Below are 57,420 nucleotides of genomic sequence, written 5' to 3'. Positions count from 1 at the left end.
TATGAGCGTTTTGCTATCTGCGATACTTACCGTTTTTAGCGGCTGCAAATGTACAACCTTTTTTAACTCCTACAAGTGTTTTTTAATATTTTTTTGAAAAAGTTTTTTTAACCTTTTAAAATCATTAATCAACCTTTTTATGAACGTCCTGCTAAAATTGCTTTTGCGTTTTTAACGGGGTGCAAACTTACTATCCTTTTTTAGTTTGACAATGACTTTTTTTGCCTTTTTTTTACTTTTTTTAAAAACCGTTTTTAACTAACTTATTTACTGATATTTACACACCTAAAAAAATACACGCTACTCCTAATTCCTCAATTAATTTTGGGGTTTGGATTGCCTTTTATGGAACTAATAGGGGTTTTGTTCTTAGTAGTAAGCCTATAACATTAATAGTTTACTCCTATTATAATGTAGCATACTTTAATTTCAGGTATTATACACTACTCCTATTGTTTTGTAAGACTCTATAATGTTACACCCCTTGCTCCTACCCTTTTTTTAATTGATTTTTTATACTACTCCTTATATATAGACAACAGAAATGAGGTTTTATACTAACTATGACATTACAGGATATCCTTATACCTATTGGTTTAACTAAGTGGTTGCGGATATAGTCGCGTTAGGGATAATAATGAATAGCCCGCAGCCCGACGTAGGAGGTGCGAGGACTTGGAATGGATAGCCCGACCCTTGGGGAACGCCCTTATTAAAAATTTATACCGATATATATATAGTGTTGGTTTGTTTATACTTTTGAACTCATTATCTTTGCACCCGAATTTCAATTTTATTTATGATACATATTACTTTACCTGATGGTAGTGTGAAAACGTTTGACGAAGGCGTTACACCAATGGATGTTGCAAAAAGCATTAGTGAGGGATTTGCTAGAAATGTTATTTCGGCGAGTTTTAATGGTACAACCGTAGAAACGGTTACGCCATTAACAACGGATGGCTCTTTGGTTTTATATACCTGGAGAGACGATGCTGGTAAAACTGCTTTTTGGCATAGTAGTGCCCATGTTTTGGCTCAAGCCATTGAAGAATTGTATGATGGCGCGAAACTTACCATTGGACCTGCTATTGAAAATGGGTTTTATTATGATGTAGATTTTGGTGAGCATACGGTATCTGAAAAGGATTTTAAGGCTATTGAAACTAAAATGTTAGAGATTGCGCGTGGGAAACATGATTTTAGTTTAAGAGCGGTTTCGAAGGCGGATGCTTTATCCTTATATAAGGACAATGCTTTTAAAACTGAATTGATTGATAATTTAGAGGATGGCACGATTACGTTTTGCGACCACTCTACCTTTACTGATTTATGTCGTGGTGGCCATATACCTAATACTGGTATTATAAAAGCGGTTAAAATATTGAGTGTTGCTGGTGCTTATTGGCGTGGTGATGAGAACAAACCTCAATTAACTCGAGTTTACGGAATTTCTTTTCCGAAACAAAAGGAGTTAACGGAGTATTTAGCTATGCTAGAGGAAGCTAAAAAACGTGACCATAGAAAATTAGGTAAAGAGTTGGAGCTTTTTACATTCTCGAAAAAAGTAGGACAAGGTTTGCCTTTGTGGTTACCTAAAGGTGCTGCTTTACGTGAGCGTTTAGAAAACTTTTTGAAAGCTGCACAGAAAAAGGCCGGTTACGAAATGGTTGTTACGCCACATATTGGACAGAAGGAACTTTATGAAACTTCTGGACATTATGCTAAATATGGTGAAGATAGTTTTCAACCTATTACAACACCTAAAGGTGGTGAGGAGTTTTTATTAAAGCCTATGAACTGCCCACACCATTGTGAGGTTTACAATAATTTCCAATGGAGTTATAAAGATTTACCAGTACGCTACGCCGAATTTGGTACGGTTTATAGGTATGAACAAAGTGGAGAACTACATGGATTAACTCGTGTAAGAGGTTTTACTCAAGATGATGCTCATATTTTTTGTACACCAAAACAATTAGACGAAGAGTTTAAAAGTGTAATAGATTTAGTGCTTTACGTGTTTGGCTCTCTAGGCTTTGAAAACTTTACTGCGCAAGTATCTGTAAGAGATCCTAAAAACCCTAACAAATATATAGGTGATATTGCAAACTGGGAAAAAGCAGAACAGGCTATAATAAATGCCGCAACCGATAAAGGTTTAGATTTTGTTATTGAAGAAGGTGAAGCTGCTTTTTATGGTCCTAAGTTAGATTTTATGGTAAAAGATGCTTTAGGAAGACGTTGGCAATTAGGAACCATACAGGTAGATTACAACTTACCAGAACGTTTTGATTTAACGTATAAAGGTAGTGATAACGAGTCGCACCGACCAATTATGATACACCGTGCTCCTTTTGGAAGTATGGAACGTTTTGTAGCATTATTGCTAGAACATACCGGAGGTAATTTCCCGCTTTGGTTAATGCCTACTCAGGCTATTATATTATCAATTAGCGAGAAATATGAAAAATACTCTGAAAAAGTTTTAAATTTGCTAGAAAATGACGAAATTCGCGCCCTTGTAGATCATAGAAATGAGACTATAGGTAAGAAGATTAGAGATGCCGAAATGCAAAAACACCCGTATATGATTATAATTGGGGAGCAAGAAGAACAAGAAGGCAAAATAACTGTAAGACAACACGGTGGAGAAGATTTAGGCATGATTAGTGTAGAAGCCTTCTCTGAAATAATAAAAGAAGACATTAAAAAAACGCTAAAAACGTTTTAATACATAAAGAGTAATAAGTTTAATTTAAAACCATAAAGCCATAGCAATTAGAAGAAGACAGCAACCTAGAAGGGTTTCGCAAGAAGATAAGCATAAAATCAACTCGAAGATTACTGCTCAAAAAGTACGTCTAGTTGGAGACAACGTAGAAATTGGAATATACACCAAAGGAGACGCTATGCGAGTAGCAAGTGCACAAGAGTTAGATTTAGTGGAGATTTCTCCAAATGCTGATCCACCTGTTTGTAAGGTTATGGACTATAAAAAGTTTCTTTACGAACAGAAGAAACGTGATAAAGCTTTAAAGTCTAAAGCGACTAAAGTTATTATTAAGGAGATTCGTTTTGGTCCTAACACAGATGATCACGATTACGAGTTTAAAAAGAAACATGCTGAGAAGTTCTTAAAAGAAGGTGCAAAGCTAAAAGCATTTGTGTTTTTTAAAGGACGTTCGATCATATTTAAAGAAAAAGGGCAAATTTTATTATTAAAGTTAGCTCAAGATTTAGAGGAATATGGCAAGGTTGAACAAATGCCTAGATTAGAAGGTAAACGTATGACCATGTTTATTGCTCCTAAAAAGTAATAAAAACAATTCTTACTAATGCATTAACTTAAGTTGATAGCATATATTAAGAATAAAGATAAGATGCTGTAACACCAACAGCACTAAAATAATTAAGCGAAATAATTAAAAACTAGGAAAAGAAAATGCCTAAAATGAAAACAAAATCTAGTGCCAAAAAGCGTTTCAAGCTTACAGGTACTGGTAAGATTAAAAGAAAGCACGCTTTTAAGAGTCACATCTTAACAAAGAAGTCTAAAAAGCGTAAGCTTAAGTTAACTCATGATGGTTTAGTACATAAAGCAGATGAGGATAACATTAAAACAATGATGCGTTTAAAGTAACATTCGTTTTAATCGGTTAAAACAATTAATAAACCCTGGAGTTAGGCTCAATTAAAAGTGTCATGTATTTGACCGCCTACTACAAAACACAATTAAAATTATGCCAAGATCAGTAAATTCTGTAGCCAAAAGAGCCAGAAGAAAAAAGGTGCTTAAACAAGCAAAAGGTTACTTTGGAAGACGTAAAAACGTTTGGACAGTAGCAAAAAATGCGGTTGATAAAGCGATGCAATACTCGTACAGAGACCGTAGAGCAAAAAAGAGAACATTCCGTGCATTATGGATTACGCGTATTAACGCTGGAGCCAGATTACATGGTTTATCTTATTCTCAATTTATGGGGAAATTAAAAGCTAATGAAATTGAATTAAACCGTAAGGTTTTAGCAGATTTAGCTATGAATAACCCTGAGGCTTTTAAAGCCGTAGTTGACAAAGTAAAATAAGGCGCTTAGCCTATTGTAAAACATATTATTCGCTTAATAAAAAATCCGATTCGAAAGAATCGGATTTTTTTGTACTTATATTTGTTCTTGATTTTTTGTAGTTGAATTAACTCTCGAACTGAAATAAGTACATAATTAAAATTAGCCTATGGATTTATCGAACATAAAACTTGTTGTTACCGATTTGGACGGTACTTTACTTAACTCCAAGCATGAAGTTAGTCCTTTATTTTACGAATTATTTAAATCTTTAAAACAGCACAACATTTTGTTTGTAGCTGCAAGCGGAAGACCTTATTACAGCATTACAGAAAAGCTACAAACCATAAAAGATGATATTATAATTGTTGCCGAAAATGGTGGTATTGTTATTAATAAAGATGAGCTTTTACTTTCGACACCTATTGAAACCAACAACTTAATTGAGTTAGTACATTTAATAGATAGCCATAACAACATTCATCCTGTTTATTGTACGCCATCAAAAGCTTATTTTAGTAAAAAATCTATATCCAATGGTTTACTAAATACTTTGGAAGAGTATTATCCTAAACACTCAGTAATTGAAAATATAAAAGAGATTGAAGAGGATATTATAAAGATCGCTTTATACCACTCTGAAGATTCTGAAAGGTATATTTACCCCGTATTTAAACCTTTTGAATCGCATTATAAAATAAAAGTATCGGGAAAAAACTGGGTTGATATCTCGGATGATCTAGCAAATAAAGGTCATGCTATAAACATGCTACAAGAAAATTATAATATTTCGCAGGATGAAACTTTAATATTTGGCGATTATAATAATGATATTGAAATGCTAAAATTGGCTACTTATAGCTTCGCCATGGAAAATGCTCATGATAATGTGTTAGCCATAGCCAACCACAAAACAAAAAGTAATGATAATTTTGGTGTGGAATACATTTTAGATAAACTAATAAAAGCTAAACGTTAAGTGCCGTAAACTGTAATTACAAGATTTCTTGAGCCGCCATAATCGCGATGTTCACATAAATAAATACCTTGCCAAATCCCTAAATTGGGTGCTCCGTTTGTAACTGGTATCTGAACAGATGTACTTAGTAGTGATGCTTTAATATGCGCAGGCATGTCGTCTGGACCTTCATAGGTGTGTTTGTAATATGGTACATTTTCTGGAACCATTTTATTAAAATGGCTCTCAAAATCTAACCTTACGGTGTAATCTGCATTTTCGTTAATGGTTAAACTGGCCGATGTATGTTTAATAAACACCTGTATCTGCCCTATTTTTATTTGCTTAATTTCTGGAATAGCACCTAAAATATCGTCTGTAATTAAATGAAAACCTCTACTAAACGCTTTAAGTTTTAACTCTTTTTGGAACCACTTCATATTTGTAATACAGAATTAATCAATATCTTTTGCCATTACTGCTACGGCTTTTTTAAATTCTTTCCAGCCTATTTCACCATCTCCTTCTTTATCATAACCACTAGTAAGTGTTGATCCTACTAAGCCACGAATAAAACCACTAATTTCTACTTCCTTTAAAAGCCAAACATTTCTGCTTTAGATAATTTACTATCTCCATTTTTATCAAAAAAATTAAAAGCAGCCTGAGGAGAATCGAAATGCTTAATTATAACAATTTGTGTTTTTTATGATTCTTTTTTAAGTGCGAACCTTTATAGGATCTTAAGTTAAAAAAACCATTTTTAATTAAGATATAAAATTAAGTTTTTTGCTTCTTCTTTTTGGCAGCAGGAAATAAAACATTGTTTAAAATAAGTCTATAACCTGGTGAAGTTGGGTGTAAATCTAATTCGGTTTTAGCATCTCCTACTCTATGCTGGTAATCTTCAGGATCGTGACCACCATAAAATGTAAAAAAGCCTTTCCCTTTAATTCCATGAATGTATTTGGCTTCTCCATTTATTTTAGTTTCACCTAATACCAAAACGTTAGATTTTATTTCTTCTCTATTAAAAGAGGTTGTTTGCCCCATAAAACCTTTTACTAATGCCGTATGATTTTGACATAACATGGTTGGTATTGGATCCCATTTAGCTGAAAATTCCATTAAAGAAAAGTAATCGGTAGTTTTAGGAATCTTACGTTTTCTAGTCATATCGATAGATGAAAACTCATAAACTTTAGGATTTCTTTCAAGTATATAATTTTTAAAGGCGAAAGTTTTACTAAAATCTATTTTGTTTTGATAACCCGCATCACTACCATCGCCATCAAACATCGGTTCGCATATATCTACACCTTCTGCAGAAAGTGCAATATCAAAACTATCGGTAGCACTACACATGGCAAACATAAAGCCACCACCCACAACATAATCTCTAATTTTTAATGCTACAGCCAATTTCTCGTCCGAAACTTTACTAAATCCTAATTTTTGAGCCAAGGCTTCAGCAGCTTTTTTTTCTTCTATGTACCATGATGACGCTCGATATTGCGCATAAAATTTCCCGTATTGTCCTGTAAAATCTTCATGGTGAAGATGCAACCAATCAAAAACCAGCAAACCATCGTTTAAAACTTCTTGATCGTATACGGTTTCATACGGTATTTCGGCATATTTTAAAACCATGGTAACAGCATCATCCCAAGGTTGTTTTCCATTTGGTGTGTAAACCGCAATTTTAGGAGCCTTTTCTAAAACAACCGCTTCCATATTTTGACTCGGACTCGCTATATCTTCTAAAATTTGTTCGGCTTTGGCATTAGAAAGCACCTCGAAAGACACGCCTCTAATCTGACATTCTCGTTGAATAGCCTCGGTATCTGGTAACAAAAAAGAACCACCTTTATAATTAAGCAACCATTTTACCTTTAACTGTTTATTAAGTGTCCAATATGTTATTCCGTATGCTTTTAAATGATTTTTTTGACTTTCTACATCCATTGGAATTAGGATGTAGGATGCAAACATTTGTTGTGTACAACAAAATAGTAGTAATATGAGTAGGGCTTTCTTCATAGGTTGAAAGATACTCAAAAAATATGCCTGATTAAAAAATTTATAAAAATATTAGATATTAAAAATTTTCGACACTACAGCAACTTTCCTCTCTTAAAAACGAAAGGAACTCTTACTAATTTAAATTAAGTAGATTAAAAATTAAAACGGCACTTCGTTATCATCGTCATCGTTAAACGAACTTCCAAAGGCTTGATCTGGACTTGCTTTAAAATTATCGGTATTAAAGGTATCATCATTTGCCGCAGCATTCATTTTAGAATGAAATTCGAAAGGCGAATCAAAATCATCGAGGTTATCAAATTTACCTAGGTGCCCAATGAACTTTAAACGAATATTTTCTAAACCACCATTACGGTGTTTAGCAACAATAAATTCGGCTTGTCCTGCGGTTGGCGAGCGCTCTTCGTCATCCCACTCGTCTATTTTATAATATTCTGGTCTAAAGATAAAACTCACAATATCGGCATCCTGCTCGATGGCTCCAGATTCACGTAAATCTGAAAGTAACGGACGTTTACTACCTCCACGCGTTTCAACCGCACGCGATAACTGCGAAAGTGCAATAACGGGAACCATAAGTTCTTTTGCTAATGCTTTAAGGTTTCTAGAAATCATCGATATTTCTTGCTCACGGTTACCACCATGGTTACTACCACCGGTCATTAACTGCAAATAATCAATCATGATTAATTTAATGCCATGTTGCGAGGACAAACGACGTGCTTTTGCTCTTAAATCGAAAATAGACAGTGATGGTGTATCATCAATAAACAAAGGTGCTTTTTCTAAGCCTTTAACCTTTACGTTAAGTTGTTCCCATTCGTGTTTTTCAAGTTTACCTGTTCTTAATTTTTCGGAAGAAAGCCCAGTTTCACTAGAAATTAAGCGGGTTATTAATTGTACAGAAGCCATCTCTAGAGAGAAAAAAGCGACTGGCATATTTTGATCTACAGCAATATTTCTAGCCATAGATAATGTTAAAGCTGTTTTACCCATACCAGGACGGGCAGCAATAATAATTAAATCGGATGGTTGCCATCCAGAAGTTAACTTATCTAATTTATTGAATCCCGTTGGTATTCCACTAAGTCCTTCTTTATTTGAAATTTCTTCAATTTTCTTTTTAGCCTGAATTACTAAATCTTGCGCAGTTTCACTAGATTTTTTAATATTACCCTGTGTTACTTCGTATAATTTGGATTCTGCTGTATCTAATAAATCGAAAACATCTCTTGTTTCATCGTAAGCTTCTTCAATAATTTCGCTTGAAATTTTAATTAAACTACGCTGAATAAACTTCTGTAAAATAATACGTGCATGAAACTCGATATGTGCCGAAGAAGACACCTTTTGAGTTAGAGAAATTAAATAAAAATCGCCGCCACATAATTCTAGCTTTGCATTCTTTTTTAATTGCGTAGAAACGGTTAATAAGTCGACCGGCTCACTATTTTCAAATAACTGAAAAATAGCTTCAAAGATATGTTGATGGGCTTCTTTATAAAATGCATCTGCACTTAAAATATCGATTACCTCATCGACACCTTTTTTATCAATCATCATTGCACCAAGAACAACCTCTTCTAAATCAAGAGCTTGAGGAGGTATTTTTCCTTTTTCCAGGTTGATAATGGTACTTTTATCAACTTTATAGCCTTGTATATTATTGGGTTGTTTCATAGCTACGAAAGTAATTAAAAAGAAAATAGTTTTGGTAAATATTCGTATTTCAATGTTCACTACTAGTTAACAATTGAACTGTTAATAAGTTATAACTATTGTGAATAAGCATAAAAAAACTGAAGTTATCCACCTCAGTTTTTTCTAAAAGTTTTGATTTTAAAGCCTTAGCCTTTGTACACGCCCATTTGAGCATATTTATCCATACGTTGGGTCACTAAATCTTTTGGTGATAACTCTTTTAACTCATTATAATGTTTCACGATGGCATCGCTAACCGATTTAAATGTTTTTGCTCTATCTCTGTGTGCTCCTCCTAAAGGTTCTTTAATAATACCATCTACTAACTTTAACCTTTTCATATCTGTGGCAGTTAGCTTTAATGCTTCGGCAGCTTGTTCTTTATATTCCCAGCTTCTCCATAAAATAGAAGAACAAGATTCTGGAGAAATAACAGAATACCATGTATTTTCAAGCATTAAAACTCTATCGCCTACACCTATACCTAATGCGCCACCCGAAGCTCCTTCTCCAATAACAATAGTTATTACAGGTACCTTAAGGCGTGTCATTTCTAAAATATTTCGAGCAATAGCTTCTCCTTGTCCACGCTCTTCGGCCTCTAAACCAGGGTAAGCACCAGGCGTATCTAAAAGTGTGACTACAGGAATGCCAAATTTTTCGGCAGACTTCATTAAGCGTAATGCTTTTCTGTAACCCTCAGGATTAGCCATTCCGAAATTTCTATATTGTCTTGTTTTTGTATTATAACCTTTTTGCTGACCAATAAACATAAAACTTTGATCGCCAATTTTACCTAAACCACCAATCATTGCCTTATCATCTTTAAAGCTTCTGTCTCCATGTAGTTCCAAAAAAGATTTACCACAAATGGCTTTAATATGATCTAAAGTATATGGGCGTTCTGGGTGGCGAGACAATTGTACACGTTGCCAAGGTGTTATATTTTTATAAATTTCTTTTTGAGTATCCGCCAACTTCTTCTCAATCTGTTTACAGGTTTCTGTAACATCTACTTCACTCTCATCTCCAATGACCTTACACTTTTGTAGCTGGTCTTCTAGTTCTTTTATTGGCAATTCAAATTCTAAATATTCCATAAGAATTTCTATTTTGGCTATTTGCTTTAGTTAGAAGGCAAATATAAAAAACTTTAATTTGTTTAAGGGCTAAGACGTTTTTCTTTTTAACTTTTTACTGTTTTTTAGGACCCCATTTAAAAGTACAACACTTAAAATTACAATGGCGCCGTAGTAAAACGATATGCTCATTTTTTCTGTTTCTGGAAATAAAATAAAGGCTATTGCAATGCCATAAACAGGCTCTAGGTTATAGGTTAGTACTACAGTATAAGGACTTATGCTTTTCATAACATTCACTGATGCAATAAAGGCATAAGCTGTACAAATGGATGCCAAAATAAATAAGCACCAAAAATCTGAAGCACTTAAATTAAAGAAATCTTTTGAGAATCCATTGCCAAAAATTAAAATATAAATACTAATAAATGCTACACCACTAATAAACTCGTAAAATGAAATAGCCGTTGCCAAGTGCCTTTTTAAAAAATGACCGTTAAGAACTGCAAATAATGAGGAAAAAAAGGCTGATGATATGCCCAAAATAATTCCTGTAAGGTATTTTATTTCGCTTTGCGTAATAATAAACACACCTAATATTACAATAACACCAAATAGTATTTCGTACCATATAATAGCGCGTTTATAGATTATAGGTTCTATTATCGATGCAAAAAAAGCACCAGTAGAGAACATGGCTAAGGTAATGGATACATTAGAGGCATCGATAGCTCCAAAAAAAGTAATCCAATGTAAGGCTATAATTACTCCTGCCATGGCTAATTTAAAAAATGATTTTACAGTAATTCTTAGTTTAACTTTAACTATTAAAATATAAATAAGAATTAAAATGGTAGCCATTACCATTCTAAACCATACTAAAGGTATAGCTGAAACACTAATTATTTCGCCTAAAATAGCTGTAAAACCTGCTATAAAAACTAGCAGGTGAAGGTGAAGGAAGTTTTTTAATTTATCGCTTAGCATTATACAACATATATGCTGCTAAAATACCAAATAAGATGTTAGGAAACCATACTGCAATAATTGGGTTAAAATCCGATTGTTCTGCCATAACACCAAAGATTTTATCGAAAAACACAAAAACCATAGCAATACAAATACCTATAGCTAAGTTAACACCCATTCCACCACGTCGTTTTTTTGAAGACACCGCCAAAGCGATTATTGTTAAAATAAAAACTGAAACCGGTAAACTCCACTTTCTATATAAAACCAATTTAAAACGCCCTACGTTTGATGAGCCTCGAGCCTCCTCTTTATCTATAAACTCTCTAAGTTCTCCGTACATTTTAGTTTCGGCGGCATAAATTTCGGGGATAAGTTCGTCCACATCAAAAGCTAGTAGTGTATCCTTACTACTAAGTACTTCTATTTTATCTTCGTGTTCTCCAACTTCTCTCTTTAAGTAATTTTTTAATCTGTAAATCGTATCTTCTGGAAGATATTTAATACTACTAGCCGAAATTTTATACTTAAGTTTATTATTTTTAAAATGTTCTAAAGTAAAATTATTACCTATTTTATTTTTTACGTTGAAATTACTAACGTAAACAATTTCATTATCATTTATTTGCCTAAATACATTAGTATTATTTACAGTACTTCTTCCTTTTTTAAAGTATTTAGAACTAAAATCATTAAAACCTTCACTAGCTTTAGGTGCTAAAAACAATCCTAAAATTACTGAAAAAACAGCAACAACACTTGCCCCAATTAAATAAGGTCTCAAAAACCTAGAAAAGGACACACCTGAACTTAAAAAGGCAATTACCTCGGTATTATTAGCTAATTTTGATGTAAACCAAATTACAGAAATAAACAGAAAAAGAGGAAACAATAAATAACTAAAGTAGATAGTAAAATCTAATAGATAAGCCATTACCTCACCAAAAGGCACTTCGTTTTCTAGTATTTTACCAATCTTTTCAGCAAGGTGAACAGTTATCATTATTGGAATAAACAATAATAGTAACATGGTAAAAGTAAATAAATACCGTTTTAATATGTACCAATCTAGTATTTTCATATTATGCTATCCTTCAAAAAAAGCTATTAATATTGCTTAAACAATTAATATCAATTTATGTTTTACAAACGGTTATCCATTTGTTTAACCATTTTATCTTTCCAGGCTCTAAAATCTCCTGCTAATATATGTTTTCTCGCTTCGCGAACCAACCATAAATAAAACCCTAGATTATGAATGGTTGCTATTTGTTTACCCAACAACTCATTAACTGTAAATAGATGCCTTAAATATGCTTTACTATACTCGGTATCCACGAAAGTAATTCCCATTTCATCAATAGGAGAAAAATCGTCTGCCCATTTTAAGTTTTTAATATTTATGCTTCCATGTGCTGTAAACAACATACCGTTTCTGGCATTACGAGTTGGCATAACGCAATCAAACATATCTACTCCTAACGCAATATTTTCTAAAATATTGATTGGTGTACCCACACCCATTAAATATCTTGGTTTTTCTTCGGGTAAAATAGAACACACCACATCGGTCATGGCATACATTTCTTCGGCCGGCTCACCTACCGAAAGTCCTCCAATGGCATTACCAACAGCTCCCGAATTTGCAATATATTCTGCAGATTGCTTACGTAAATCTGTATATGTACTTCCCTGAACAATAGGAAAAAAGGCTTGATTATAATCGTATTTTAAAGGTGTTTTTTCTAAATGATTAATACATCTATCCAACCATCGATGCGTCATGTGCATGGAGCGCTTTGCATAGTTGTAATCGCATGGGTATGGTGTACACTCATCGAAAGCCATTATAATATCGGCACCTATAGAACGCTGAATTTCCATTACATTTTCTGGTGTAAATGTATGGTAGCTTCCATCAATATGCGATTTAAACTTTACACCTTCTTCCTTAATTTTTCTATTGGCAGATAAGGAATAAACTTGGTAACCTCCAGAATCGGTTAAAATATTTCTATCCCAATTCATAAATTTATGCAATCCACCCGCTTTTTCGATAATATGCGTTTGAGGGCGCAAATACAAGTGGTAGGTATTACCTAATATAATGTCTGGATTAATTTCCTCTTTCAACTCGCGTTGGTGTACCCCTTTTACTGTTGCTACAGTACCTACTGGCATAAAAATAGGTGTTTCTATAACACCATGATCTGTAGTTATTTTTCCTGCTCTTGCTTTGCTTTGAGCGTCTTTTGCTAGTAATTCAAATTTCATTATTCAACAGTATAAAGCGGCAAAGATATAGAATACCCTTTACCAAATAAAATAAGTGTAAGTAATAAGTTTTTTTTATTTTAGAAAAGCGTAATATTAGGTTAATTTTACCTTATTAAATTAAAAACGGAAAGACTTAAAAACAAAAATGAAAGCTTAAAAGGGAAATAAATTACTTTTGGCAACGTTTTTGTTACAGTTAATGAAATCTAAAAAAACGAACATTATGAAAAATTTACGAAATTTTCGAAACCACTTTAATACTTGTCGTGGCGTGAGTAAAAATTTATTTTTAATTTTAATTTCTGCTATTGCGTTACCTATAACTGCAATGGCACAAACACAACAAGGTATTGGAATAAAAGGAGGACTAAATTACAATGCTAATGGCGATTATTTTGAGTCTATTAGCGATAATTACAGCAACCCAGATAGAAATGTAGGGTATCATATTGGGTTATTTGGCAAAGTTGGAGAAGACATTTATTTTAAACCAGAAATAGTTTATACCAGCACAAAAAGTGATTATAATGACGACACGTTTAGCATGCAAAAGTTAGATGCACCGCTTTTGGTTGGCGTAAAAATTTTAGGTCCAATTAGTGTTTTTGGAGGACCTTCGCTACAATACATTTTAGATACTGAATTTGAAGGTATTACTATAGATAATGTAGAAGAAGATTTTTCGGTGGGTTTAAACTTTGGAATTGCTCTTAACTTTAAAAAGTTAGGAATTGATTTAAGGTATGAACGTGGGTTTAGTGAGAACGAAGCCACATTTATAGGTAACAATGGTATTAATGTGAAAGATAGATTAGATACCAGACCAAACCAGCTTATTTTGAGTTTATCGCTTTTATTATAGTAAATGATATTAATAAAAAAACCTCGCCATAGCGAGGTTTTTTTGTTTTATAGTATGTTGTTCTTGTACTTTTAGTAACCGTCTGTATTATTAACAACGATTATATCTGCTTCTAAATGATCGCCAATATTATTACCGTTTGAATCTACAATTTTTAAAGTTTTGATAGTAATAACACCTTCAACCTCTGTTCGCCCTACTTCAAACTCCATGGTATCATCTAAAGTTGGTTCTGCTTCACCATTATTAGTATCTACTAAGTAAGTGTTGGATTGCAATTCATTTCTGGTTAAAACACCATCGCCATCATCATCAGAGTCTCTATAATTTTCATTACCATCGCCATCCGTATCATCATCAGTTTCATCTGTTAAATCATCAAAATTAACGGTAAACTCACCATCGCTTCCGGGTGAACCATCTTCTTTAAATAAATCTTCTAGATACGAAGGAATACCATCAAAGTCATGATCATTTTCAAAAGTTTTTAACAATTCAAATTTGAATACCAATGGAGAATAGGCAGAAATACCTGGCAATACTCCAGAAAAATATCCTAGTCCAGAAGGCAAAAACATGACTCCAACACCACGGTTGGTATAATTAACTACACCATCGTTTCCGTCTTCAAAACCTTCAGCTACATTAAAATCTACAATAACCTTTCTCCATGCCGGAATTAAGGAGGTTAAATCAAAATCTACAGGAGTAGTTGCGCTATCAAACAAATTATTATCTAATGTAGAACCTTCATAATTTACACGAACTGTATCAGAAAAATTTGGGGAGTCAGTGCCTCCACCTTGGTTTAATTTCAAAATATAAACCTTGTATTCAGTATCTAAATAGTTAACTGTTTTCGTTATCAATGCCGATCCAGGAACATCTAATAAATCGCCTAACAACGTATTACCATCTTCTAAGGTTTCTCCATCTAGAAGTTCTTCAATATTTAAATCTGCAATACTTGGGTTTGTATTAGAGTCGCCAAAAGCACTAGAGTTATAATAGTGCCTTTCTAAATAATCAACTAATAAAGAATCGTCTATAACCTGTTGTTCTGTTCTATCTGCAATTTCAATAGCAGCAACTGTACTAATATTATCATCGTCTTTCTTACAAGAAGAAAATATTAAAACAAAACTTAATATAAAAAAACCTATTTTTCTTAAACTCATTATTACGTATTTTTGAAGCTGCAAGATACAATTTTAATATATTCTTGCACAACATTATTAACGCCCTTTAACACATTAATTATATGCGAGTTGATAAATATTTATGGTGTATTAGATATTATAAAACAAGAACAATAGCTACAACTGCTTGCAAAAAAGGACAGGTTAAAATTAACGATGATGTGGTTAAACCTAGTCGTGAGGTTTACCCTTTAGACATCATTCAACTAAGAAAAGACCAAATAAATTATAAGATTAAGGTAAATGATATACCTGAAAGTAGAATTGGTGCAAAACTAGTAGACCTATACAGAACAGACATTACACCTAAAGAAGAATTTGAGGCTAAGGAACTTTTAAAGTACTCCAAAGACTATTATAGAAAAAAAGGAACTGGTAGACCAACAAAAAAAGATAGGCGAGATATTGATGATTATACCGACGAAACATCCATAACTGATATATAATGATTTGCAATAATTTGTAGAGATTTTAATTTTACAACCTATTTTACCTATTATAAACAAATAAAATTGCCTAATTTTAACCTTTAATTTATACAAATATAATTATGACTGTTAAGACTAATGTTATTCTTAATCATAACGAAATTAACCATAAAATAAGACGCATTGCTTTTCAAATTTATGAAAGTAATGTTAACGAAAAAGAAGTGGTTCTTGCCGGCATTGACAGTAATGGTTATGTATTTGCCAAAAAGTTAAAAACGGTGCTTCAAAAAATATCTGACATTACACCTATATTATGTAAAGTTAGTATTGATAAAAAACACCCGTGGCAAGAGGTAAAAACATCAATTAACGAAGACGAATACAAAAACAAATCTATTGTGCTGGTTGATGATGTTTTAAACTCCGGAACTACTCTTATTTATGGTGTAAAACACTTTTTAAACGTGCCACTAAAGCAATTTAAAACCGCTGTTTTGGTAAATAGAAACCATAAAAAATACCCTGTAAAAGCAGATTTTAAGGGTATTTCGTTATCTACATCGCTACATGAGCATATAGATGTTGTTTTAGAGGGCAAAGTATTTAGTGCCGTTTTAGAATAGTTGGAGAACAATATCCTCGACCACCTCGTCTTTAGTTTTATTATCAATTGAAACTTTAATTTCAGCTTGACTGTAATATTGAGAGCGTTCAAACAAATGTTTTCCAATAAACTCAGTCATCTCCTCTATAGTTTCAATATGAGCAATTAAGGGACGTTTTGCTTTTTTTAGCAATAGTTTATTTGCTAATGTTGGCAATGTAGCCTTTAAATATATGGATTTAGCATGTTCTGCATTTAAAATAACCTCCATATTACCACTATAACATGGTGTACCGCCTCCTACTGATAAAATTGTGTTATCTTCAGACTGTAATAACGCTTTTAAATAAAAAGCTTCTTGCTTTCTAAAATAGATTTCACCTTTGGATTTAAATATCTCGCTAACCGATAAATTTTCTTTTTCTTCTATAAAATCATCTAGATCTAGAAAATTATAATTCAATTTTTTCGCTAATTTCTTGCCAATAGACGTCTTTCCAGATGCCATATACCCTATTAAAATAATGATCATTATATCGTTATAAATTGATTCTTAAAAACATACGTATTCCGAGTGCAAAAAAACAAAAATTTATTTAAAAAAACCCTTGTATAATTAAAAATAGGTACTATATTTGCACCCGCTAACAACAACTTATGTTACGTTAGTTTGGAGTAATGACCTGGTAGCTCAGTTGGTAGAGCATCTCCCTTTTAAGGAGAGGGTCCTGGGTTCGAGCCCCAGCCCGGTCACAAACAGAAAGCCTGAAACTTTAGTTTCGGGCTTTTTTTTAGTGCTTTTTTTATTGGACTCTGCCCTACTTTAAGTTTAAAACTTTAATTTCAATTTTATTTCCCACTAAATAATCAAGCAAAAACTTAAATTCCCATTGCCTCTAATACCTTTTACTAATATTGAAGCAAAAAACCCTTGTATAATTAAAAATAGGTACTATATTTGCACCCGCTAACAAAAACACATGTTTTATTAGTTTGGAGTAATGACCTGGTAGCTCAGTTGGTAGAGCATCTCCCTTTTAAGGAGAGGGTCCTGGGTTCGAGCCCCAGCCCGGTCACAAAATTGAAAGCCTGTAACTTATGTTTCAGGCTTTTTTAATTTACCCCCTTTTATGCCTTAGAACAGGCAATATATTTATTCTTTAATAACCTATATTCCCTAACTTTTTATACTTTTGCCTTCCTTGTAATGCGCACGTGGCGGAATTGGTAGACGCGCTGGCTTGAGGGGCCAGTATCCGTTTAGGATGTGGAAGTTCGAATCTTCTCGTGCGCACTTTTTTACCTGAACAAACACTTCATTTTCATCTACTTTTTGTGAAAATTATTCTTTTTATTGATAAAAGTTACAGAATTCACGTTAAAAAAACATACTTTTGTTTAACTTAAATTCATTTTAGATGAACAACATTAAAGTTAACTTTAGTATTAAAGACCTCGAAAACCTAACAGGAATTAAGGCACATACCATTCGTATTTGGGAAAAACGCTATAATTTACTTAGCCCTAAACGTACCGATACCAATATTAGAAACTATAGTTTAACTAGTTTTCAAAAACTACTAAACATATCTTATCTGAATAATAATGGTTTAAAAATTTCGAAAATTGCAGATCTTAAACCAGAGGAAATACCTATTAAAGTACGAGAAATCGCTTCTAGATCGCGCGTAGAAGATTACTCGATTAATGCATTAAAAATGGCTATGGTAAACTTTGATCAAGTTTTATTTTATAGCACATATAACAACCTTTTAGACTCAAAAACATTTAGCGAAATTTTCTATTCGGTATTTCTTCCTTTACTAGAAGAAATAGGCATGCTTTGGCAAACCAATACGATTACGCCTGCGCATGAGCATTTTTTATCTGTACTTATAAAACAAAAAATTCTAATAAATACAGAGCGTTTACAGCTTCTGGAACCCAAACCAAACACCAGTACCTTTGTACTCTATTTACCAGAAAACGAAATTCATGATATTGGCCTTCTATTTATTAACTATCAATTAAGAAGTAAAGGTTACCATACTATTTTTCTAGGAGAAAGTGTTCCTATGGAGAACTTAAGCAATTTACTTGAATTTTTTGATGAAGTGACTTTTGTATCTTACTTTACTGTATACCCCGAAAGTAAAGACATTAAAGAATACCTTGAAAAATTTAACGATACAATTTTAAATAGAGAAAACACTAGTCTAATGGTTTTAGGCAAAAAGTTTTCTGATGTACAGATAGAAAACATTCCAGAAAAAATAACTATCTTTAATTCAATTGAAAATTTAGTTAAACCTTTATAAAAATTTTAATATTGTTTAATTTTTAACTAAATTTGTTAAACAATATGAAAGCAACTGTAAATATAATAGGTTCTGGTTTCTCCTCTTTAGCATCGGCATGCTATTTGGCTAAAGCTGGCTACGACGTAACAATTTTCGAGAAAAATAAAACTATTGGTGGTCGTGCAAGACAGCTACAAATCCAAGGTTTCACTTTTGATATAGGTCCAACATGGTATTGGATGCCTGATGTCTTTGAGCGTTTCTTCTCAGATTTCAATAAAAAACCTTCCGACTATTATACTTTAGAAAAATTAAATCCAGCGTATAGCGTGTATTTTGGTAAGGACGATTTTATTACCATAGAAGATACCTTGGAAAAAATTATAATAGCTTTCGAGAAGGAAGAACCAGGAAGTTCAAAAAAACTTAAAACGTTTATAGAACAAGCTAAAAACAATTATGACATTGCCATAAAAGACTTAGTTTATAATCCTGGAGTATCGCCATTAGAGCTAATAACACCGGCAACTATTGCAAAGATTAATCAGTTTTTTAGCACCATAAAAAAAGATGTTAGGAAATCTTTTAAAAATGATAGGTTAGTAAAAATCCTTGAATTTCCAGTATTATTTTTAGGTGCTAAACCTAGCGATACGCCTTCATTTTATAGTTTTATGAATTATGCCGATTTTGGACTGGGCACTTTTCATCCTAAAAAAGGAATGTATCAAGTTATCTTAGCCATTGAAAAGTTAGCAAAATCGCTTGGTGTTAAAATTAAAACAGAAAGCCCTGTTGATAGCATTATTGTAAAAAATAAAAAGGCAGTAGGTTTAGAATCGAATGGAACAAAGTATTATTCTGATGTTGTAGTAAGTGGTGCAGATTATCACCATACTGAAACTTTAATAGATAAATCTTTAAGGCAATACACGGAGTCTTATTGGCAGAAAAAAACCTTTGCGCCTTCCTCTCTCCTATTTTATGTAGGGTTTAATAAGAAACTTAAAAACGTAAACCATCATACATTATTCTTTGATGTAGATTTTGATATACATGCCGAAGCGATTTATGACAATCCAAAATGGCCAGAAAATCCACTTTTTTATGCTAGTTTTCCTAGCATAACAGATAAACATGTAGCTCCCGAAGGAAAAGAAGCTGGAATATTTTTAATACCTTTAGCTCCAGGACTAGAAGATACTCCTGAATTAAGAGCGACCTATTTTAATAAAATTATAGATCGCTTTGAAGAATTAACCTCTCAAAACGTAAAAGATCATGTAATGTTTAAGGAAAGCTTTTGTATTAACGATTTTATAAAAGATTACAACTCATACAAAGGCAATGCTTACGGAATGGCAAATACATTGTTACAAACCGCCTTTTTAAGACCTAAACTAAAAAGTAAGAAAGTAGATAATTTATTTTTTACAGGACAATTAACGGTTCCTGGACCAGGTGTACCACCATCGTTAATCTCTGGAAAATTAGTAGCAGATTTAGTAACAAAACACCATGAAATATTAGTATGAAGTCCTTATTTGATACCGTTTCTTACAGCAGCAGTAAGCTTGTAACCAAGACTTATAGCACGTCATTTTCTTTGGCTACAAAAATGCTATACAAGTCCATTCGTGCCGATATTTATAACATATACGGCTTTGTTAGGTTTGCCGACGAGATTGTTGATTCTTTTCATGATTATGATAAAGAATTATTATTCAATAAATTTTCTGAAGACTTAGAATTAGCATTGACGCACAAAATTAGTTTAAACCCTATATTAAATTCTTTTCAACATACGTTTCATAAATACAACATTGACAAGTCGTTTGTAGATGCCTTTATGAAAAGCATGCGGTTAGATTTACATAAATCCAATTATTTAACCGAAAACGAATATAAAGACTACATATATGGTTCTGCCGATGTAGTTGGTTTAATGTGTTTACGTGTTTTTGTAAATGGAAACGAAGACAAATTTAACGAGCTTAAAGGCACTGCTATGTCTCTTGGCTCTGCGTTTCAAAAAGTGAATTTTTTAAGAGATTTAAAAGCCGATTTTGAAGGTTTAGACCGTACCTATTTCCCCAATACTGATTTAAAAAATCTAGACGAAACATCCAAACAATATATTATTGACGATATTGAAGCCGATTTTAAAAAAGGTTTAAGCGGTATTAAAAAACTACCTATCGAAGCTAAATTTGGCGTTTTTATGGCGTATAGATATTACAGTCAACTATTAAAAAAGCTTAAAAAGACGCCAGCGCTTAAAATTAAAGATTCTAGAATTCGGGTTTCTAACCCAAAAAAAATAGAACTCTTAATGCGTAGTTATGTAAAATATCAATTAAATTTAATGTAAAATTACAACATGCAAACTTTGTATTGGATCCTCATATTTTTAGGCACCTATTTATTCATGGAATTTATGGCATGGTTTACCCATAAGTATATTATGCATGGTTTTTTATGGCGTTTACATAAAGATCACCATCATAAAGACCATGATAGTTGGTTCGAGCGTAATGACGCCTTTTTTATATTTTATGCCATAGTTAGTATAGGGTTCTTTTTATTATGGAAACATACAAGCTTTTGGGCGGGCTTACCTATAGGTTTAGGCATTTTTGCGTATGGACTTTCGTATTTTATTGTGCACGATATTTTTATTCATCAACGATTTAAACTTTTTAGAAACGCCAACAATTGGTATGCTAAAGGCGTAAGACGCGCTCATAAAATGCACCACAAGCATTTAGGAAAAGAAGATGGTGAGTGCTTTGGTATGCTGTTTGTCCCTTTTAAATATTTTAAAAAATAGATTTCCCAACTCGCTTTAATAATGAGTAAAAACCATTTCGACTATATTATTATTGGAAATGGATTGGCTGGTTTACAATTGGCATTAAAAATAGCATCCGATTCTTATTTTAAAAGTAAACGCATAGCACTTATCGATCCTTCTAGAAAAGATGGGAACGATAAAACTTGGAGCTTTTGGGAAACCAAACCTTCGGCATGGAACCATTTAACCCATAACTCGTGGGATAAAGCTTCGGTTATTACAACAAATAAACACATTGATTTAACCTTAAAACCATACAGTTATAAATCAATACACTCTATAGACTTTTATAAGCATGCTATAAGCACCCTCTCGAAAAAAGATAATTTTACGTTCATTTTAGAGGAGGTAACGGATTTACAGGAAAAGCATGATGTACGTGTTTCTACTTTAAAAAATACCTATACGTCCTCTCATGTTTTTGACAGTCGAGTTCCTGAGTCGTTTTTAATTCATTCAGAAAAACACATTTCTATAATTCAACATTTTAAGGGATGGGTTATTAAAACCGATAAAAACGCTTTCGATAAAAACAGGATTATCATGATGGATTACAGACTGAAAGACGGCGAGCAAACCACATTTACATACGTATTACCATTTTCTGAAACCGAAGCCTTAGTTGAATTCACCTATTTTACTTCCAATTTGGTTTCTGAAGAAACTTATGATAATTATATAAAACAATATATAGACAAGCATTTAAAACTTGAACGATATACGATAACTGAAACGGAAAGCGGACAAATACCAATGACTAGTTTTCCTTTTGAAAAATTCAACACCAAAAAAGTAACTAAAATTGGTACAGGTGGTGGTTGGGTTAAAGGATCTACAGGCTATTCCTTTAAGCATACCGAAAAAAAAGTAGCCAGAATTATTGAAAATATTAAAACAAACAACACGCCATCTAAACAGCTTTTTAAGGCCCGCTTTAAGTTTTACGATAAGATATTTTTAAAAGTTTTAAAGGATGAAAATTATAAAGGCGAATGGATTTTTGAAAAATTTTATGATAAAAATAGCATACAAACTATGTTTCGATTTTTAGACGAAGAGTCCTCGTTCGTTGAAGAATTAAAAATAATGAGCTCTTTATTTTCTTGGAGTTTTATAAAGGCGTTCTTTAAAACACTATAATTAAATGTTTAAAAAACGAATTACTTATTAACCACATTAATAGGTTTTCCTTCTAAATACGACTTTAAATTATCAACAGCGGTTTGCATCAATCTGCTTCTAGATGCTTTTGATGCCCAAGCAATATGAGGTGTAATAATACAGTTTTTAGCGCTTAACAACGGGTTATCTGCCTTAATAGGCTCTGAGGAAACAACATCGACTGCAGCCCCAGCTACCTTACCAGAATTTAGAGCGTCTTTTAAATGATCTTCAACTATCAACCCGCCACGAGATGTATTTATAATCATGACACCATCTTTCATTTTAGCAATATTTGTTTTATTAATAATTCCTGCTGTAACATCGGTTTGCGGACAATGTAAACTAATAATATCGGATAATTCTAGTAATTCATCCAAAGACACATATCTACAGGTTTCTGATTCTAAATCTGGGTTTTTACTTCGGTTATAAGCGACAATTTTCAAACCAAAAGCCTGTGCAATTCTTGCTGTAGCTTGTCCTATTTTACCAAAACCAATAATACCCAAAGTTTTGCCGTCTAGCTCTATAAGCGGTGAATTCCAAAAACAAAAGTCTTTCGATTTAGTCCACTCACCATCCATTACAGCAGCAGCATGACTACCAACATTATGGCACAGCTCTAGTAGTAAAGCCATGGTAAATTGCGCCACAGCCTGCGTACCGTAAGTAGGTACATTAGTAACGGTAATACCCATAGTTTTTGCAGTATTTACATCTACCACATTATAACCGGTAGCCAAAACGCCTATATATTTTAACTGCGGTACTTGTTGTAAAACCTCCTTAGAAAGTGGTGTTTTATTGGTAAAAACAATTTCGGCATTGCCAATATGCTTTACAATTTCTTTGGTATTGTTTGCTGTTCTGTCAAAAACAACTACATCACCAAATTGCTCAATACCATCCCAACTTAAATCTCCAGGGTTAAGGGTATAACCATCTAATACAACTATTTTCAACTTATTATTTCGTTTTTATTATGTATTAAAACTAAAGTAAAATTTACGAAAAATATACCTAGTAAAGCTTTTAATTTTTTAGCAAAGCATCAATAGTCTCTCTAACGGTTTCGCTATTCCAGTTGGATGCGCCTGTTTTATCAATTACTATATTTCCTTTTTTATCAATTAAAAATGTTCTGGGAATACTAGAAACATTAAAAACTTCAGGAAATTTGGAAATGGCTTTAAACGAGCTAAATGAAAATTTATTATCCATTAAGAAGCTATGCGTAGTTTGAAAATCTTCATTTGAAACAAAAACAAACTCTATTTTATCTTTATAATCCTCATACAACAATTGCATACTAGGCATTTCTGCTATACACGGCGGACACCAAGTGGCCCAAAAGTTTAGCAAAACGACTTTGTTCTTGGTTGTAGTAAAGTTAAAGTCCGTATTGTTTTCTCCTTTTAATACCCAATTATAATCTTTTATTATGCTTTGGTTTGAAGCTTCTATAACATTAGGAGCAAAAAGAGCTAAACCTTTATGTAAATATACCTGTATCGGCTTGCGAGTTTGCGGCAATAATAGCAAGCCTAATAATACAAAAAAAATAATATTTTTTATTTTAATACTATGTTGCATAATCACTAGAAATTAAAAAGGCATGGTTTCAATGTTTGAAAACCATGCCTTAAATCTAACAAAAATTAATTCTATCTTGTAACCGTACCTGTTAAAACAGTAACAGGTCCTGTTCCCATAGAAATGGCAGTGTGATTTGCTGCATCTTCTGGCACTACATGTGCCAACGGCTTTAAAGTAAAAGGAGCCGGACTATTATCTGGGTTTGGTTCTACAGATATAACGATTGTTCTTCCTTTTAAATCTGTAGGAAAGGTAATTCCTGCTGCAGAACCCATAACGTAATCTTCTCCTGGGTAACCAGGTCCATTGTTAACACTTCCTTTAAATGGTGACGTAGCTGCATTATCATCTGCCATAGCAGGGTCTAGAAATGTACCTGTAGTTACAGGAACACCATCAAAAACCACCCATCCTTCATATTGCCAACCTGCAGAAAGAGCTGGAAGCTCTAAACCTGCAACAGGTGAGCCTGAAGAATTATCTAAAAACCAAACACCACTAGATTCGTTAGTATCGTCAGAATCTGTTGGAGTTGCTAAAATATAAGTACCAGAAGAAGTCGCAAAATCTGCAACAATACCTGCTGAACTTACACTAGCTGATTCTCCTGAAAAACTACCAATTAGCAACTTAGTATCTGCAGGTGCCGGATCTGGATCTACTGCTGGCTCAATTGTTAATACAAAATTTGTTGCCGCATCAAGAGTTTCTTTTAAAATCGGGAAACTAGTTTCAGACAACTCGCCATTATCGTTTACCGTAAATACACCTGTTGAAACAGGATCTCCATCCACAATTATCCAGCCTTCATATACAAAATTATCTCCTAAATTTTCTAACCCATCTAATGAAAGGTTTAATCTTGAAGTTGCTGTAGTATCGTCATCATCACTACAAGATGTAGCAAAAACCCCAGCAGCTAACACTGCTAAAAACATTTTTTTAATCATGATATTTTTTTTTTAGTTATTTTAATAATTCAAAAATAAATTTCTATTTTAATGTAAAATGTTAGCTATCTAACATTAGGCCGTTTTATGATAAATTCTTATTTCTTTTCTTGTAAACTTTATAACGTTTTCCTCTTTTAATTCGTTTAACAATATATTTAACGTAGGCCTAGAAGTACCAATTAAAGAGGCTATATCTTTTTGAGTATAAGGGTGATTAATAATTTTATCCCCAGTTTCATCGCAGTCGTATCCATATTCTGAACATAATTCGTCTAAAAATTCGATCAACCTAGTTTTAGCATCTTTAAAAAGTAAAAGTTGTAAGCGTCTTTCAAGCTTTTTAAGCCTAAACCCTATAACTTTATATATTTTTAAGCTAAAGGTTTGATTGTCTCTCATTAAATTATGCATCGTATTAACACCAACAGGGCAAATACTAGTATTATTATCTACAGATTGTGCAAATTCCTCTCGTTTTTCTTCTCCAAGAATAGCAGTTTCCCCAAATATTTCGCCACGTGTTAAAATGGCTTTAATTACTTCATTACCATCTTCGCTATAGTAGCCAATTTTCACTTTTCCTTTTTCTATGAGGTATACTTTGTTAGCAGAATCTTCTTCAAAGTAAATGTAATCTTGTTTTTTATAAGCATCAAAATCATGATCCGTTTTAAATGCTTTAAATTTATGCGGACAAAGCACCTTAAATAGGTTGACATCATCAAAAAACCAAAGAGATTTCATTATATACAATTATTTTGTTAGACACTAAATGGTCGAAAAAACCTAATGTACCTTACAAAAACGGCATAAAAAAACCTTCAAAAATTGAAGGTTTTTTTATCGTTATTTTATTCTTGCTCGTCTGTGGAATTTTCAGCTTTAAGCTCAAAACTATCCAACATACCATGCTCATGTAATAGATTATACCATTGAATCACCTTTTTAATATCGCTAGCATACACTCTGTCTTCGTCGTAGTCGGGCAAAACGTTAAAAAAATACTCTTCAAGTTTATCTTTACTGTCCTTTGGTTTTACAGAAGTCTTTTCTCCATTTTCCTTCTTTTTTATATTTTGAAAAACTTGAATTAAAGGCACCTCTTCGGTTAATGTATAAATAGCAATCTCACTTAATACACTTACATTGTTTTGCATACTAACGGAAATACGTTTATTATCAATTAACGATTCTGCTACAAAACCTCCTCTTGTTTGGGTAATTAACTTGTATAACCCTGGTTTTCCTGAAATTGAAATTACTTTTTCTAAACTCATAAATTATTTTTTGAAAAGCGCAAATATCAAATGTTTATTGATGTATTGCAAATATTATCGCTTCTTTTTTTGGTCTGGAAATCGCATGCGATAGTCTACATTTATTTTACCTTTAGAGATATTAGTAAGCCTACCTTTTATTAAACGTTTTTTTAAACTTGATAATTTATCGGTAAATAAAACACCTTCAATATGGTCGTATTCGTGCTGAATTACTCGAGCAATTAAACCATCGAATGTTTCCTTATGAGCTGTAAAGTTTTCGTCTAGGTATTCTATAGTAATTTTAGGTTTTCTAAACACATCTTCTCTAACATCTGGAATACTTAAACAACCTTCATTAAAAGCCCATTCATCGCCTTCTTCCTTAGTAATTTGAGCATTAATAAAAACGCGTTTAAATCCGCTAAGTGCTTTTTGTTCTTCATCACTTAATTCTTCGTCTTCCGAAAACGGTGTGGTATCAACTAAAAACAATCGAATTGGCAATCCTATTTGAGGTGCTGCAAGCCCTACGCCATAAGCGTTGTACATGGTTTCGAACATATTATCTAGCAAGCCTTCAAAATTAGGGTAATCTTTGGTGATATCTTTTGCTTTTTTCTTTAAAACGGCGTCTCCGTAAGCTACAATAGGTAAAATCATTCTCTAAATTATTATTCTTTGCAAAAATACAATACTTATAGTTTATGCTTTGTATTTAATAAAAATTTATTCTTTTTTTGTTTAACTATTTCGAGTATAAGTAACTCTGTAGAATTAGCGTTGCACTAATTTCGTCTATTAGTGCTTTGTTTTTCCTTTGACTTTTTTTCAAACCACTATCTATCATGGTTTGAAATGCCATTTTTGATGTAAAGCGCTCGTCTACCCGTTTTATTGGTATGTTTGGGATTGCTTTTTCTAATTTAGCAAGAAACTTAACAATATGAACTTCGCTTTCGGATGCCGAATTATCCATTTGTTTAGGCTCTCCTACCAAAAACAGTTCAACACTTTCTTTACTTATATAGTCTTTTAAAAAGGTTATTAACTCTTTTGTATTTACTGTAGTAAGACCAGAAGCTATTATTTTTAATTCGTCGGTTACGGCTATTCCGGTTCGTTTAGTACCAAAATCTATTGCTAAAATTCTTGACATCTTTTTTTTTAAAAATAATATAATAAAAAATAACAAAGGTTATCCAATTGGATAACCTTTGTTAACATTTAACCTTATTATTAATATTTGAACGTTATCATTTATGCTCTAGTAGCTTTATTCATTTCTGTAAAAAGTAAGTTAATATTACTTACTTTTCTTTTGCGATTTAAATACACTCTAATATCGCTAGAACTACGAGCAATTACTTCGTTTAATTGAGGTGCCTCAATTAATAGTATATCATTTTTTACAGTAGAAATCTCTGTCTCGCTTGAAACAGAAACCATAGTTTTAATTTCATTATCTACAACTTCGTTGGTGCTCTGCGCATTTCCTATAGAGAAGCTTAGTAATAAAGTTAGTAATATGTAAAAATTTAATTTCATTTATTGATCACACTTGTTTTGATGATTCAAAGATATAACCACTATCCTGTTCAACTATAATAAATTAGTTATACGCCCCGAATTTTCGATTATAAGAGAATCGTCATGTTTTTAACGATAAACAGACCAAAAACACATTTAAACGTTAAAAAACAGAAAATCACACTACAATTTATTATTTGTCTGCATTTGTAAGATTATATATGTATTTCATCTAAAAAAACAGCATTTTCCTAATTCAATTTATTAAGCTTTTTTCCTTAAAAAAATTCAATTTAAACGCCTTTTTAAATGATAGCGATTATATTTGCCAAAAATTATTATAGCAATGACTGAATTACAACAAACAATCGAAAGCGCTTGGGATAATAGAGATCTTTTGAAAGACGAAAAGACCACCACAGCAATAAGACACGTAGTAGATTTATTAGATAAAGGCGAATTAAGAGTTGCAGAACCAGTAGCAGATGGTTGGCAAGTAAACGAATGGGTTAAAAAAGCTGTTGTTTTATATTTCCCAATTCAGAAAATGGAAACTTTAGAGGCTGGTATTTTTGAATATCATGATAAAATTCCATTAAAAAGAAACTTTGCAGAGCGTGGTATTAGAGTTGTACCTAATGCTGTTGCAAGACACGGCGCTTACATTTCTGCAGGTACAATTTTAATGCCTAGTTATGTAAATATTGGCGCTTATGTAGATGAAGGTACCATGGTAGATACTTGGGCAACTGTTGGTAGTTGTGCACAAATTGGCAAAAATGTACATTTATCTGGAGGTGTAGGTATTGGCGGTGTTTTAGAGCCTTTACAAGCTGCCCCTGTAATTATAGAAGATAACGCTTTTATTGGTAGCCGTTGTATCGTTGTAGAAGGTGTACGTGTAGAAACCGAAGCTGTTTTAGGCGCTGGTGTTGTGTTAACCATGAGCACAAAAATTATTGATGTTACTGGCAATGAACCTGTAGAGTATAAAGGCGTTGTTCCTGCAAGATCGGTAGTTATACCAGGAAGTTACGCCAAAAAATTCCCTTCTGGAAGTTACAATGTACCTTGTGCATTAATTATTGGAAAACGTAAAGAAAGTACGAATAAGAAAACGTCGTTAAACGATGCTTTACGTGAGCATAGTGTTGCGGTTTAAATTTTAAAGCTCCAAAAACTAAATTCCAAATTCCAACACGTTAAACGTTGGACTTTGGGATTTTTTGCTTGTAATTTGATGCTAGGATGAAAATTTTAATAATACAACAAAAAATGATTGGTGATGTACTTACAAGCAGTATCTTGTTTGAATGTCTTCGCCATAAATTTCCTGAAGCACAATTAGATTATTTAATAAACACACACACATATCCAGTAGTAAAGAATAATCCATTTATAGACAATTTTATTTTTTTTACGCATAAAGAAGATACTAGTAAAATAGCTTTATACAAACTAGCAAAACAAGTTAAAAAGCGTAAATACAATATTATTATAGATGTATATTCTAAATTTTCAAGCAATGCTATTACACTACTATCCAGTGCAAAACTTAAAATATCAAAACATAAGTGGTATAGTTCTTTTATTTACTCTAACACTTATATTGAAGCTAATAAACCTAAAACCATTGCAGGCTTAGCCATAGAAAATAGATTGCAATTATTAGAACCTATTTTAGGGAATAAAACCCAAATTATACAACCTAAAATTTATTTAACAAAACAAGAAATAGATAAAGCAAAACTATTTTTAACTACAATGAAAATAGATTTTTATAAACCTTTATTTATGATAAGCGTATTAGGAAGTCAAGAAAACAAAACCTACCCATTTGATTATATGGCCAAAATAATTGATAAGGTTGTAAAAAACACAGGCGGGCAAATTCTATTCAATTATATTCCAAGCCAAAAGGAATACGCTACTAAAATTTTAAAACTATGCACTTCAGAAACGCAAAAACATATATTATTTAACGTTTTTGGAAAAAGTTTAAGAGAATTTATGGCAATAACCAAACATTGTAACGCCTTAATTGGTAATGAAGGTGGTGCTGTTAATATCGCTAAAGCCATGAATATATCTACCTTTACTATTTTTTCTCCTTGGATTTCTAAAGAAGCATGGAATATGTTTGAAGATGGAAAAAAGCACCTGTCTATCCATTTAAAAGATGTTAAACCAGAACTGTATGGTGAAAAAACATTAAAGGAAATAAAGAAAGACTATTTAGCATATTACAAAGCCTTTACTCCTGAATTAATTATAAAATCGCTTAATAGTTTTTTAAGCAACTAGTGGTTTTTATGAATACCAAAAGCTGTTGTTTTAAGCTTTTCCTTTCTAGTAGTAGCCCTAATGGCTAGGTTTTTATTAATAGACTCTGGAGTTTTATAACCTCTTTTATGATCTAGATGTATGCAAATAGCGCTATATCTAATTTGCTTGGGTTTAATACCATAATTTACCAGGCGCTCCCCTAATTCTCTATCTTGACCACCATATTGCATACGTTCATCAAAACCATTTATTGCTACAATATCTTTTTTCCACCCCGATGCATTATGCCCATTCCAACTTGGTTTTGTTGGTGTAATTAGATTTAAAACTTGAGATTTAAAACCTTTTGATCTCAATTTATTATTTTTAAAACTAGAACTTAAACCATTGTCTTTTAACCACTTTACATTAAAACAATTAGCGTTAAAAACATCATTTTTATCAATTTTAATAGAGATGTCCATAGGTAGCATAAAATAACCGCCAGATAAAAAGCAACCTGGTTCCTTAAATGTATTATGAATTTCCAAAAAATCTGCTCTAGGTATACAATCGCCATCGCTCATTACAATATAGTCGCTTTTAGCAGCAACTATAGCTTTGTTTAAAATTCTAGATTTTTGAAAACCGTCATCCTCTTGCCAAACATGATTTATATCAAGGTTATAGTCCTTTTTAAATGCCTCAATTAAAAGTTTAGTTTTAGGCCCAGAACCATCGTCTGCTATAACAATTTCAAAATCCTTAAATGTTTGACAACAATAGCCCCAAAGTACTTTTTCTAGCCATGCTTCTGCATTATAAGTACTTAGTATTACGGAAAGTTTAGGCATATACGATTTTGTTAATTTACTATTACAAATTGTTTAGTAGGTTTACAATAAGAAAACTATTGTTTGCCACAAAAATAACTATTTTTACGAACTACAAATTAATACTGTCCTTTTATTTTGAAAAACCAAAACTGCAAAATTTCAACTTTAATGATTACTTACAACGAGGTAAATCATATAGAAGATGTAATTAACACAGTTAATTTTACAAATGAAATTATAATTGTAGATGCATTTAGTACCGACGGCACACCCGAGAAGTTATCTAAATTTAAAAATGTAAAGGTTATACAGCGTGCGTTTAAAAACTTTGCAGACCAGCGTAATTTTGCACTTAAGCAAGCAAGCCATAATTGGATATTATTTATTGATGCAGATGAGCGTATTCCTAATCCCTTAAAAAATGAAATACTTAACGAAGTAAGCAGTAATAATGGTACTGCTGCCTTTTTAGTTAAACGCCTTTATTTTTTCAAGAAGAAAAGAATTCGTTTTAGCGGTTTTCAAACAGATACCACTTATCGATTATTTAAAAAAGGTACTGTAAGCTATATTGAAGATAAAATTGTACATGAAATGCCTAAAATTGATGGCAAAAGTAAATTACTTAAAAACACAATGTTACATTATTGCTTTGATAGTGCCGAACACTACAAGTCTAAAATGGAGCATTATGCAAAATTAAAAGCTTTAGAACTGCATAGCAAAGGCAAAAAACCAAACGTATATAATTTACATATTCGTCCAATAATTAAATTTTTAACTAACTACATTTTTAGATTAGGCATTTTAGATGGTAAAGAAGGCTTCCAAATTTGTTATTTAAGTGCCTATGGTGTACGTTTTAGATACCAAGAACTAAAAAAATTAACGCGCTGATTTCCAGAACTTAATTTTATTTTTTAAACGTCTTTTTCTATGGTACCTAGCCTGAAAAGCTTCAGTTTCACTCCACATTAGGTTAAAAACTCTAGAATACTCTTCGCCAGAGCACTTTGCATACTCATCACTCATAACCTCAACCATTTTTTTATGAATTGTAAGTTTGGCAAAATTTTTAATTCGTGTTTCAAAATCTAAAGACTTAAATTCCATACGGTTTAAATCTACCAAATAAAATTTATAATCACCTTGGTTAATTTCTATTAAAGTGTTTCCCGGAGAATGATCTAAAAAATGAATTCCTTTCTCATGAAGATTAAACGTAAACCTAGTAAAAGCACGTAAAATAGCTTCATGATTTGGGTAATTAAAATTAGTGGTAAGTTCTCTATACGTTAAATCGCAATTAAGATGCTTACTTACATAATAGCTGTTTTTAAACACAAAAGGAGACACAAACTCATAATAAGCTATTGGTTGCGGCGTACCTATACCTAAATTGGTTAATTTATTAGCATACTCATAAGAGCGTTGTGCTTTACTTTTTCTGAAGAATTTATAAGCAATTTGGTTTACAATATTGGGGATTCTAAAAGACTTAATATTTACCAACCTATCATTTAAGTTAAACAGCTTTAAACTGTTACGCTCTTGATTGCCAAAATCTTCTCCTTCATTATCAAAGTTGAAAATAAAGTTATCTATTTCCGCTTTATAAGGTTTAAAATTGTTATGAATTACTGAATTCTTCATACCGCAATATTACAATATTTTACGTTTTTTATTATAAAGTTTCCACAATTTAGATATATTATTTTACATTTGAAGAATACAAATATATATGAGATTACTTCAAATAACAGCTTCTAGTGTATGGCGTGGTCACGAACAGCAAATAGTATATTATTATGATGCTTTCGATAGTAAAATAGAGCATCAGGTTTTAATCTGCCCTACCGAAACTAAATTGGCAGAAATTGCGGTTTCTAAAAATTATAATGTGCATGCGCTTCCGTTAAAATCAGAATATAGTAGACGTTGGATAAAAAAGATTATACAGGTTATTAAGAACGAAAAAATAGACTTAGTTTTAATCCATAATAGTACAGCACATACCTTATGTGTTATTGCTTCGCTCCTATCTATTAAGAAAACGCCATTAGTGTTTTTTAGAACCTTAATAAAAGACATAGCAACTAATCCATTACGTAAATGGAAATACAACTATAAGCATTTAGTAAAACTTATTTGTGTTTCTCAGGCCGTTATCGATGTTCTAGGCCCTTCAATAAAAGACCATTCGCGCTTTACAATTGTTGGAAGTGCCACAAACTTGGATGACTTTAAGCGCACTTCAAAATCATACAAACTACATGACGAGTTAGGCTTACCTCGCACCACACAATTAATAGCAAACATATCGGCCTTTGTACCTTTTAAAGATCATTATACATTTATAAAAACAGTAAATATTTTAAAAGATAAACTACCAAACGCTAAATTTTTATTAATTGGTACTGGTAAAATGGAAGATGAAATAAAGGCGTTTACTAAAGAATTAGGACTTGAAAACCACATTTTATTTTTAGGTTTTAGAAACGATATTTCTGAAATATTTGCTGATTTTGATCTGTTTTTGTTCACATCAAAACTAGAGCCTACAGGAGGTGTTCTATTAGAAGCTTATGCTAGCCACGTGCCTATTGTAGCCACCAATGCGGCTGGTATTCCTGAAGTAGTAAACCATAACCAAACAGGTTTGCTTTGCGAAAAAGAAAACCCAGAATCCTTTGCTGAGGCGGTATTAACTGTTTTAGAGAATAAAGAACTAAAAGAAAAGTTTATTAAAAATGGGTTTAAGCATTTAAAGGAGAACTTTACAAAAGAGGTTATTACAGAGAAAATGCGCGAAGAGCTTTTAAAAATTCATAAAAACCATTCTTAAACGGAAAACACTTTTTGAATCCAACCTTCTAAAGTATAAGGAAACAAGATGTCTTTATCTATTTCGGTATAAGGTATATTAAAAAAAGATGATGGTATATCGATATTCTCACTATTAATCACTAAAATATTATTAGAATTATAAAAATTATAATTTATAATATCTTTGTTTGTTGTAATTAGTTTTTTGTTGTAGCCCAAAGCTTCAAAAACCCTAAAGCTTAACCCTTTTTGATTACCTTTTTGGATATCTAAGAGTATTTCAGAATTCAAAATATGCTTCTTTACTTCATTTAAAGGCAAATATTCAGGTACCACAGTAACTAAATCATCATTAAAAACAATTTCCTTTCTAACAATTATATTATATTTTATATGATTTTTCTTGAGGAACTCTGCTATATTTTTTAAAGTTTTAAATCTTGAATCATAAGATGAAATATTAAAAACTTTGTAAGAAAAAATTTCTGGTTTTTTATCATCAAAATCATAGATATAATTCGTTATAAATTCTAAACCATAAGTTTCAACATCATCCTTTTCATAACTATAAACCTTATCAAAAATAGGAATGAGTTCTTTTTTCTTTGGAAATTTAGCAATAGCATCAAAATAAAAAGCGAATAAATTCTCTGTATAGTTTTTTAATTTCAATAAAGTTTTCTTCTCTATTTTATCTGGGCGAATAAGCACAATAAAATCTTGTTTTGCTTTTCCAGATAAACAATCTAAAATACACTTAGATTTATAACTGTCCTTTATGTTCTTATTAAGAAACGCTTTTATAAAAACATTTTTAAGGTTCTCGAGCTTAGAGCTATAACTATATTTGAATACCGAATAATTAATATAAGTTACCTCTACGTCTTGTTTTGCTTGCAACGCAGTAATTAAAAAATCAAGATACCCAAAAGAATTTGGTCCGATTAAAGTTATTCGTTTCACTTCTTTATATTTTATTGCATTAAGAAATCAATATATTACTTTTTATAAAAACATCTAAACCATTTAATAAAATGCCTGTCTATTTAGCTATACCTATTTCTAGGTCATTAAACATAACTTAAACAAATATAAATCTTTACAATTAAAGCGTTATTATTAATTTTGCTGTATTATAACATTACATATGCAAACCGAAATTAACAACGCCTTACAAATCTTAAAAAACGGCGGCATTATCCTTTACCCAACAGATACCGTTTGGGGTATTGGTTGCGATGCCACAAACCCAGAAGCGGTTAAAAAAGTATACAACTTAAAAAACAGGGTAGACTCTAAAGCTCTTATATGTTTGGTTGCAGACGATAGAATGCTAAAACAATATGTTAATACCGTACCAGAAACAGCCTTAAACATTATTGAAATTTCAGAAAAACCAACAACCATTATTTATGACGATGCTAAAAATTTAGCCCCTAATTTAATTGCCGACGATGGTAGTATTGCTATAAGAATTCCAAACGATGATTTCTGCTACTGGATATCCCGAAAACTAAATAAACCATTGGTTTCAACTTCGGCTAATATTAGTGGTGATCCGACTCCAAAATCGTTTAAAGAAATAAGTGATGAGATTTTAAAAGGTGTCGATTATGTAGTAAATTTGCACCACGAAAAAATTTGCAATAAACCGTCATCAATTATTAAGATTAGTAACAGTAATGTTGTAAAAATTATTCGAGAGTAATTTTTAGCCACAAATGCACTAATTATTATGACTGATCTATTATATAAATCTGAGAGTTATAGCATAGTTGGGATATTATTTGAAGTATATAATAACTTAGGAAGTGGCTTTTCTGAAATTGTTTATAAAGATGCTATTGAATACGAATTAAAGGAAAAAAACATACCATTTGAAAGAGAAAAGGAATATGCTGTAAAGTATAAAGACACCATATTATCTCACAAATTTTATGCTGATTTTATCATATATGACAAAATCATACTTGAAATAAAATGTTCGGAAGCCATTCATAATAAACATATTTCACAATGCTTAAATTATTTAAAAGTTAGTAATAACAAATTAGCCCTTTTAGCTAATTTTCATAAAGATTATCTGCAGCATAAAAGAATAATTTTATGAGATTTTAATTAGTGGAGTTAGAACATAAAAGTAAAACATAAAAATTAGTGAATTAGTGGCCAAAACACAACCATGAATTACAAAGAAGCACTACAACATAACATATTTAAAATCATATCAAAATCGGCAAAAGAACTTCAACTAGAATCTTTTGTAATAGGTGGCTTTGTTCGCGATTTTCTCTTAAAACGTGGTGATGCTAAAGACATAGACATTGTTGCCATTGGAGATGGCATCCAATTAGCTAAACAAGTTGCTAAAAATCTACCTACTAAAACCAAGGTACAAGTTTTTAAAACTTATGGTACGGCTATGCTAAGGCATGATGATATTGAAATTGAATTTGTTGGTGCAAGAAAAGAATCTTATACAGAAGATAGCAGAAATCCATCTGTTGAAAATGGCTCTTTAGAAGACGACCAAAACCGAAGAGATTTCACTATAAACGCACTGGCCCTAAATTTAAACGAAGATGCTTTTGGCGATTTATTAGACCCCTTTAATGGTGTAAATGATTTAGAAAATAAAATTATTAAAACGCCTTTAAACCCAGATATAACTTATAGTGACGACCCGTTACGCATGTTACGAGCCATTAGGTTTGCTACGCAACTAGATTTTATTATAGAAACAAAATCGCTGGAAGCTATAACTAATAATAGCGATCGTATTAAAATAATTACTAACGAGCGTATAGTTACCGAGCTTCATAAAATTCTTGAAAGCAAAAAACCGTCAAAAGGATTTTTATTACTAGAAAAAACAGGGTTATTAAAACACATCCTACCAGAATTAACAGCCCTAAAAGGTATTGACGAAGTTGAAGGGCAACGCCATAAAGACAATTTTTATCATACCCTAGAGGTAGTCGATAACATTTGCGAAAACACCGATAATCTTTGGTTACGTTGGGCAGCCTTATTGCACGACATAGGAAAAGCGTCAACCAAAAAGTTTAGTAAAAAAGTAGGATGGACCTTTCATGGACATGAATTTGAAGGCTCAAAAATGGTTTATCATTTGTTTAAAAGACTAAAAATGCCATTAAATGATAAAATGAAGTTTGTTCAGAAAATGGTATTTATGAGCTCTCGCCCTATCGTTTTAGCCGATGATACGGCTACAGATTCGGCAGTGCGTCGTTTGGTTTTTGATGCAGGTGATTATGTTGAAGATTTAATGACGCTATGTGAAGCCGATATAACAACTAAGAATCCTAAAAAATTCAACAAATACCATAACAATTTTAAAATTGTTCGTGAAAAAATTATTGAAGTAGAAGCTCGCGATCATGTTAGAAATTTTCAACCGCCAATATCTGGTGAAGAAATTATTAAAACATTTAACCTTAAACCTTCTCGCGAAATTGGTTTAATAAAAGAAAGTATTAAAGAAGCTATACTAGAAGGCACTATCCCGAACGACTATGAAGCTGCATTTCAATTAATGCTAAAGGAAGGAAAACGTTTAGGATTACAAGTGGCAAATACAAAAAATATATAAAATACAGTGCTAAGATAAAAACAGTTGCATGCATTTAGTTAAAACAGATTCAGAGAACAAGGACTTTAAAGATTTGGTATCTCAATTAGATGCATATTTAACTATAGTTGATGGCGATGAGCATGATTTTTACCATCAATACAACAGTATAGACGCTCTTAAAAACACTATTGTAGCCTATATAGACAACAAGCCAGTAGGTTGTGGTGCTTTTAAAGCGGTTGATAGCAATATTGTAGAAGTTAAACGCATGTTTACAAGGCCAGAAACCAGAAACTTAGGTCTTGCTACTAAAATTTTAAAAGGTTTAGAGGATTGGGCAAAGGAATTAGGATATAAAAAGTGCATACTAGAAACAGGAAAAAGACAAGTTGAAGCTGTGCAGTTTTATAATAAAAACAAGTATAAAGTTATACCTAACTACGGCCAATATGCAAATATTGAAAATAGTATATGTTTTGAAAAAGCGTTAATTTAATATGAAAAAGGACAACAAAAAAGTTATCTATTGGTTGCTTACCGGATGTGCATTAATTTTTATTATGGTAGTTGTTGGTGGCATAACTAGACTTACAGACTCTGGATTATCCATTTCAAATTATAAACTAATTACCGGTACTATTCCGCCATTAAATAATGCCGAGTGGGAAGAAGCTTTTAATTTATACAAACAATATCCGGAGTTTCAAAAATTACATTCTCATTTTACAATAAGCGATTTTAAAAGTATTTATTTCTGGGAATGGCTACACAGGGTAATTGGTAGGGTTATTGGCCTAGTATTTATTATTCCGTTTTTATATTTTTTAGCGACTAAACAACTTACCAAAAGCACCATAAAAAAATGTGTTGTATTATTAATACTAGGAGGTTTTCAAGGCTTTTTAGGTTGGTACATGGTTAAAAGTGGTTTGGTAGACATGCCAGATGTTAGTCATTTTAGGCTAGCAGCGCATTTAACAACGGCTTTTTTAACCTTTGCAGCTACACTTTGGGTAGCCTTAGATCTATTATACCCGAATAGAAAAACAATTAATAAGTCCTTTAAAAAACTTATTATAGGGAGTTACATTATACTTATCGTTCAAATCATTTATGGTGCGTTTGTTGCGGGTTTAAAAGCCGGTTTGCTTCATAACCACTGGCCTTTAATGAACGAAAACAAGTTTATGCACCACACGGTTTACACACTAAATCCGTTTTACAAAAACCTAATAGAAAACCCAAGTGGCATCCAATTTGTGCACAGAACTTTAGCCTACTTAGTTGTTATAGCTATTTTAGTACTATGGTTCAAATCGCGCAAATTAACACTTACTACACTACAAAATAAAGGTATAAATGCCTTGTTAGTTTTAGTAGGAATACAATTTTTACTGGGTGTTTTAACTATAATATACGCGGTTCCGCTTTGGTTAGGGGTTGCACACCAAATAGGCGCATTTTTTCTATTAAGTGCCATGACATTTACGCTTCATAGATTTAGTAAGTAAAGAATAGTTTTATTTAATTTCCCATTTTCACGAGAATAACAATTTAAACGGAAATCAGGAGTTTAGACTCGTAGAATACTTTTATAATAACTTAAAAAAAGGCTACCTTTGTAGCATAATTTAATTGCCATGATTTACAGATTTAGAGTTATTTTAGATAATGATACAGACGAAGATATTTTTCGCGATTTAGAAATTCGTGAAACAGACACACTTGAGGATTTGCATAACGTGGTAACACAATCTTTTGGGTTTGATGGTACCGAAATGGCTTCGTTTTATATAAGTAACGATATTTGGGAACAAGGTGAAGAAATTTCTTTATTTGATTTAAGTGATGATGGCTCTGCGCGTTTAATGAACGAAACCTCGTTAGATAGTGTGGTTCATGAAGCACAAACTAAACTAATATACGTTTACGACTTTATGAGTATGTGGACATTTTATGTGGAACTTGCAGAAATTGTTGAAGAAACCGAAGGAAACGATTACCCAAACCTCATGTTTGTACAAGGTCAAGTTCCAGATACTGCTCCAGAAAAAGTATTTGAAGCAGATGAAGACGACCTATACAACGAGTTTGACGACGAGATTGATTTAGATGATTATGATAACCTAGATTTTAACGAAAACTGGAATTAGTATTTCGTTGGTCTCTTAAATTCTCAATATTTACATTTTCGTAATTTCGAGTTAAAAACTCTAGCGAATACTTTAAAATTTGCCCCATATTCTCGCAACGTTTAAAGTTAACATCTTGGGTATATTCAAATATCTTATATTTTAATAAATCGATATTATCTACAGTTGAAATAGCATCTTCGCCCATACAATCTAAAAGCGAATCAATACGATCATGAAAACTTTTTAAACGTTTTACTAAAATAGAACGCTCTTCGGTTTTATATTGATTTATAGACAATTTTTGCATACTGTTAGATACCAACTGTACCATCTCATAGTTTTCTTTAAAAAACTGTGGTCTGTAAATGTTAAACTTGCCTTCGTAAGATTGCTGGTCGAAATCTATAGCTCTTATTTTATACACCACATGGTCAAAATCGTGCGTAGGTACAATAACATAATTGTACGATCGCATATCGCCTAAAAGCCGTATCATACAACGTTCGTTAAACTTAACGAACTCTTTGGCTATTTGAGATTTTTCAGATTTATCGCATTTTGGTAAAAAATTCTTTATAAACTCATCTCCCGGAATACCTGCAATATGTTCTTCAATTAATGTATTCTTATACACCAAATAATTTAGGTTATAAGGCGATAACATATGCTCTAGTTCTAAGCCATAAATTCTAGACGAATCGGCTGTTTTCACATAAAAATATGTGTAATTATCATTTAAAATATTTCTAACTTTTATTCTAAAAGGTTTTGAGTTTCCAAAGGTGCAAAAATCAATAGCATCCACATTTAAAAATGGTAAAACACTATCGTTACCATCCGAATGAAAAATGGTATATACCTTTTTTAAAGCAGCATCAATTTCCTCACGTTCATAATCGTTATAATACACCCTAATCCATAAGGTATCATTATCATCTTTATCATACACCACAATAGAGCCTTGAAAACGTAACAAATCATCATAAAAAATTGGGATTTTTATGTTTCTGTTATACTCGCTTAAATAGTTGTGCAACTTAGGCGTTATAGGAAACGATGGTTTCTTCTTTGATATTTTTAAATCTTGCATAGGTATCTTACTTATTCAAATTTAATGTTTTTATTGATATAGGTGTAACAAAAACCACATACATTCGTCGTACTAAAATAACAAACCAAAGCTAACTTTATAGGTTGGCGAAAAAAACTTTTAGTTTGGATACTATACTTTCTATTAACAACCTTACCAAAAAATTCGGGTACTTAACCGCAGTAAAAAACCTATCGTTTACCATAAAAAAAGGTAATGTTTACGGTATTTTAGGACCTAACGGAAGCGGAAAATCTACAACTCTAGGCATTGTACTAAATGTGGTTAATAAAACCGAAGGCGATTTCCATTGGTTTGAAGGAAACACCTCAACACACGATGCCCTAAAAAAAGTAGGTGCCATTATTGAGCGCCCTAATTTTTATCCGTACATGACGGCAGAACAAAACTTGAAATTAGTTTGCAGAATTAAAGATGTTCCGTTTAGCAAAATACACGAAAAGCTAGAGATTGTTGGGCTTTTAGAGCGTAAGGACAGTAAATTCCAGACCTACTCTTTAGGCATGAAACAACGCTTAGCCATAGCTTCTGCCCTATTAAACGATCCTGAAATATTAATTCTTGATGAACCTACAAATGGATTAGACCCACAAGGCATTCATCAAATTAGAGAAATAATTAAACAGATAGCCGCTAAAGGCACGACTATTTTATTAGCATCGCATTTATTGGATGAGGTTGAAAAAGTATGTTCGCATGTGGTCGTGCTTCGTAAGGGGGTTAAACTGTACTCTGGCAGAGTGGATGAAATGATTTCTAGTCATGGTTTTTTTGAACTTAAATCGAACAAAAAAGAAGAATTAATTGCCCTTCTAGAAAGCCATCCTTCTTTTGGAAATATTAAAGTGGCAGACCAATTGGTTACCGCCTTTTTAAATGAACCTATAAAATCTGAAGATTTTAACCAATATCTATTTAGCCAAGGTATTATACTAACGCATTTAGTACAGCGTAAGGAAAGTTTAGAAGAACAATTTTTACAATTAACCGATAACAACCAAAACTAGCCCTAATGTTACGACTTTTAAATTTAGAATTGCAAAAACTATTACTTAATAGAACCAGTAAAACACTCATATTCGTATCCTTTATTTTACCATTTTTTGTAATATTACTATCATCACTTAAAATTAATGTTTTTGGATTTTTTACGCTAGAATTAGGTGAACTTGGTATTTTCAACTTCCCAATTATATGGCACTTAACAACATTTTTTGCGTCTCAATTTAAGTTCTTTTTTGCTATAGTTGTAGTAAGTATGATTGGTAATGAGTACAGCAACAAAACCATTAAGCAAAACCTTATTGATGGATTAAGTAAAAAGGAATTTATACTTTCTAAGTTTTATGCCATTGTATTCTTTTCGCTAATTTCAACCGTAATAATTGGTTTAATTTCATTCTGTATTGGTTTATATTATTCTAGTTATAACGAAGCATCCATTATTTTTAGCGAAATCGAATTTCTGTTTGCCTACTTAGTAAAACTTATTGGTTTCTTTAGTTTATGTTTGTTTTTAGGCATGCTTGTAAAACGTTCGGCATTTGCTTTAGCCTTTTTATTTATTATTTTTATTGCAGAATGGATTGTGTTTGGTTTAATATCATGGCAATCTGATGTTGCTTTTGCTAGTAAAATTCAGAATGTATTTCCTTTAAAATCTATGTATAATTTAATTGAGCAACCGTTTCAAAGAATAGCCATGAGTAAATTCCCTAATAAAGGGGAACTTATATACGATTACGCTGTGCATTTGCACGAATTGGCTATAGTAATAGGTTGGACAGCTCTTTTCGTTTTTTTATCGTTTAGATTATTAAAAAACCGAGATTTGTAATACCTTTGGTAGCAATTGCTACTAAAAAATGAAAAAGACTATATTATTCGTAATTTTCTGTGTAATAAGTATATCTTCTTTTTCGCAGGCTGAAGCTTCAAATTGGTATTTTGGTTATGGAGCTGGAATTAATTTTAATCAAACAAACGGAGAGGTTTCGGCACTAAATAATGGTCAATTATTTACAAACGAGGGGTCCGCGTCTATTTCAGACAGCTTCGGAAATTTGTTATTTTATACAGACGGTATAACAATTTGGAATAAAAACCATGGCGTAATGACCAATGGTTCTGGATTAAATGGCGACCCTTCAAGTACGCAATCTGCTATTATTGTACCTAAACCTAATACGCCAGATATATATTATGTTTTTACTGTAGATGATCATAATCCTGATGAACCGCATTATGGCTTTAATTACTCTGAAGTAGATATGACATTAAGTGGAGGTCTTGGCGCTGTTACCAACAAAAACGTTAATTTAATTCAAGATTGTTCCGAAAAACTATCGGCCGTGGTTAAAGACTGCGAAACTAAATCTATCTGGGTACTTGCATTTGCTTCAGAAAGCGGTTTACTAGAAGAGTATAATACATTTCATGCTTTCGAGGTTAGTGATCTTGGTATAAACACCACAGCAGTTAAATCAACCTTTCCCTTAGCAATTAATGATTACAGAGGAAATTTAAAGATTTCTCCAGACGGAGAAAAAATAGCCTGTGCCAACGTTTCTGCCGATTTATTTTTTAGTAATGTTAAAGACAGGTTGTTACTGTTCGATTTTGATTCGGCAACAGGCCAAGTATCAAACCTTAATCGTCTAGTTTTAAGTGGTAATAGTGATTTTCCGTACGGACTAGAATTTTCGCCTAGTAGCGAGTTACTTTATGTACACGCCTCAAATGATTATAATGGTCCTAATAGAAATGTACCCTCAAATCATAGTTCAGTTCTACTACAATACAACCTTCTTGCTACAGATATTCAAAATTCTGAGGTGGTCATAGACAACAGAATATTATACAGAGGTGGTTTACAACTTGGACCTAATGGAAAAATTTACAGAGCACTAAGCGCTACTTACGATTTTGGTTTATCGCAACTGGGCGTAATTAATAACCCTAATGCTTTGGGTACCGCTTGCGATTACCAACATAATGGATTAACTGTATCTCCCAACCTATCATCGCAAGGTTTACCTCCTTTTATACAATCTTTCTTTAACCAAAAAGTAGATATTATAAATAATGGTGCAGAATCCTTAACTTTAGACCTCTGTGATGGCTATACCTACACGTTATCTGCTCCAGAAATTACTGGAGCCACATACGAATGGACAGTTAATAAAACGCCGTTAGCAATTACAACACATAATATTGAAGTATCAGACACTGGAAATTACGAAGTTTTTATAGACCTTAACGATGGAAATTGTGGCGTTTTAGAAGGGCAAGCCTTTGTAAGCCTTAACACTAATCCAGAAGCGTACAACGATACCTTATTGCAATGCGACGAAGATGGCATTACAGATGGGCTAACCATATTTAACCTCAACAAGTCGCATACTAACTTAACAGGAGGCATACCAGAACGATCTCTAAAGTTTTATACAGATTCTGCAAGAACTAATGAAGTTGACGGTTACAATTTCCCCAATACATCGAACCCACAAACCATTTATGTTGAAGTAATAAACGACTCTACCGGCTGTAGTAGTTTTTCTGAGCTAACATTGCAAACCAGCGTAACCGATGCCAACAACACCGAATTAGTGCATTGCGACGATGACGGTACCGAAGATGGTTTTCATAGTTTTAACCTAAACGACGCAAACAATATTATTGTTGCAGGTTTACCTGCCGGACTAAACGTTACCTATTTTGAAACCTATAATGACGCGTTAACAGAATCAAATACCTTAACGGGTACGTATACCAATACAGTACCGTATTCGCAAACCATTTATGCGCGTGTTGAAAATGCTAATAACTGTTATGGTATAAGCGATGTTGTACTAAAAGTAAATGCCTTACCAAATATTGAAACCAATAGTTTAGAATACTATTGCTTAAATACTTTTCCAAATACCATTACCATTGATGCTGGTCTTATTAGTGGGGCTACTAGCGATTATAATTATAACTGGTCTAATGGAGATACAACCTATGAAACAGAAATAAATACCGTTGGCACCTTTACGGTTACAGTTACAGATAAAACAAGTGGCTGCTTAAAAACTAGAACAGTTACCGTTACAGAATCTAATATTGCAACTTTTAACGCACCTGCTTTTAAGGTAACCGATGCCGTACAAAATAATACAATAACCGTTTTGGTTTCTGGAGAAGGCACATACCAGTACAGCTTAATTGATAGCAATAATTTAACAGTAAAACCGTTTCAAGATAGTAACCTTTTTGAAAATATATACCCAGGAATTTACCAAGTTGCCGTTAAGGATATTAAAAATGATTGTGGTATTGTAAATGAAAATGTATCGGTAATTGGTTTTCCTAAGTACTTTACACCAAATAGCGATGGCGTAAATGATACTTGGCAAATCTTAGGCGTTTCAAAACAATTTCAAGCCAACTCTAAAGTTTATATTTATAATAGGTTTGGAAAATTAATAAAAGAAATTAAAGCCACAGAAAAGGGATGGGACGGCACATTAAACGGACAAGTTCTACCTAGCGATGATTATTGGTTTTCTGTTAAACTAGAGGACGGTAGAGTTTACAAAAACCACTTTTCGCTAAAATATTAACAGCCAATTAGTTTCAAATCAAAAAAATATGCGTTTTAACTGATTAATTTTGCGTTTCATCTAAAAAAAATCTATTTTCGGCCTTATTTCACCCCAACAAAAATGCTTAAAAAGCACATAAAAAAAGAACTAGAAAGCTACTACCAGTTATGAGATCGATTTCCTTCACCTTATTTATGTTATTTTTTTTTGGAGCTATTGGGTTTTCGCAACAAATTACTATCAATGATAATGTTGGGCTACAATCCTTAATTCAAGATAACTTAGTTAATGGTTGTGTAAACATATCAAACATTAGTTCTTCGGTTAATGGAACCGCTAGCGGATTTAACAGTTATGCTTATTTTGAAAGAGCTGGTTCTAATTTCCCTTTCGAAAATGGTATTATGTTATCTACAGGTGGAGCCACTTCGGGCGGAAATTCTGCAAGAACACCAACCTTAAGCGAAGGCTCTTCCACTTGGGGAACCGATCCTGATTTAGAAGCCGCTTTAGGAATAACTAATACCTTAAATGCAACATCTATTGAGTTCGATTTTGTTTCAATATCTAATCAATTTCAATTTAACTACCTTTTAGCTTCAGAAGAATACTTTGGTATTAACCCATGTCAGTTTTCCGATGGTTTTGCATTTCTTATTAAAGAAGCAGGAACTAGCGATCCTTATCAAAATATAGCACTTGTACCTGGAACCACTACACCTGTTAATACAAGTACCATCCATAATGTTAGTGCCAATTCCGGAACCTTAAATTGCAACCCAGAAAACGAACAATACTTTGCCGGTTACAATCTTGGAGATACAAATTATAATGGTAGAACAACAGTATTAACAGCTGCCGGTAGTATTTCGCCTAATGTAACTTACCGTATTAAATTAGTAATTGCAGATCAAAACGACCATACATTTGATACCGCAGTTTTTATTGAAGGCGATAGCTTTAAAGTTTTAGACTTAGGAGAAGACATTACCACCTGTGCGAGTTCTGTAGTTCTAGATGCCGATTTAGAAAACACCCTAGCATCTTACGCTTGGTATAGAAACGATACTTTAATTCCTGGTGCAGTAAGCCCAACCTATACAGCCCTGTTAAATGGCACATACCGCGTAGAAGTAGCTGTACCAATAAATGGAAGCACCTGTGTTGAGACCGATGAAGTAGAAGTTGTTCTTAATACAGAGGAGCCTATGGAGCCCATTTCGGATTATCAAATTTGTGATGATTCTAGTGGTGATGGCATTGAAACCTTTAGTGTTAGTATAAAAGATTCGGAAGTTGCTGCAAACTCACCTTTTAACAATTATGCTTTCAGTTATCATTTATCGGACAACGAAGCCAGACTAAACACTAACCCAATTACAGGACCAATACAAAACACATCATCTCCGCAAACTATTTATGTACGTGTACAAGATACTGATAGTAACTGTTTTTCATATACAACCTTTAACTTAGTTGTTAATCCTTTACCGAGCATCGTAGACCCTACACCTTTAGAAATATGCGATAGCGACGACAATCCAGATGGTTTCGCAATTATTGACCTAACAGAAAAAGACGAGGAAATTACCTCGGGGCAAAGCAACTTAGTAGTTTCATACCATTATAACTCCTTAGACGTTAGTACCGGAAGCAATCCAATACCAACACCTTATGTTAACTCTAGTTCGCCAGAATTAGTTTACGTAAGAATTATTGACATTGAAACAGGCTGCGTTACTACCACAACATTAAATGTCGATATTACTATTAGCCCAATTGTAAATAGAGACACCCAATACCTAGATGCTTGTGATAGAGATTTAGATGGCGATGCCGAGTTTAATTTAACCGAAGTAATAGCACCAATATTAAATGGACTAACTGGAGTAACAACAACTTTTCACCAGTCGTTTAACGATGCCGAAATGAACATTAATGCTATAGCAGACGAAACAAGCTACCAGTATACTAACGCAGTTACAGAACCAGGTTCTGGAACTATTTATTTAAGAATTGTAGACGACTCAACAGGGTGTCCAACCATTGTCCCTTTCGAAATTCACACCAATTTACTATTAACAGGAACAGACACAGGAGATTTTGCACTTTGTGATGATAATGATGACTCTACAGACACCCTAGATTTCGATTTAAATACCATAGAGACATTTATAGCCAACGACCTACCCAGTTCTATAACCGTTACCTTTTATGAAAACGAGGACGAACGTGATAATGGTGTTAACCCTATCGATAAAACAGTACCATATCCAGCTTTAAGTCCGCAAGTTCTATATGTAAGTATTGAAGGTGGTGGCTGTGTTGAAACCTCTGAAATAAATCTTTTAGTAAACCCAATTTTACTATTTGCCGAAGTAACGGTGCCTTATTGTGATGACGATGATGATGGCTTTACCAGCATAGACCTGCATTCTTTAGACGATACAGTAACCGGCGGTAACACAAACTTTACAGTTACTTATTTTGCAGATGAAATGGATGCACAAACTAATAATACAGCAAACCAATTACCGCCATTTTACAATAACTCAAGTAACATAGAAACGCTTTATGCACGATTAGAAAGTGTTAATACAGGCTGCGCTACTGTTAACCCGTTTCAAATTGAAGTCTTAGTCGCACCATCCTCTAACCAACCAGACGACATTGTTATTTGTGATGACGACGATGATGGATTCTATGTTATAAATATTGAAGATAAAATAGACGAAGCTGTAGCCAGTAGAACGGGATTAAATATTGATGTATTTACAGACCTTGAAGCCGCTAACAACAACACAATTACCCAGGCTATACCAGAATCGGAACGTGCAGCATACAATACAGATACCCAAACCATCTATATACGTATTGAAAATGCCATTACAGACACAAACTGTACGTCTATTGTTTCGTTTGAAGCCATAATAAACACGGTTCCTGTTATCCCAACAGATATCCTTTTTCAGGTGTGTGAAGACGATGGCGATAATTTTGCCGATTTTATATTATCTGAAATAGATGAAGAAGTCCTAAATGCACAAACTGGCAAAGTAGTGTATTATTTTGAAGATGAAAACGATGCCATAAACAGAAACATAGCAAATGCTCTTCCTAAAGGAGCAGACATGCCTTACAACTCAGCTTCCAGAACACTATACGTTAGAGTTGAAAATATTACAGACCAAACTTGCTATAGTACCGGGTCTATTGAAATTCAAGTAGCACCAGATCCAGTTTTCGATCCTATTATCGATTTCTTAGTTTGCGACGATGCTACAAACGATGGCTTTTTCGAATTTAATTTAGACGATAAAAAAGCCGAAATTCAAACCAATTCGCCAGATGTATTAGGCATTACCTTTCACACATCACAACAAGATGCAATGGATAATTTAGATCCATTACCTTCAACTTACACAAACGTAACCAATCCACAAAGTATTTATATACGAATAGAAAGTAGCGCATCGTTTTGTTATGTTGTTGAGGAATTAGGAATGAACATTGTTTCGGCACCAGATGTTTTAGTAGGAACGCCCTCAATAACAGAATGTGCGCCAACACAAGCAGGTATAGCAAACTTCGATTTAACAGTTTACAACATAGATACACAAACTGCAGATTTTGAAATACTAGATCGGGTAAAAAGTAACCTTGTTATTAATTACTTTGAAAACCTAACAGATATTAATCAAGACAATGGTATGGACAATTCCAATGAAATACCAGACCCAACAAGTCTAGATTCTGAAGCAAAAACCGTTTATATTAAAATAACGAACACCTTAACAGGCTGTTTCACTTTAGTACCTATAGAATTAAATGTGGATTTACCACCCGTAATAAACACGGTAAACAATATTCCTATTTGCGATAACGATACCGATACCTATGATTTATCAAACGTTGATGGTTTAGTTGTTAACGACCCAAATATTGTTACTATTTCCTATCACGAAACTGAACAAGAAGCCATAGATAATGCCGCTCCTATTGGTAATACATTTAACTATACGGCTAGCAGCCACGAAATTTTTATTCGAATTTTCGATAATGTTACTGGCTGTCCGATAGTAACCTCGTTTGTATTAGAAATAAATCAAAATCCAACAGCTAATAGACCTTCAGATTTGGTAATCTGTGATGATGATTTTGATGGCGAGCAAAATTTCATTTTAACAGATAACAATAATACTATCCTTGGTAGTTTACCGGCTTCCAATCACAACATTACTTTTTATGACACTCTAGATAATGCCGAAACTGAAACCGATGCGCTTTCTAACAACTACACATCTTCTACCGAGAAAACCATTTTTGTTAGACTAGAAAATAGAACTACGGGGTGCTTTAACACCACACAATTTGATTTACTAGTAAATCCTAAACCTGAAATTCCTTTAGAAGAAATTGTGCCTTTATGTAACGATGAGCCTTTACTAGTCGTAGCAGATACCGGAGTTCCTGGCGATCAATATTTATGGTCTACCGGGGCAACAACAAGCGAAATTATAATTAACCCAGAAGACATTGGAGATTACTCTGTTACTGTAACTAGACCCAACACTATAGGGGCTAACTGTAGTTCTACCCATAATTTTAGAGTAATACCATCTGAAGAGGCGGAGATAACACTTACCTCAACGGTTAATTTTGCAGACCCTAATAGAATAACTGTAGAAATTAATAATGGTAGAATTGGCGACTATGTTTTTATATTAGATGGTGGCGAACCACAAACATCAAACATTTTTAACGATGTGTCTTTTGGACGCCATCTTGTAACCGTTAGAGATTTAAATGGGTGTATGGATATATCGCAGACCGTTTTTGTATTTGACATTCCAAAGTTTGTAACACCAAACAATGATAATGCTTATGATACTTGGCACATTATTGGAGCAGATCAATTACCAGGTACCAAAGTTTATATTTACAACAGACATGGTAAATTACTAAAAATGCTACCCTATAATTCCTTGGGTTGGGATGGTACTTTTAATGGCCAAAACATGCCTTCTGATGATTATTGGTTCTCTGCAGATATCGTTCAAAATGGCGAAACATTTAATATTAAAGGGCATTTTGCGTTAAAACGATAAAAATTAAATTTCCATCAGTTAAATTCCTAATTCCATCAACTTTAAGTAATTTAGACATATTAAAGTATAAGGCGTATGCAGTTTAAAATTGAATCGGAATTTAAACCCACCGGAGATCAACCACAGGCAATAAAACAGTTAGTTAGTGGTATTACTTCTGGCGAAAAATACCAAACGCTATTGGGTGTAACGGGTTCTGGAAAAACATTTACGGTAGCCAATGTTATTGAGGAGGTGCAAAAGCCAACCTTAGTTTTGGCACACAACAAAACTTTAGCTGCCCAGTTGTATTCAGAATTTAAGCAGTTTTTCCCAAACAATGCCGTTGAGTACTTTGTGTCGTATTACGACTACTACCAACCAGAAGCCTACATCCCCGTTTCTGGAGTATTCATTGAAAAAGATTTATCTATTAATGAAGAAATAGAGAAAATGCGTTTAAGCGCAACCTCTTCTCTGCTCTCTGGGCGTCGTGATGTTCTAGTAATTGCATCGGTTTCTTGTATTTATGGTATTGGAAACCCTATTGAGTTTCAAAAAAACGTAATCACATTAAAAAGAGACCAAGAAATTTCTAGAACCAAATTACTACATAGTTTAGTACAAAGTTTATACTCTAGAACCGAAGCCGATTTTAGACACGGAAACTTTAGAATAAAAGGAGATACGGTTGATATTTTCCCGAGTTATGCCGATGATGCCTTTAGAATTCACTTTTTTGGAGATGAAATTGAAGATATTGAATCCTTTGATATTCAAACCAACGAAGTTGTTGAAAAATACGATCAACTAACTATATATCCCGCAAACATGTTTGTAACCTCGCCCGATGTTTTACAGGGCGCTATAAGGGAAATTCAGGACGATTTGGTAAAACAACATGATTATTTTAAAGAGATTGGTAAGCACTTAGAAGCAAAACGCCTTAAGGAACGTACCGAATTTGATTTGGAAATGATTCGCGAATTAGGCTATTGCTCGGGTATTGAAAACTATTCGCGTTATTTAGATGGTCGTTTACCAGGAACCCGTCCGTTCTGTTTATTAGATTATTTTCCAGATGATTATTTAATGGTTGTAGATGAAAGTCACGTAACTATATCTCAAGTTCACGCCATGTATGGAGGCGATAGAAGCCGAAAAGAAAACTTGGTAGAATATGGATTTAGATTACCTGCTGCCATGGATAATAGACCATTAAAATTTGAAGAATTTGAAGCCATACAGAATCAAATTATATATGTTAGTGCTACACCTGCAGATTACGAATTGCAAAAATCTGATGGTATCTATGTAGAACAAGTTATACGTCCTACAGGGTTATTGGACCCTATTATTGAGGTACGCCCAAGTTTAAACCAAATTGACGATTTAATTGAAGAAATACAACAGCGTATTGAAAAAGACGAACGTACCTTAGTAACAACACTTACTAAACGTATGGCAGAAGAGTTAACTAAATATCTAGATAGAATTCAAATTCGCTGCCGCTATATCCATAGTGATGTGGACACTTTGGAGCGTGTAGAAATTATGCAAGATTTACGAAAAGGTCTTTTTGATGTCTTGGTTGGTGTTAATTTACTTCGTGAAGGATTAGATTTACCCGAAGTATCTTTAGTAGCCATTTTAGACGCCGATAAAGAAGGGTTTTTACGTTCTGCACGTTCACTTACCCAAACGGTTGGAAGGGCCGCTAGAAACTTAAATGGTAAAGCCATAATGTATGCCGATAAAATAACTAAAAGCATGCAAAAAACTATTGACGAAACAGAGTACAGAAGAGAAAAACAAATTGCATACAATACAAAACACAATATCGTTCCTACGGCATTAAACAAAAGCTTAGACAATGTGCTTTCTAAAAACTCGGTAAGCACTTACAGTTATGAACTTGAAGCGCTAAAAGCTGCCGAACCAGAAAGTGACTACTTAAGCAAACCCGAGCTAGAAAAGAAAATAAGAGAACGCCGTAAACTAATGGAAGAGGCTGCAAAAAATTTAGACTTTATAGTTGCCGCAAAACTTAGAGATGAAATTAAAGCATACCAAGAAAAACTAGAAAAGCTAAAAGTTTAAACTTTTAGCTTTATATAGGCGATAATACACCTTTTAATATAATCAACACTTATAATAGTAATCCTCAAAAATTCTAAGAGAGAAATAACACGTTAGTTATACTGCGTTTTAAAAATATCTATTAAAACGTCTGGCGGCACTATTTTATTAGGAAAACTTTCCATTAAGTATAATACTTTGGTAATAGATTCGTGGCTTAAGCCCATACGCAAACCAAAGTTATATAACTTAATTACTCCAGCAGAATTATTATCTTCATTTGTTTCTTGCTCAATATTTAGCAATAATACTAGTCTATGAAATTGAACAATACGTTCGCTATGTGATTTTAAGTGAGTATAAGACACAGGGTTATCTAACAAATAATCAAAATCGTCGCGAGAAATTTCTAATTGCTTAGCCACTCCTAACAAAAAATTATATTCTATACGCCTAATGTCTTTATCATATTTTGCAAAAGCAATCATTTCGGACAAAAGACTTAATTTTTCTACTCTATTTACCATTTTTGAGGGTTTCTTTAAAGGGATGAATTAATTATTACATAAAGTTACACAGAAGAGATACATAAGTAATCGTGGATTTAATGTAACTTATCGAAAAACAGTAGGTTTTTAATCGTAATTTTTATTGGTTTCGTCAATAAAACAATTTATTAAACTAAAAAAACTGCACTTTATCTCGTTAACACCTAGAACAATACCCAAGATTAAGAACCTGTAAAACACTAAAAAACAGACAATTAAAATAGATAAAACTTAAAATCGCAGTATGTTTTAAAAACACATATTTTAAGGTATCTTTACGAGAAGTAAAAAAAGGCAGTATTTAATTAATTAAAATTCAAAATCGATGAAATGCATAGACCTTAAGTAAACCATTATATAAGCATGACAAACAACGATATTTTAAAAAAGTTAAGAGTAGCCCTAAAGCTTCGCGATGACGATATAGTAAAAATTTTAGAACTAGTAGATTTCCGGATTTCTAAAAGCGAATTAGGGGCTTTTTTTAGAAAAGAAGACCATCCAAAGTATATGGAATGTGGCGACCAGATTTTGCGTAATTTTTTAAACGGACTTGTTATTCATTTAAGAGGCCCCATGCCAAAGAAAAATGAAAAGTCCCCGCAAAAGGACAAACCAAAATTTAACCCTAAAAAAGGGAATAAGTTTTCTAAACCAGAGCAGAAAAAGGATATTAAAAAATAATATTGATCACACTAAATATAAAAACAAAAAAGAGCAACATATAAATGTTGCTCTTTTTTTATATACTAATTAAAGTGCTAAAAATTTTAGCCCTTAACTTTTATCCTAATACTTGTTGTACTTTATCAGCAGCCTCCTGGAACTCTGTAGCACTCATAACATCTAAACCAGAGTTATCAATTAACTCTTTGGCAATATCAGCGTTAGTACCTTGTAAACGCACTATAATTGGCACGTTTATAGTTCCCATATTTTTATAGGCATCAATAACACCTTGTGCAACACGGTCGCAACGTACAATTCCACCAAAAATATTTATTAGAATTGCTTTTACCGCAGGATCTTTTAAAATAATTTTAAACGCAGCCTCAACACGAGCAGCATCAGCAGTACCACCAACATCTAAGAAGTTAGCCGGTTCTCCTCCTGCTTGCTTAATTAAATCCATTGTTGCCATTGCTAAACCAGCTCCGTTAACCATACAACCAACATTTCCATCTAGATCAACGTAATTTAATCCAAGTTCTCCTGCTTCAACCTCTATAGCACTCTCTTCACGAACATCGCGTAAATCTACGTAGTTTTTATGTCTGTATAATGCGTTATCATCAATAGTTACTTTAGCATCAACAGCCATAATTAAATTATCACTTGTTTTTAAAACCGGGTTAATTTCAAATAAAGAAGAATCCGATTTTACATAAGCTGTATAAAGATTAGTAACAAATTTTGTCATTTCTTTAAAAGCTAAACCAGATAAACCTAAGTTAAAAGCAACACGTCTTGCTTGAAACGGCATTAAACCTACAGCAGGATCAATTTCTTCAGTAAATATTAAATGTGGTGTTTCCTCTGCAACAGTTTCAATATCCATTCCACCTTCTGTAGAATACATAATCATATTACGCCCTGTACCTCTATTTAATAAAACAGATACATAAAACTCACTAGTTTCAGTTTCACCTGGGTAATAAACATCTTCGGCAACTAAAACTTGATGCACACGCTTACCTTCAGCCGAAGTTTGAGGTGTAACCAAATCCATACCTATTATTTGACCAGCAATTTCTTCTACTTCTTGTAAATTTTTAGCAAGCTTAACGCCTCCTCCTTTTCCACGTCCTCCAGCATGTACTTGTGCTTTAATTACGTGCCAGCTTGTTCCGGTCTCACTTGTTAATTGTTTTGCTGCAGCAACTGCTTCTTGAGCATTTTGTGCTACAATACCTCTTTGGATACGTACTCCAAAACTATTTAATATTTCTTTACCTTGATATTCGTGTAAATTCATAATATGGCTTCTTTTTTAAGATTCACAAATGTAAATAATAGCGTTTACTTACCCTAATATTTATTTATCAAAACATGTAAAAAATATTTATAGATCCAGTTTTGTTAAATAATTAACAATATGTTTAATTTAATATATTTTTTATTTTTTTATTTTTTTTTGAAATCAAACAAATATCTTTGACAAAAATTAAATGAATCATGTTAGATAATCAGTTGCTTAAAATTGCACAAGATTTTGGAAGTCCAGTATATGTTTATGATGCTAAAAAAATAGAAAACCAATACAAAAGACTTACGTCTGCTTTTAAAAATGTAAAGAAATTAAAGATAAATTATGCGGTTAAGGCCTTATCTAACATCTCTATTTTAAAACTTTTAAAGTCTTTAGGGTCTGGTATTGATACAGTTTCAATACAAGAAGTGCAGTTAGGATTAGCCGCAGGTTTTTCGCCAGAGCAAATTATTTTTACTCCAAACGGCGTGTCTTTAGACGAAATTGAAGAAGCTGCAAAATTAGGAGTGAAAATAAACATAGATAACCTTTCTATATTAGAGCAATTTGGAACAAAGCATCCAAAAGTACCTGTTTGTATTCGTATAAACCCTCATGTTATGGCGGGCGGTAATGCTAATATTTCTGTAGGTCATATAGATTCTAAATTTGGTATTTCAATACACCAAATACCTCATATTTTAAGAATTGTAGAAAACACTAAAATGACCATTAACGGTATACACATGCATACTGGTAGTGATATTTTAGATATTGAAGTGTTTCTTTACGCCAGTGAAATTTTATTTGACACGGCTAAACAATTTAAAAACTTAGAGTTTATCGATTTTGGTTCTGGTTTTAAAGTCCCTTACAAACAAGGAGATATTGAAACTAATATTGAAGAACTGGGCAAAAAATTGTCGGCAAGATTTAATGATTTCTGTAAGTCTTACGGAAAGGATTTAACCTTAGCCTTTGAGCCTGGTAAGTTTCTAGTAAGCGAATCTGGTAGCTTTTTAACTAAAGTAAATGCTGTAAAACAAACTACTTCAACTGTATTTGCTCAGGTAGATTCTGGTTTTAATCATTTAATTCGCCCTATGTTTTATGGTTCGCACCATGATATTGTAAACATTTCTAACCCAAAAGGAAGAGAGCGTTTTTATACCGTTGTTGGTTATATTTGTGAAACCGATACGTTTGGTAATAACAGACGTATTAATGAAATTAATGAAGGTGATATTTTAAGTTTTAAAAACGCAGGAGCGTATTGCTTTTCTATGGCGAGTAACTACAATTCTAGATTTCGTCCTGCCGAAGTATTATGGCATAATAATGAAGCACACCTAATTAGAAAAAGAGAAACCTTTGAAGATATTTTAAATAATCAAATTGAAGTTGACTTCAGTTCAAAAAAAGAAACTGTTTTAGAAAAATAATAGCTTTCTGAAAAAATATTAATGGCTTTAAAACTCAAAAATTGTTTTAAAGCCATTTTTTTTTGAAATTACTTGAAGCTTATTAAGCATTACAATTAAAATCGTTATATTTTTGAGAAAATTATAATATTATGGATTTTACAAACCCCCTCGTTTACGGAGTACCTTGTTTTTTAGGTTTAATTTTATTAGAACTTACTTATAGTAAAAACCATAATGACGAAAAAAGTAAAAAATTATACAATTGGAAAGATTTAGGTGCAAGTCTTACCATGGGAATTGGCTCAGCTATACTAGCTCCACTTACCAAAACAATAGCAGCCATAGTACTATTTAATTATGTTTATGAAGTTTTTAACCCGTTAGTTGATGGTGTTCGTATGAACATTATGGGTTGGGAATCTTTTGGTTATGCCTGGTATACATGGTTAATATGCCAATTGTTAGATGATTTTAGTTATTATTGGTTTCATAGACAAAATCATAACGTACGCTTTTTATGGGCAGCACATATTGTACACCATTCTTCGGATAATTTTAATTTAGGAACTGCTGTAAGAAACGGTTGGTTTACTATTTTTTATAAACCTTTTTTCTATATGTGGATTCCTGCAATTGGTTTTCCTCCAGAAATGTTGGTGGTATGTTTAGGTATTGAAGCCCTTTGGCAATTCCAATTACATTCGGTTTATATTCCTAAAATGGGATTCATAGAAAAATTTATGAATACACACACCATGCATCAAGTACATCACGCTCAAAATCTAGAGTATATGGATAAAAACCATGGAGGATTTTTAAATATTTTTGATAAAATGTTTGGTACCTGGAAAGAACTAGATGAAAACATTGAAATAAAATATGGTGTAACGCACGCTCCTAACTCCTATAATCCATTAGTTATTTTAACTCATGAATACAAGGATATCTGGAATGATATGAAGAAATCTAAAAACTGGTACCATAAATTCATGTATGCTTTTGGTGCACCAGGTTGGAGTCATGATGGTAGTACCCTTACCATTAAACAAATACGCAAACAAATGGAAGCAGAAACCTTAAAAAGCTAACTTTTTAAGATTAAAAAAAAGCCTC

The 57,420-nt window shown here is 32.7% G+C and carries 54 protein-coding genes and 3 tRNA genes; 34 read left to right on the top strand and 23 right to left on the bottom strand.

Annotated features, from left to right (window positions below; translation table 11 throughout):
* The first annotated feature begins 799 nt into the window (after positions 1-799).
* From thrS to BMY96_RS13550, 5 genes are all read left to right on the top strand, one after another.
* Positions 800-2,734 (top strand): threonine--tRNA ligase, encoded by a 1,935-nt coding sequence (thrS, locus tag BMY96_RS13570; protein WP_092853083.1) that lies wholly within the window; start codon positions 800-802, stop codon positions 2,732-2,734.
* Between the two features lie 40 nt (positions 2,735-2,774).
* A complete protein-coding gene (gene infC, locus BMY96_RS13565; RefSeq protein WP_217639603.1) occupies positions 2,775-3,320 on the top strand; it encodes a translation initiation factor IF-3 in 546 nt (181 codons plus the stop codon).
* A gap of 125 nt (positions 3,321-3,445) precedes the next feature.
* Entirely contained in the window at positions 3,446-3,643 is a 198-nt protein-coding gene (rpmI, locus tag BMY96_RS13560; protein ID WP_067150881.1) for a 50S ribosomal protein L35, read from the top strand.
* Positions 3,644-3,743: 100 nt separating this feature from the next.
* Positions 3,744-4,088 carry a 50S ribosomal protein L20 gene (rplT, locus tag BMY96_RS13555; RefSeq protein ID WP_092853079.1) on the top strand — a complete coding sequence of 115 codons (345 nt, stop codon included), beginning with the start codon at positions 3,744-3,746 and terminating at the stop codon, positions 4,086-4,088.
* 148 nt (positions 4,089-4,236) lie between these two features.
* A complete protein-coding gene (locus BMY96_RS13550; protein WP_092853077.1) occupies positions 4,237-5,046 on the top strand; it encodes an HAD family hydrolase in 810 nt (269 codons plus the stop codon).
* Here BMY96_RS13550 and BMY96_RS13545 read toward each other — a convergent pair.
* From BMY96_RS13545 to tgt, 7 genes are all read right to left on the bottom strand, one after another.
* Positions 5,043-5,465, bottom strand: coding sequence for a secondary thiamine-phosphate synthase enzyme YjbQ (locus BMY96_RS13545; protein ID WP_092853075.1), 423 nt, complete (start codon positions 5,463-5,465; stop codon positions 5,043-5,045). The two genes, BMY96_RS13550 and BMY96_RS13545, sit on opposite strands and share 4 nt — an antisense overlap.
* A 340-nt stretch (positions 5,466-5,805) precedes the next feature.
* Entirely contained in the window at positions 5,806-6,990 is a 1,185-nt protein-coding gene (locus tag BMY96_RS13535) for an asparagine synthetase B (protein ID WP_092853073.1), read from the bottom strand.
* Positions 6,991-7,206: 216 nt separating this feature from the next.
* Positions 7,207-8,748, bottom strand: a complete 1,542-nt coding sequence (dnaB, locus tag BMY96_RS13530) for a replicative DNA helicase (RefSeq protein WP_092853071.1) — start codon at positions 8,746-8,748, stop codon at positions 7,207-7,209.
* Positions 8,749-8,915: 167 nt separating this feature from the next.
* Positions 8,916-9,869 (bottom strand): acetyl-CoA carboxylase carboxyltransferase subunit alpha, encoded by a 954-nt coding sequence (locus BMY96_RS13525; protein WP_092853069.1) that lies wholly within the window; start codon positions 9,867-9,869, stop codon positions 8,916-8,918.
* A gap of 69 nt (positions 9,870-9,938) precedes the next feature.
* Positions 9,939-10,835, bottom strand: a complete 897-nt coding sequence (locus BMY96_RS13520; RefSeq protein ID WP_092853067.1) for a DMT family transporter — start codon at positions 10,833-10,835, stop codon at positions 9,939-9,941.
* Positions 10,822-11,898: an LptF/LptG family permease gene (locus tag BMY96_RS13515; protein ID WP_092853065.1), complete on the bottom strand. Its 1,077-nt coding sequence runs from the start codon at positions 11,896-11,898 to the stop codon at positions 10,822-10,824. The genes BMY96_RS13520 and BMY96_RS13515 overlap by 14 nt, the downstream gene beginning before the upstream one ends.
* Before the next feature lie 62 nt (positions 11,899-11,960).
* Positions 11,961-13,091 (bottom strand): tRNA guanosine(34) transglycosylase Tgt, encoded by a 1,131-nt coding sequence (tgt, locus tag BMY96_RS13510; RefSeq protein ID WP_092853063.1) that lies wholly within the window; start codon positions 13,089-13,091, stop codon positions 11,961-11,963.
* A 226-nt stretch (positions 13,092-13,317) separates the two neighbouring features.
* Between tgt and BMY96_RS13505 the strand changes: the two genes are divergently transcribed.
* On the top strand, positions 13,318-13,956 hold the full coding sequence (locus tag BMY96_RS13505) for an outer membrane beta-barrel protein (protein WP_245750651.1): 639 nt from the start codon (positions 13,318-13,320) through the stop codon (positions 13,954-13,956).
* Positions 13,957-14,027: 71 nt separating this feature from the next.
* On the opposite strand, the gene BMY96_RS13500 is transcribed toward BMY96_RS13505, so the two are convergent.
* Positions 14,028-15,134, bottom strand: a complete 1,107-nt coding sequence (locus BMY96_RS13500; RefSeq protein WP_092853059.1) for an FKBP-type peptidyl-prolyl cis-trans isomerase — start codon at positions 15,132-15,134, stop codon at positions 14,028-14,030.
* An 83-nt stretch (positions 15,135-15,217) separates the two neighbouring features.
* Here BMY96_RS13500 and BMY96_RS13495 point away from each other — a divergent pair, with 83 nt between their 5' ends.
* The gene (locus BMY96_RS13495) at positions 15,218-15,601 is read left to right on the top strand and encodes an RNA-binding S4 domain-containing protein (protein WP_092853057.1); all 384 of its coding nucleotides are present in this window, start codon (positions 15,218-15,220) and stop codon (positions 15,599-15,601) included.
* 104 nt (positions 15,602-15,705) lie between these two features.
* Positions 15,706-16,209 carry a phosphoribosyltransferase domain-containing protein gene (locus BMY96_RS13490; protein ID WP_092853055.1) on the top strand — a complete coding sequence of 168 codons (504 nt, stop codon included), beginning with the start codon at positions 15,706-15,708 and terminating at the stop codon, positions 16,207-16,209.
* Here the strand turns inward: BMY96_RS13490 and BMY96_RS13485 are convergent.
* Entirely contained in the window at positions 16,201-16,722 is a 522-nt protein-coding gene (locus BMY96_RS13485) for a shikimate kinase (RefSeq protein ID WP_092853053.1), read from the bottom strand. The two genes, BMY96_RS13490 and BMY96_RS13485, sit on opposite strands and share 9 nt — an antisense overlap.
* Positions 16,723-16,870: 148 nt before the next feature.
* On the opposite strand from BMY96_RS13485, the gene BMY96_RS13480 reads away from it, so the two are divergent.
* The 8 genes from BMY96_RS13480 to BMY96_RS13445 all read left to right on the top strand — a co-directional run bounded on the left by BMY96_RS13480 (position 16,871) and on the right by BMY96_RS13445 (position 22,484).
* Positions 16,871-16,943: transfer RNA gene (locus BMY96_RS13480), tRNA-Lys, on the top strand.
* Positions 16,944-17,193: 250 nt separating this feature from the next.
* Positions 17,194-17,266: transfer RNA gene (locus BMY96_RS13475), tRNA-Lys, on the top strand.
* Between the two features lie 133 nt (positions 17,267-17,399).
* Positions 17,400-17,484: transfer RNA gene (locus BMY96_RS13470), tRNA-Leu, on the top strand.
* Between the two features lie 124 nt (positions 17,485-17,608).
* A complete protein-coding gene (locus BMY96_RS13465; RefSeq protein ID WP_092853051.1) occupies positions 17,609-18,508 on the top strand; it encodes a MerR family transcriptional regulator in 900 nt (299 codons plus the stop codon).
* Between the two features lie 44 nt (positions 18,509-18,552).
* Positions 18,553-20,025, top strand: a complete 1,473-nt coding sequence (locus tag BMY96_RS13460; protein WP_092853049.1) for a phytoene desaturase family protein — start codon at positions 18,553-18,555, stop codon at positions 20,023-20,025.
* Positions 20,022-20,861: a phytoene/squalene synthase family protein gene (locus BMY96_RS13455; RefSeq protein WP_092853047.1), complete on the top strand. Its 840-nt coding sequence runs from the start codon at positions 20,022-20,024 to the stop codon at positions 20,859-20,861. Before BMY96_RS13460 ends, BMY96_RS13455 begins: the two co-directional genes overlap by 4 nt.
* A 9-nt stretch (positions 20,862-20,870) precedes the next feature.
* Complete coding sequence (locus BMY96_RS13450; RefSeq protein WP_092853045.1) at positions 20,871-21,320, top strand: sterol desaturase family protein; 450 nt, start codon at positions 20,871-20,873, stop codon at positions 21,318-21,320.
* Between the two features lie 21 nt (positions 21,321-21,341).
* Positions 21,342-22,484 (top strand): lycopene cyclase family protein, encoded by a 1,143-nt coding sequence (locus BMY96_RS13445; RefSeq protein ID WP_175473578.1) that lies wholly within the window; start codon positions 21,342-21,344, stop codon positions 22,482-22,484.
* A gap of 20 nt (positions 22,485-22,504) precedes the next feature.
* Here BMY96_RS13445 and BMY96_RS13440 read toward each other — a convergent pair whose 3' ends face one another.
* The 8 genes from BMY96_RS13440 to BMY96_RS13405 form a co-directional block, all read right to left on the bottom strand.
* Positions 22,505-23,470 carry a D-2-hydroxyacid dehydrogenase gene (locus BMY96_RS13440; protein ID WP_092853041.1) on the bottom strand — a complete coding sequence of 322 codons (966 nt, stop codon included), beginning with the start codon at positions 23,468-23,470 and terminating at the stop codon, positions 22,505-22,507.
* Positions 23,471-23,540: 70 nt separating this feature from the next.
* Positions 23,541-24,101 carry a TlpA family protein disulfide reductase gene (locus BMY96_RS13435; protein WP_092853039.1) on the bottom strand — a complete coding sequence of 187 codons (561 nt, stop codon included), beginning with the start codon at positions 24,099-24,101 and terminating at the stop codon, positions 23,541-23,543.
* A gap of 71 nt (positions 24,102-24,172) precedes the next feature.
* Positions 24,173-25,054, bottom strand: coding sequence for an anti-sigma factor (locus tag BMY96_RS13430; protein WP_092853037.1), 882 nt, complete (start codon positions 25,052-25,054; stop codon positions 24,173-24,175).
* Between the two features lie 75 nt (positions 25,055-25,129).
* Entirely contained in the window at positions 25,130-25,801 is a 672-nt protein-coding gene (locus tag BMY96_RS13425; RefSeq protein ID WP_092853035.1) for a Crp/Fnr family transcriptional regulator, read from the bottom strand.
* 107 nt (positions 25,802-25,908) lie between these two features.
* Positions 25,909-26,334, bottom strand: coding sequence for a DUF5606 family protein (locus BMY96_RS13420; protein WP_092853033.1), 426 nt, complete (start codon positions 26,332-26,334; stop codon positions 25,909-25,911).
* Positions 26,335-26,388: 54 nt separating this feature from the next.
* Entirely contained in the window at positions 26,389-26,979 is a 591-nt protein-coding gene (def, locus tag BMY96_RS13415) for a peptide deformylase (protein ID WP_092853031.1), read from the bottom strand.
* 85 nt (positions 26,980-27,064) lie between these two features.
* Entirely contained in the window at positions 27,065-27,475 is a 411-nt protein-coding gene (gene ruvX, locus BMY96_RS13410) for a Holliday junction resolvase RuvX (protein WP_092853029.1), read from the bottom strand.
* Between the two features lie 101 nt (positions 27,476-27,576).
* Entirely contained in the window at positions 27,577-27,864 is a 288-nt protein-coding gene (locus BMY96_RS13405; protein WP_092853027.1) for a hypothetical protein, read from the bottom strand.
* Positions 27,865-28,192: 328 nt separating this feature from the next.
* On the opposite strand from BMY96_RS13405, the gene BMY96_RS13400 reads away from it, so the two are divergent.
* Both BMY96_RS13400 and BMY96_RS13395 read left to right on the top strand, forming a co-directional pair.
* Positions 28,193-29,008 (top strand): 2,3,4,5-tetrahydropyridine-2,6-dicarboxylate N-succinyltransferase, encoded by an 816-nt coding sequence (locus BMY96_RS13400; RefSeq protein ID WP_092853025.1) that lies wholly within the window; start codon positions 28,193-28,195, stop codon positions 29,006-29,008.
* A gap of 86 nt (positions 29,009-29,094) precedes the next feature.
* Positions 29,095-30,150: a glycosyltransferase family 9 protein gene (locus BMY96_RS13395; protein ID WP_092853023.1), complete on the top strand. Its 1,056-nt coding sequence runs from the start codon at positions 29,095-29,097 to the stop codon at positions 30,148-30,150.
* On the opposite strand, the gene BMY96_RS13390 is transcribed toward BMY96_RS13395, so the two are convergent.
* Positions 30,147-30,965 carry a glycosyltransferase family 2 protein gene (locus BMY96_RS13390; protein ID WP_092853021.1) on the bottom strand — a complete coding sequence of 273 codons (819 nt, stop codon included), beginning with the start codon at positions 30,963-30,965 and terminating at the stop codon, positions 30,147-30,149. The genes BMY96_RS13395 and BMY96_RS13390 overlap by 4 nt on opposite strands.
* A gap of 150 nt (positions 30,966-31,115) precedes the next feature.
* Between BMY96_RS13390 and BMY96_RS13385 the strand changes: the two genes are divergently transcribed.
* Positions 31,116-31,844: a glycosyltransferase family 2 protein gene (locus BMY96_RS13385; protein WP_092853019.1), complete on the top strand. Its 729-nt coding sequence runs from the start codon at positions 31,116-31,118 to the stop codon at positions 31,842-31,844.
* Here BMY96_RS13385 and BMY96_RS13380 read toward each other — a convergent pair.
* Positions 31,833-32,600, bottom strand: coding sequence for a lipopolysaccharide kinase InaA family protein (locus BMY96_RS13380; protein ID WP_092853017.1), 768 nt, complete (start codon positions 32,598-32,600; stop codon positions 31,833-31,835). The two genes, BMY96_RS13385 and BMY96_RS13380, sit on opposite strands and share 12 nt — an antisense overlap.
* An 88-nt stretch (positions 32,601-32,688) precedes the next feature.
* On the opposite strand from BMY96_RS13380, the gene BMY96_RS13375 reads away from it, so the two are divergent.
* Entirely contained in the window at positions 32,689-33,792 is a 1,104-nt protein-coding gene (locus BMY96_RS13375) for a glycosyltransferase family 4 protein (RefSeq protein WP_092853015.1), read from the top strand.
* On the opposite strand, the gene BMY96_RS13370 is transcribed toward BMY96_RS13375, so the two are convergent.
* Entirely contained in the window at positions 33,789-34,736 is a 948-nt protein-coding gene (locus BMY96_RS13370) for a WaaS/CpsH family glycosyltransferase (RefSeq protein ID WP_092853014.1), read from the bottom strand. The genes BMY96_RS13375 and BMY96_RS13370 overlap by 4 nt on opposite strands.
* A 184-nt stretch (positions 34,737-34,920) precedes the next feature.
* Between BMY96_RS13370 and BMY96_RS13365 the strand changes: the two genes are divergently transcribed.
* The 6 genes from BMY96_RS13365 to BMY96_RS13340 all read left to right on the top strand — a co-directional run bounded on the left by BMY96_RS13365 (position 34,921) and on the right by BMY96_RS13340 (position 39,521).
* A complete protein-coding gene (locus BMY96_RS13365; RefSeq protein ID WP_092853012.1) occupies positions 34,921-35,481 on the top strand; it encodes an L-threonylcarbamoyladenylate synthase in 561 nt (186 codons plus the stop codon).
* 27 nt (positions 35,482-35,508) lie between these two features.
* Complete coding sequence (locus BMY96_RS13360) at positions 35,509-35,883, top strand: GxxExxY protein (RefSeq protein ID WP_092853010.1); 375 nt, start codon at positions 35,509-35,511, stop codon at positions 35,881-35,883.
* A 72-nt stretch (positions 35,884-35,955) separates the two neighbouring features.
* Positions 35,956-37,386 (top strand): CCA tRNA nucleotidyltransferase, encoded by a 1,431-nt coding sequence (locus tag BMY96_RS13355; RefSeq protein ID WP_092853008.1) that lies wholly within the window; start codon positions 35,956-35,958, stop codon positions 37,384-37,386.
* A 28-nt stretch (positions 37,387-37,414) separates the two neighbouring features.
* Complete coding sequence (locus tag BMY96_RS13350; RefSeq protein ID WP_092853006.1) at positions 37,415-37,864, top strand: GNAT family N-acetyltransferase; 450 nt, start codon at positions 37,415-37,417, stop codon at positions 37,862-37,864.
* A 1-nt stretch (position 37,865) separates the two neighbouring features.
* Positions 37,866-38,879 (top strand): COX15/CtaA family protein, encoded by a 1,014-nt coding sequence (locus tag BMY96_RS13345; protein ID WP_092853004.1) that lies wholly within the window; start codon positions 37,866-37,868, stop codon positions 38,877-38,879.
* Positions 38,880-39,008: 129 nt separating this feature from the next.
* Complete coding sequence (locus BMY96_RS13340; RefSeq protein WP_092853002.1) at positions 39,009-39,521, top strand: IS1096 element passenger TnpR family protein; 513 nt, start codon at positions 39,009-39,011, stop codon at positions 39,519-39,521.
* Here BMY96_RS13340 and BMY96_RS13335 read toward each other — a convergent pair.
* Complete coding sequence (locus tag BMY96_RS13335; RefSeq protein ID WP_092853000.1) at positions 39,502-40,593, bottom strand: hypothetical protein; 1,092 nt, start codon at positions 40,591-40,593, stop codon at positions 39,502-39,504. The two genes, BMY96_RS13340 and BMY96_RS13335, sit on opposite strands and share 20 nt — an antisense overlap.
* 125 nt (positions 40,594-40,718) lie before the next feature.
* Here BMY96_RS13335 and BMY96_RS13330 point away from each other — a divergent pair, with 125 nt between their 5' ends.
* From BMY96_RS13330 to uvrB, 5 genes are all read left to right on the top strand, one after another.
* Positions 40,719-41,621 carry an ABC transporter ATP-binding protein gene (locus tag BMY96_RS13330; RefSeq protein WP_092853095.1) on the top strand — a complete coding sequence of 301 codons (903 nt, stop codon included), beginning with the start codon at positions 40,719-40,721 and terminating at the stop codon, positions 41,619-41,621.
* A gap of 5 nt (positions 41,622-41,626) precedes the next feature.
* Positions 41,627-42,451, top strand: a complete 825-nt coding sequence (locus BMY96_RS13325; protein WP_092852998.1) for an ABC transporter permease — start codon at positions 41,627-41,629, stop codon at positions 42,449-42,451.
* Between the two features lie 28 nt (positions 42,452-42,479).
* Positions 42,480-45,218, top strand: a complete 2,739-nt coding sequence (locus BMY96_RS13320) for a T9SS type B sorting domain-containing protein (RefSeq protein ID WP_092852996.1) — start codon at positions 42,480-42,482, stop codon at positions 45,216-45,218.
* Positions 45,219-45,367: 149 nt separating this feature from the next.
* Positions 45,368-50,308, top strand: coding sequence for a T9SS type B sorting domain-containing protein (locus BMY96_RS13315; RefSeq protein ID WP_092852994.1), 4,941 nt, complete (start codon positions 45,368-45,370; stop codon positions 50,306-50,308).
* Positions 50,309-50,383: 75 nt separating this feature from the next.
* Positions 50,384-52,387, top strand: coding sequence for an excinuclease ABC subunit UvrB (uvrB, locus tag BMY96_RS13310; RefSeq protein WP_092852992.1), 2,004 nt, complete (start codon positions 50,384-50,386; stop codon positions 52,385-52,387).
* 92 nt (positions 52,388-52,479) lie between these two features.
* On the opposite strand, the gene BMY96_RS13305 is transcribed toward uvrB, so the two are convergent.
* Positions 52,480-52,893, bottom strand: a complete 414-nt coding sequence (locus tag BMY96_RS13305) for a hypothetical protein (RefSeq protein WP_092852990.1) — start codon at positions 52,891-52,893, stop codon at positions 52,480-52,482.
* A 384-nt stretch (positions 52,894-53,277) separates the two neighbouring features.
* Here BMY96_RS13305 and BMY96_RS13300 point away from each other — a divergent pair, with 384 nt between their 5' ends.
* On the top strand, positions 53,278-53,598 hold the full coding sequence (locus BMY96_RS13300; protein WP_092852988.1) for a DUF1456 family protein: 321 nt from the start codon (positions 53,278-53,280) through the stop codon (positions 53,596-53,598).
* A 100-nt stretch (positions 53,599-53,698) separates the two neighbouring features.
* On the opposite strand, the gene sucC is transcribed toward BMY96_RS13300, so the two are convergent.
* A complete protein-coding gene (gene sucC, locus BMY96_RS13295; protein WP_092852986.1) occupies positions 53,699-54,889 on the bottom strand; it encodes an ADP-forming succinate--CoA ligase subunit beta in 1,191 nt (396 codons plus the stop codon).
* 200 nt (positions 54,890-55,089) lie between these two features.
* Here sucC and lysA point away from each other — a divergent pair, with 200 nt between their 5' ends.
* Both lysA and BMY96_RS13285 read left to right on the top strand, forming a co-directional pair.
* Positions 55,090-56,325, top strand: coding sequence for a diaminopimelate decarboxylase (gene lysA, locus BMY96_RS13290; RefSeq protein WP_092852984.1), 1,236 nt, complete (start codon positions 55,090-55,092; stop codon positions 56,323-56,325).
* A gap of 131 nt (positions 56,326-56,456) precedes the next feature.
* The gene (locus BMY96_RS13285; RefSeq protein WP_092852982.1) at positions 56,457-57,395 is read left to right on the top strand and encodes a sterol desaturase family protein; all 939 of its coding nucleotides are present in this window, start codon (positions 56,457-56,459) and stop codon (positions 57,393-57,395) included.
* Positions 57,396-57,420 lie beyond the last annotated feature (25 nt).

This window comes from Algibacter pectinivorans (assembly GCF_900112595.1).
In the GTDB taxonomy this organism is placed as follows: Bacteria; Bacteroidota; Bacteroidia; order Flavobacteriales; family Flavobacteriaceae; genus Algibacter_B; species Algibacter_B pectinivorans.
This window is presented reverse-complemented; position numbering and strand designations above follow the sequence as displayed.

What these genes read in the sequence shown, in the direction of transcription:
- BMY96_RS13390 (WP_092853021.1), bottom strand. Translation starts at nt 30,965, where the DNA reads ATGCCTAAACTTTCCGTAATACTAAGTACTTATAATGCAGAAGCATGG.
- BMY96_RS13490 (WP_092853055.1), top strand. Translation starts at nt 15,706, where the DNA reads ATGACTGTTAAGACTAATGTTATTCTTAATCATAACGAAATTAACCAT.
- BMY96_RS13345 (WP_092853004.1), top strand. Translation starts at nt 37,866, where the DNA reads ATGAAAAAGGACAACAAAAAAGTTATCTATTGGTTGCTTACCGGATGT.
- BMY96_RS13455 (WP_092853047.1), top strand. Translation starts at nt 20,022, where the DNA reads ATGAAGTCCTTATTTGATACCGTTTCTTACAGCAGCAGTAAGCTTGTA.
- thrS (WP_092853083.1), top strand. Translation starts at nt 800, where the DNA reads ATGATACATATTACTTTACCTGATGGTAGTGTGAAAACGTTTGACGAA.
- BMY96_RS13335 (WP_092853000.1), bottom strand. Translation starts at nt 40,593, where the DNA reads ATGCAAGATTTAAAAATATCAAAGAAGAAACCATCGTTTCCTATAACG.
- BMY96_RS13430 (WP_092853037.1), bottom strand. Translation starts at nt 25,054, where the DNA reads ATGATTAAAAAAATGTTTTTAGCAGTGTTAGCTGCTGGGGTTTTTGCT.
- BMY96_RS13435 (WP_092853039.1), bottom strand. Translation starts at nt 24,101, where the DNA reads ATGCAACATAGTATTAAAATAAAAAATATTATTTTTTTTGTATTATTA.
- BMY96_RS13545 (WP_092853075.1), bottom strand. Translation starts at nt 5,465, where the DNA reads ATGAAGTGGTTCCAAAAAGAGTTAAAACTTAAAGCGTTTAGTAGAGGT.
- BMY96_RS13460 (WP_092853049.1), top strand. Translation starts at nt 18,553, where the DNA reads ATGAAAGCAACTGTAAATATAATAGGTTCTGGTTTCTCCTCTTTAGCA.
- BMY96_RS13515 (WP_092853065.1), bottom strand. Translation starts at nt 11,898, where the DNA reads ATGAAAATACTAGATTGGTACATATTAAAACGGTATTTATTTACTTTT.
- BMY96_RS13445 (WP_175473578.1), top strand. Translation starts at nt 21,342, where the DNA reads ATGAGTAAAAACCATTTCGACTATATTATTATTGGAAATGGATTGGCT.
- BMY96_RS13315 (WP_092852994.1), top strand. Translation starts at nt 45,368, where the DNA reads ATGAGATCGATTTCCTTCACCTTATTTATGTTATTTTTTTTTGGAGCT.
- lysA (WP_092852984.1), top strand. Translation starts at nt 55,090, where the DNA reads ATGTTAGATAATCAGTTGCTTAAAATTGCACAAGATTTTGGAAGTCCA.
- BMY96_RS13365 (WP_092853012.1), top strand. Translation starts at nt 34,921, where the DNA reads ATGCAAACCGAAATTAACAACGCCTTACAAATCTTAAAAAACGGCGGC.
- BMY96_RS13495 (WP_092853057.1), top strand. Translation starts at nt 15,218, where the DNA reads ATGCGAGTTGATAAATATTTATGGTGTATTAGATATTATAAAACAAGA.
- BMY96_RS13320 (WP_092852996.1), top strand. Translation starts at nt 42,480, where the DNA reads ATGAAAAAGACTATATTATTCGTAATTTTCTGTGTAATAAGTATATCT.
- BMY96_RS13360 (WP_092853010.1), top strand. Translation starts at nt 35,509, where the DNA reads ATGACTGATCTATTATATAAATCTGAGAGTTATAGCATAGTTGGGATA.
- BMY96_RS13285 (WP_092852982.1), top strand. Translation starts at nt 56,457, where the DNA reads ATGGATTTTACAAACCCCCTCGTTTACGGAGTACCTTGTTTTTTAGGT.
- dnaB (WP_092853071.1), bottom strand. Translation starts at nt 8,748, where the DNA reads ATGAAACAACCCAATAATATACAAGGCTATAAAGTTGATAAAAGTACC.
- BMY96_RS13350 (WP_092853006.1), top strand. Translation starts at nt 37,415, where the DNA reads ATGCATTTAGTTAAAACAGATTCAGAGAACAAGGACTTTAAAGATTTG.
- ruvX (WP_092853029.1), bottom strand. Translation starts at nt 27,475, where the DNA reads ATGTCAAGAATTTTAGCAATAGATTTTGGTACTAAACGAACCGGAATA.
- BMY96_RS13500 (WP_092853059.1), bottom strand. Translation starts at nt 15,134, where the DNA reads ATGAGTTTAAGAAAAATAGGTTTTTTTATATTAAGTTTTGTTTTAATA.
- rplT (WP_092853079.1), top strand. Translation starts at nt 3,744, where the DNA reads ATGCCAAGATCAGTAAATTCTGTAGCCAAAAGAGCCAGAAGAAAAAAG.
- BMY96_RS13400 (WP_092853025.1), top strand. Translation starts at nt 28,193, where the DNA reads ATGACTGAATTACAACAAACAATCGAAAGCGCTTGGGATAATAGAGAT.
- BMY96_RS13425 (WP_092853035.1), bottom strand. Translation starts at nt 25,801, where the DNA reads ATGAAATCTCTTTGGTTTTTTGATGATGTCAACCTATTTAAGGTGCTT.
- BMY96_RS13375 (WP_092853015.1), top strand. Translation starts at nt 32,689, where the DNA reads ATGAGATTACTTCAAATAACAGCTTCTAGTGTATGGCGTGGTCACGAA.
- BMY96_RS13535 (WP_092853073.1), bottom strand. Translation starts at nt 6,990, where the DNA reads ATGGATGTAGAAAGTCAAAAAAATCATTTAAAAGCATACGGAATAACA.
- BMY96_RS13340 (WP_092853002.1), top strand. Translation starts at nt 39,009, where the DNA reads ATGATTTACAGATTTAGAGTTATTTTAGATAATGATACAGACGAAGAT.
- BMY96_RS13505 (WP_245750651.1), top strand. Translation starts at nt 13,318, where the DNA reads ATGAAAAATTTACGAAATTTTCGAAACCACTTTAATACTTGTCGTGGC.
- BMY96_RS13355 (WP_092853008.1), top strand. Translation starts at nt 35,956, where the DNA reads ATGAATTACAAAGAAGCACTACAACATAACATATTTAAAATCATATCA.
- tgt (WP_092853063.1), bottom strand. Translation starts at nt 13,091, where the DNA reads ATGAAATTTGAATTACTAGCAAAAGACGCTCAAAGCAAAGCAAGAGCA.
- def (WP_092853031.1), bottom strand. Translation starts at nt 26,979, where the DNA reads ATGATTTTACCTATTGTAGCTTACGGAGACGCCGTTTTAAAGAAAAAA.
- BMY96_RS13550 (WP_092853077.1), top strand. Translation starts at nt 4,237, where the DNA reads ATGGATTTATCGAACATAAAACTTGTTGTTACCGATTTGGACGGTACT.
- uvrB (WP_092852992.1), top strand. Translation starts at nt 50,384, where the DNA reads ATGCAGTTTAAAATTGAATCGGAATTTAAACCCACCGGAGATCAACCA.
- BMY96_RS13420 (WP_092853033.1), bottom strand. Translation starts at nt 26,334, where the DNA reads ATGAGTTTAGAAAAAGTAATTTCAATTTCAGGAAAACCAGGGTTATAC.
- BMY96_RS13465 (WP_092853051.1), top strand. Translation starts at nt 17,609, where the DNA reads ATGAACAACATTAAAGTTAACTTTAGTATTAAAGACCTCGAAAACCTA.
- BMY96_RS13325 (WP_092852998.1), top strand. Translation starts at nt 41,627, where the DNA reads ATGTTACGACTTTTAAATTTAGAATTGCAAAAACTATTACTTAATAGA.
- BMY96_RS13300 (WP_092852988.1), top strand. Translation starts at nt 53,278, where the DNA reads ATGACAAACAACGATATTTTAAAAAAGTTAAGAGTAGCCCTAAAGCTT.
- BMY96_RS13520 (WP_092853067.1), bottom strand. Translation starts at nt 10,835, where the DNA reads ATGCTAAGCGATAAATTAAAAAACTTCCTTCACCTTCACCTGCTAGTT.
- BMY96_RS13485 (WP_092853053.1), bottom strand. Translation starts at nt 16,722, where the DNA reads ATGATCATTATTTTAATAGGGTATATGGCATCTGGAAAGACGTCTATT.
- BMY96_RS13395 (WP_092853023.1), top strand. Translation starts at nt 29,095, where the DNA reads ATGAAAATTTTAATAATACAACAAAAAATGATTGGTGATGTACTTACA.
- BMY96_RS13385 (WP_092853019.1), top strand. Translation starts at nt 31,116, where the DNA reads ATGATTACTTACAACGAGGTAAATCATATAGAAGATGTAATTAACACA.
- BMY96_RS13525 (WP_092853069.1), bottom strand. Translation starts at nt 9,869, where the DNA reads ATGGAATATTTAGAATTTGAATTGCCAATAAAAGAACTAGAAGACCAG.
- sucC (WP_092852986.1), bottom strand. Translation starts at nt 54,889, where the DNA reads ATGAATTTACACGAATATCAAGGTAAAGAAATATTAAATAGTTTTGGA.
- BMY96_RS13380 (WP_092853017.1), bottom strand. Translation starts at nt 32,600, where the DNA reads ATGAAGAATTCAGTAATTCATAACAATTTTAAACCTTATAAAGCGGAA.
- BMY96_RS13305 (WP_092852990.1), bottom strand. Translation starts at nt 52,893, where the DNA reads ATGGTAAATAGAGTAGAAAAATTAAGTCTTTTGTCCGAAATGATTGCT.
- BMY96_RS13405 (WP_092853027.1), bottom strand. Translation starts at nt 27,864, where the DNA reads ATGAAATTAAATTTTTACATATTACTAACTTTATTACTAAGCTTCTCT.
- rpmI (WP_067150881.1), top strand. Translation starts at nt 3,446, where the DNA reads ATGCCTAAAATGAAAACAAAATCTAGTGCCAAAAAGCGTTTCAAGCTT.
- BMY96_RS13450 (WP_092853045.1), top strand. Translation starts at nt 20,871, where the DNA reads ATGCAAACTTTGTATTGGATCCTCATATTTTTAGGCACCTATTTATTC.